Below are 57,671 nucleotides of genomic sequence, written 5' to 3' on the forward strand. Positions count from 1 at the left end.
AATGGTTTCCACGCCCAGGCGCTGCAGCGCGATCAGCACCTCCTTGCCCAGCTCGCCCGAGCCCAGCAGCATGACTTTGGTGGCATGGGGGGACAGGGGGGTTCCGAGGGTGGTCATGGGAGGTTTTCCAGAAAAAGTGAGGGCAAGGGCAGCGGAAGGCGGTGAACCGGCCACCGCCATCTGGCGACTTTAATGCATGGGTTCCGGGCGAAACCACAGGGAGCGCCAGCGCGGAACAAGTCCGCCCAAATTGACCAGGAATTACGCAAATTGAGATGCAACAACCGCCTCACCTTGGGGTGAACCGCCTGCCTGCACCCTGTTTTGCGTAAGTCATTTTTATTTTGCACGGGGCACATCCAGGCCGCGCTTGCGCACGTACTCCCTGTTGCAGCCGGTCTTTCCGTGGCCGCTGTGCTCTCAACCCCATTGAAGAAAAAGGGAACCACCATGCACACCCAGCCCATGCACTCTCGCCTCGCTCCCCTGACCTGCGCACTTGCCGCCGCGACCTTGCTGGCGGCCTGCGGCGCCATGAAGCCCTCCGCCAGCCCCATGTACTCACAAGACAGCCTGCCCGACACCATCAAGGTGCCGGCAGGCAACAAGGTCGCCATGGAAACCGTGGGCGTGGGCGAAATCACCTACGAATGCCGCGACAAGGCCAACGCGCCCGGCCAGACAGAATGGGTGTTCGTCGGCCCCAAGGCGGTACTGAACGACCGCAGCGGCAAACAAGTGGGCACCTACTACGGCCCACCCGCCACCTGGGAGTCGGGCGATGGCTCCAAGCTGACCGCCACCCAGCTGGCCGTGGCGCCATCGGGTGCAGGCAACCTGCCGTATCAGCTGGTCAAGGCCAACCCTGCCATGGGCACCGGCGCCATGACAGGTGTGACCTTCATCCAGCGCGTGGCCCTGAAGGGCGGCGTGGCGCCCGCCTCGACCTGTGCGCCCGCCAACAAGGGCGAGCGCCAGATCGTCAAGTACCAGGCCGACTACATCTTCTGGAAGGCCGCCTGAGGGCGCACGAGGAGCGGGTAGCGCCCGCTCCTCCCGATCAATACTGCTTGTAGGGCAGGAACTTGCCCGACAAAACGACGTTCACGCGGTCACCTTTCGGGTCTGCCTCGCGCGTGATGTCCATGCTGAAGTCGATGGCGCTCATGATGCCGTCGCCGAACTCCTCGTGGATCAGCTCCTTGATGGTGGTGCCGTACACGCTCACGACCTCGTACCAGCGGTAGATGAGCGGGTCGGTAGGCACGGGCGTGGGCAGTGAGCCCTTGTAGGGCACCACCTGCAGCCACTTCTGCTCCTCGGCCGTGAGGCCGAAGATCTTGCCCAGCACCTTGGCCTGCTCGGGGGTGGCGGTCATCTGGCCCAGGCACAGGGCGGTCGTCCACTCCTTGGACTGGCCGACCTTCTTGGCGATGGCGCTCCACTGCAGGCCTTTGGCGACCTTGGTGCTGATGATTTTCTCGGTGACGTCGGTGCGGTTCATGCAGTCTCCTGGGGGTGTTGTAAGGACAAAGATCGGTACCCCCGTGGCACAAGCAATGCCCATGCCTGCCCTGGTGCACGACAAGTGCTGGCTGTCGCGAACCCGACGCCGCACAATAAGCGCATGCAGACCGCCCCCCCCTCCCCGCCAGTCTCCTCCGTCTCCCCACCTCCTCCATCCGTGTGGCGCGCGCCCAGCCTGTCAGCGCGCTGTTGGCCAGTGTTCATGCGCAACCTGCTGGTGTGGCGCAAGTTGGCCATCCCCAGCCTGGTGGGCAACATTGCCGAGCCACTGATGTGGCTGGTGGCCTTTGGCTACGGCATGGGGGCACTGGTGGGGCAGGTGAACGTCGCGGGGGCGGGTGGCGACACCAAAGTGCCCTACATCCTGTTCCTGGCCAGTGGCTCGATCTGCATGAGCGCGATGAACGCAGCGAGCTTCGAGGCGCTGTATTCGGCCTTTTCACGCATGCATGTGCAAAAGACCTGGGACGGCATCATGAATGCGCCCATCAGCCTGGACGACGTGGTGCTGGCCGAAATGCTGTGGGCCGCCTTCAAGGCCCTGTTCACTGTCACCGCCATCCTGGGCGTGATGCTGGCGCTGGGCATCAGCCACAGCCCCAAGCTGCTGGTGGCCTGGCCGGTGCTGCTGTTCGTGGGAGTGATGTTCTCCAGCATCGCGCTCATCTTCAATGCGCTGGCCAAAGGGTATGACTTCTTCACCTACTACTTCACGCTGGTGCTCACGCCGATGATGTTCCTCTCGGGCGTGTTCTTCCCGCGCGAGCAGCTGCCACCCATCGTGCGCGCGATTTCCGACTGGCTACCGCTGACCAACGCGGTCGAGCTGGTGCGCCCGCTGTTCATGGACCAGTGGCCCGCCCACCCGTGGCGCCACGGGCTGGTGCTGGTGGTGACCACCGTGGCTGCGTTCTGGGTGGCGCTGGCGCTGACCCGCAAGCGCTTCAAGGCATGACCGCGCTTTTACCGGCCCGCCGATGACCTTGCTGCTCGACCCTGGCCGCACCGCGATGGTGTCCAAGGGTGTCTCCGCCATCGTGGCGTCGTGCAGCGCGGCGCTGCAGCCCAGCATCATGCGGGCGGTGGGCAGCCACCTCAGCGCCGATGGGCATTGCGTCACGGTGTACCTGCGGCGCAGCCAGTCGCGCCAGTTGCTGCAGGACATTGCGGATACCGGGCGGATCGCCGTGGTGTTCAGCGAACCCGCCACCCACCGCACGCTCCAGCTCAAGGCCCTCCAGGCGCATCAACGCGCGGCCACGGAGGAAGACCTGCCTGTGCTGCAGGCCTACCTGCGCTCCATGGAGCACGAGGTGGGCCTGGTCGGCTATGGCCCGCGCTACGTGGGTGCCATGCTGGCCGCGCCGCTGGCCGATGTGGTGGCGGTCAGCTTCACACCCACCGCGGCTTTCGACCAGACGCCAGGCCCCCGCGCCGGCGCCGCCCTGACAGGACCGCAGGCCGCATGAGCACCGTGGGCCTGTCGCTGCACGCCATCCGCCCCTGCCTGGAAGGTGCCATCCCTGCCATCATGGCCACCTGCGACGCGGACGGTACGCCCAACGTGGCTTACATCTCGCAGGCCGTTTATGTGGACGAGGGGCATGTCGCGCTCTCGTTCCAGTTCTTCAACAAGACCCGCCAGAACATCCTGCGCAATCCGCGCGCCGCCGTGCTGGTGCTGGACCCGCGCACGGCCAGCTTCTACCGGCTGCACCTGTACTACGAGCGCACCGAGGACCATGGCCCGGTGTTCGAGAGCATGCGCGCGCAACTGGCGGGCATCGCCTCGCATGCCGGCATGGCGGGCGTCTTTGATCTCAAGGGCGCAGACATCTATCTGGTGGAGCGGATCGAGGCCGTCTCGGGCGACAGTCTGCCACCCCCACCGCAGCGCCCTGGGCTGCTGCATGCCCTGCGCACGGGCAGTGAACGCATGGCCCGCTGCGTGGGGCTGGACGAATTGCTGGCCTGCACGCTCAGCACCTTGCAAGAGCAGCTCGATATCGGCCACGCGATGGTGCTCATGCTGGATGCCACGGCCGAGCAGCTTTACACGGTGGCAAGCCATGGCTACGCCACCTCCGGCGTGGGGTCTGAGATCCGCCTCGGGCAGGGCGTGATCGGTGTGGCCGCGCAAGAGCGCACACCGGTACGCATCAGCCACGTGACCAACGCCGCGCGCTACAGCCATGCCATCCGCGACAGCCTGGACGCCCATGCCGATGCCGGCGCGCCGCTGCAGCGCGGCATGGACATTCCCTACCCGGGCCTCGCGGAGCCGCACAGCCAGGTCGCCGTGCCGCTGGTGTCGGCCGGGCGCCTGCTGGGCGTGTTGTTTGCCGAAAGCCCCGAGGACATGCGCTTTGGCTTCGAGGACGAAGACCTGCTCGTGGCCATCGCCGGGCAGCTGGCCGCCGCCATCGACCTGCTGCAGGCGGCGCCCGAAGTCACGGCAGAGCCACAACCAGCGACAGCCCACCCACCCGCCCTCAGCGGCGCAGCCCTGCGCGTGCGACATTTCGCCGCCAACGACAGCGTTTTCATCAATGACGACTACCTGATCAAAGGCGTGGCGGGCGCCATCTTCTGCAAGTTGCTGCGCGACCACATGGCGAGTGGCCGCGTGGACTTCACCAACCGCGAACTGCGCCTGGACCCCGCGCTGCGCCTGCCCGACGTGGCCGACAACCTCGAAGCCCGGCTGCTGCTGTTGCAGCGCCGCCTGCAGGAAAACAGCCCGCACATCCACATCGAAAAGACCGGGCGTGGGCGCTTTCGGCTGTGTGTGCTGCGCCCCCTGGTGCTGGAAGACGCTTGAGCTTCAGTGCACGAGCCCGGGCACCGGAGGCAGCCCCAGGCTGCGAACCAGCTTCGTCCATTCCTGCTGCGTGAGGTGTGGCTGCACGTGGGCCAGCACCGCCGCCAGCACCGGCTTGGGGGCATGTTGCTGCATGTCCGACAGCATTGCCGTGCGTTCGGCAGGTGACATGAAAGGCACGAGCCACCGGGCCGTCGTCAGCATTTCCTGGGGCGGAATGGACGCAACCAGTTCGTCGTGGATGCGCACCAGCTCTTCGTCGCTGTAGCGGTCCCACAGCACCTGGTTATGCGCTGTCTCCTCTTCGTGCATGTGCTCAAAGTTGTGGGCGATGAACAGCGCGAGCTGGCGGTACAAGGCCTGTGTGGCAGCGGGACGCGACGGCCGCGCGAAAGACAGCAAATGCGACACACCGGCCGCCAGCGCAGCAATGGCCTGCTCATGCTCGACATGTTCGCTGTCCACCCGCTGGCTGGAGCCAGGCTGCCGCGCCTCCATGGCCGCGTGCACGAACTGGTTCTCGTGGCGCAAGTGCGATCGGCAGAAGTCGAGCATCTGCATCACCCGGTCGCAGGTCTGCGCAAACTCCAGGTCGTCGTCCACATCCATGCGACCCAGGCCCAGCAGCGTGTCGGCCATGAAGGCGCGCAGGGCCTTGTGAATGCCTGCGTACATGTCCATGCGGGGGGCGGAGGGCTGGGCTTGGGCCAGTGCGGCGATTTCGCGGGAATCAATTTTCATCACGTTCTTTCATGGCCCCGTTGGGCTCTGTCAGCGCCATGTTTCTGGCGCCGGGCCGGGTGCACCATGCGCCCGTTTCCATGAAAAGAAGTCTAGGAATGCGCCGCGTTCCTGCCTGTTAAAAACTCCTTAAACAGACCTTCCACAAACCTTAAAACCGGCGTTCCGCGCAGTAAACGTGAATTCCTTCACGCGGCAGCGCGCAGCAGGTCCACCGCTTTTTCCGCAATCATCACGGTGGGCGCATTGGTGTTGCCGCTCACGATGCGCGGCATGATCGACGCGTCCACCACACGCAGGCCCGACAGGCCGTGCACGCGCAGTTCGGCATCCACCACGTCCATAGGCCCCGGCCCCATGCGGCAGGTACCCACGGGGTGGTAGATGGTGTCTGCGTATTGGCGGATGAACTGCTCGATCTGCGCATCGGTGCGCGCATTGGCCGAGGCCGCCAGCTCCTTGGCGCCGAACTTCGCCAGCGCTGGCTGCGCCAGGATCTCGCGTGTGCGCTGGAAGCCGCGCACCATGCGCAGCATGTCGTCCGGGTCCGCGAGGAAATTCGGGTCTACCAATGGCAACGCCATGGGGTCGCGGCTTGCCAGCGTGACCGAGCCCCGGCTCTTGGGCTGCAGCAGGCACACGTGGGCCGAGTAGCCATGGCCGAACACGGTCTTTCGCCCGTGGTCCACGAGCTTGCCGATCACGAAGTGCAGTTGCAGATCCGGCACGGCCTCCGACGGATCGCTCTTGATGAAGCCTCCCGCCTCGGCGAAATTGGTGGTCAACATGCCGGTGCGGTGCTTGCGCCATTCGGCAATGCCGCGCAGCGTCTGCGCCATGCCCGAGAGCGAGAGGCCGAACAGGTCCTTGAGTTCGGGGGCATCCAGCACCTGCACCACGTCGGGGTGGTCATGCAGATGCGCGCCCACGCCCGGAAGGGCGTGCAGCACCGGGATGCCGTGCTGCCGCAGCTGCGCGCCCGGCCCCACGCCCGACAGCATCAGCAGCTGCGGCGAGAGCAACGCGCCCGCGCTCAGCAGCACCTCGCGGCTCGCCTTCACCTGGTGCAGCGCGCCGCCCTGGCGGTATTCCACACCCACGGCGCGCGTGCCCTCGAACAGGATGCGCGTGGCATGCGCCCCGGTGATGACCTGCAGGTTGGGGCGCGCAAGATGCGGCGTGAGGTAGCCCTTGGCGGCGCTGTGCCGCTCGCCATTCTTGTGCGTGACCTGGTAAGGGCCCACACCCTCTTGCGAGGCGCCGTTGAAGTCGGCGTTGTACGGATGCCCGGCCTGCACGCCCGCTTCGGCAAAGTGGCGGCTGAAGCGATTGGGCGTGCGCAGGTCCGCCACGTTGAAAGGCCCGCCCTGGCCGTGCCAGGCATCGGTGCCGCGCTCGTTGTGCTCGGCGCGCAGAAAATAGGGTTTCACATCTTCCCAGCCCCAGCCAGGATTGCCCTGGGCGGCCCAGTGGTCGTAGTCGGCATGCTGGCCACGGATGTACACCATGGCGTTGATGGAGCTGGACCCCCCCAGCACCTTGCCGCGTGGCTGGTAGCCCTGGCGGTTGTTGAGCGCGGACTGCGGCGTGGTGTTGAAGCCCCAGCCGTTAAGCTCGAACTTGGCCATCACGGCCAGCCCGGCGGGGCAGTGGATCAGCACGCTCTTGTCGGCGGGCCCCGCCTCCAGAAGGCAGACCCGCACGGCAGGGTCTTCGGTGAGCCGCCCCGCCAGTACCGAGCCTGCAGAGCCGCCGCCAATGACGATGTAGTCGAACATGTTGTGTTGTCTCCTCCGCCATGCTGTGCAGCGGGTTGGTTGTCCAGGGTGAAGGCACGATAACCGAACGGTCGTGCGATTCGCTTTACCATTCCATCCATCCGTTTCACTTTGAAGAGAGCTCTCTATATGACGATTCAAACCGTTGGCATCATCGGCGCCGGCACCATGGGCAACGGCATTGCGCAGGCCTGCGCGGTGTCCGGCATCCATGTGGTGATGGTGGACATCTCCGATGCGGCAGTGCAAAAGGGCCTGGCCACCGTGGCCGGCAGCCTGGACCGCCTGATCAAGAAGGAAAAGATCAGCGCGGCCGACAAGGATGCGGCGCTGGCGCGCATCAAGACCTCCACCAGCTACGACGACCTGAAAGCCGCGCAGCTCGTGATCGAGGCCGCCACCGAAAACTACGAGCTCAAGCTCAAGATCCTCAAGCAGGTGGACGCCATCGTGGCGCCCGAGGTGCTGATCGCATCGAACACGTCTTCGATCTCCATCACCAAGCTGGCCGCCGCCACCAGCCGCGCCGACCGGTTCATCGGCATGCACTTCTTCAACCCCGTGCCCATGATGGCGCTGGTGGAGATCATTCGCGGCCTGCAGACCAGCGATGCCACGCACGACGCCGTGAAGGCCCTGGCCGAGGCCCTGGGCAAGAGCCCCATCACCGTGAAGAACGCGCCCGGCTTCGTGGTCAACCGCATCCTGGTGCCCATGATCAACGAGGCCTTCTTCGTGCTGGCCGAGGGCCTGGCCACGCCCGAGGACATCGACGCGGGCATGAAGCTCGGCTGCAACCAGCCCATCGGCCCGCTGGCGCTGGCCGACATGATCGGCCTGGACGTGTGCCTGGCCGTGATGGACGTGTACCTGACCGAGTTCGGCGACAGCAAGTACCGCCCCTGCCCGCTGCTCAAGGAAATGGTGGCGGCCGGCCGCCTGGGCCGCAAGACCGGCCAGGGCGTTTACACCTACTGACCAGCCTGTGCGCTGTCCCCCTCGGGACGGCGCACTGTTTCCATTGGGTTTTCAATCGTGGGCAAGGAGACCTCCGCGCCCATGACCACCGACATCACCCCCACCACGCCCCCGGCCGAAGGCTGCATCGACACCCAGGTGCTCGACCATGTGCTGCTCATCGGCATCAACCGCCCGGCCAAGCGCAATGGCTGGACGCCGCCCATGTTCCGCCAACTGGCCGAGGCCTACACGCGCCTGGACGACGACCCCGCGCTGCGCGTGGGCGTGTTGCACGCCTTTGGCGACCACTTCACCGCAGGGCTGGACCTGCCCGCCGTCAGCGCCTACATGCAGCGCGGCGAGAAGGCCATTCCCGAGGGCCTGGTGGAGCCCCACGACTACGGCCTGCCAGGCTACCGGCGCCGCACCAAGCCCATGGTGGTGGCCGTCAAGGGCATCTGCTTCACGGTGGGCATCGAGCTCATGCTGGGCGCCGACATCGTGGTCGCGGCCGATGACTGCCGCTTTGCGCAGATGGAGGTGCAGCGCGGCATCATGGCCACGGGCGGCGCCACGCTGCGCATGGCCGAGCGCGCCGGCACCGGCAATGCCCTGCTGCACCTGCTGACGGCCGACGAGTTCGGCAGCGCCGAGGCCCTGCGCCTGAACTTCGTGCAGAAAGTGGTGCCCGCAGCACAGGTGCTCGACGAGGCCCTGTCCATCGCCCGGCGCATCGAGGCCCAGGCGCCGCGCGCGGTGGTGGCCACGCGCCTGAATGTGCTCAAGGCCATCGAGCAAGGCCAGGCGGCTGCGGTGGCGGACTTCATCCCGGTGCAGAAGGAACTGGCCAACAGCGAGGATGCGGCCGAAGGCGTGCGCGCTTTTGTCGAGCGCCGGCCCGCGCAGTTCAGCGGGCGATGAGGTCCTGGTGGTGCGTCGCCGCCAGAGCCACCACGCGCCAGATTTCAAGCCCAATTGACCGCCAGCGCAGATAAATCACGCGCTAGCAGCTTCACTATTGATAGCACCTCCTAAGGGCGACGTAGATGCGGCACCCCCGCATGCGCCAGCGGAGCGCGCGAATAGCACCGATGGCGCGGCGCCTCTCCCCCATCGGCACAATCCCATTCATTAACAAAGTTTTTCACAATTCAATTGCACACAATTGAATTCACGCTCACAATTCACCCCATGCCCAGCCACAGCACGCCCCACACCCCCAGCCCCGCCATCCTGCGGCTGGACAACCAGGTCTGCTTTGCGCTGTATTCCGCCTCGCTGGCGATGACCAAGCTGTACAAACCGCTGCTCGACCAGATCGGCCTGACCTACCCCCAGTACCTCGTGATGCTGGTGCTGTGGGAGCAGGACGGCGTCACAGTGTCCGAGCTGGGCGAGCGCCTGTTTCTCGACTCCGGCACGCTCACGCCGCTGCTCAAGCGCCTGGAGGCGCAGGGCCACATTGCCCGGCTGCGCGATGTGCAGGACGAGCGCCGCGTGCGCATCACCCTCACGTCGCAAGGCCGCGCACAGCGCGACCAGGCCGAGGCCATCCCGCCGTGTGTGCTGCAAAGCAGCCAGTGCTCGATTGCCGAGCTGACGGCCCTGACCACCGAACTCAAGCAGCTGCGAGACCGGCTCAGCGAGCAACGCTGACGGCCTGCAGACAACGCAAACACCGATTCCCTCCACCGCCCGCCAGTGGGCAACAACCGCAAGGAAGACACCATGACCAAGCTCGAAAAAGTCCTGTACACCGCCAAGTCCCACGTGACCGGTGGCCGCGATGGCGCCGCCAAGACCGATGACGGCCGCCTGGAAGTCAAGCTGTCCTCGCCCGGCACGGCCGGCACCGGCACCAACCCCGAGCAGCTGTTTGCCTCCGGCTACGCAGCCTGCTTCATCGGCGCGATGAAGGCCGTCGGCGGCAAGATCGGCATTCCTGTGCCCCAGGACGTGTCCATCGACGCCGAAGTGGACCTGGGCCCCATCCCGAACGCCTACGGCATCGCCGCCCGCCTGGCCATCAGCCTGCCCGGCCTGGACAAGGAAACCGCCCAGAAGCTGGTGGACGCAGCCCACCAAGTCTGCCCCTACTCCAATGCCACGCGCGGCAACATCGACGTGACCATCACGATCGTCTAAGACCATGGGCCGCCTGCTGATTCCCCGCATCGCGGTGGCCCTGGTGGCCATCGAGCATGTGTACATCCTCGTGCTGGAGATGTTCTTCTGGAACAAGCCGCTGGGGATGAAGACGTTCAACCTGACGCAAGAGCTGGCCGACGCCACCACCACGCTGGCGGCCAACCAGGGTCTGTACAACGGATTCCTGGCGGCCGGCCTGTTCTGGGGCCTGTTCACCAGCAACCGGCTGTTCAAGATCTTCTTCCTGGGTTGCGTGATCGTAGCCGGGGTGTTTGGCGCCGCCACGGCAGCGCCCAAGATCTTCTTCAGCCAGGCATTGCCCGCGATCATTGCGCTGGGCCTGGTGTTGGCCTTTGACAAGCCCGCCACACAGCGCAACCAATAAACATCAAAAATCATAGCTGCCAGCACTTACTCAGTAAGCGATGGCAGCTATTTTTGTTGAAATCCGCACAGGCCCATCGGCCTTTGCAAGCTGGCATTCAGCGACACGCGCGATGATGGGGCTGGAGACAACCCATGAAGATCGCCCTGCTGTCCGACATCCACGCCAACCGCCAGGCCCTGGACGCCTGCCTGCAGCACGCCCGCGCCCAGGGTGCAGAGCAGTTCGCGCTGCTGGGCGACCTGGTCGGCTATGGTGGCGAACCCGTGGCGGTGGTCGAACAGGCGCGAGCGCTCGCGCAGCAAGGCGCGCTCTGCGTGCTGGGCAACCACGACGCCATGGCGCTGGCACCACCCGCCGCACCACGCAATCGCAGCGAAATGGGCGCGCAGTGGACCCACGACCAGCTCGGCAACAGCCACATCGCCTTCCTGCAATCGCTGCCCCTCACCGCGCGCCTGGGGACCAGTGCGCTGCTGGTGCACGCCAGCGTGGATGCGCCCGAGCAATGGCGCTATGTGGAGGACTCCAACGCCGCCGAGCGCAGCATGACGGCCGCCCAGGCCATCGACCCGGCCATCCGCTACGTGTTCTGCGGCCATGTGCACGCACAGGCGCTGTACTTCCTCACGCCCACCGCCAAGCTCATGCGTTTTGCGCCCGAGCCCGGCGTGCCCGTGCCCGTGCCACCGCACCGCCAGTGGCTCGCCATCGTGGGTTCGGTGGGCCAACCGCGCGATGGTGACGCGCGCGCCATGTACGCGCTGTTTGACGACACGGCACGGCAGATCACCTTCTACCGCGTGCCGTATGACCACCTGGCCGCCGCCGCCGCCATCCGCGCGGCAGGCCTGCCGGGCTTCTACGCGGACCGCCTGGAGCACGGCCAATGAAGCTGCTGGCCGCCGGCACCGAGATCGACGGCTTTCGCGTGGTGGACTGCATCCACGCAGGCGGCATGGCGCACATCTACGCCGTGGAGTACGCGCAGGCCGACCGCAGCCCCGGCTTTCCGATGGCGATGAAGATCCCGCGCATGACGGCGGGCGATGGGGCAGAGAACATCGTGAGCTTCGAGGTGGAGCTGCAGATCCTGCCCGTGCTCAGCGGCCCGCATGTGCCGCGTTTTGTGGCGGCGGGCGACCTCGTGCGCCTGCCATTCCTCGTCATGGAGTACATCCCCGGCCAGACGCTGCAGCACTGGGTGGATGCGCCTGAACGCTGCGACACGGCCACCATCGCGCGCCTGGGCGCGGCCACGGCCCATGCGGCGCACAGCCTGCACCAGCAGAACGTCTGCCACCTGGACCTCAAGCCCGCCAACGTGCTCATCAAGGCCGACGGCAACGCCGTGCTGCTGGATTTTGGCCTCTCTTGCCACGCCCATTACCCCGACCTGCTGGCCGAGGAAATGCGCCAGGCCGTGGGCTCGCCCGCCTGGATTGCGCCCGAGCAGGTGGTGGGTGTGCGCGGCGACCCGCGCAGCGACATCTTCGCCATCGGCGTGATGCTGTACGAGCTGGCCACGGGCGAGCTGCCGTTTGGTGCCCCCACCACCCGCGGTGGCATGCGCCAGCGCCTGTGGATGACACCCGCGCCCCCGCGCAAGCACCGCGCCGACATCCCGCCCTGGCTGCAGGAGATCATCCTGCGCTGCCTGGAGCCCGAGGCCTCCCACCGCTACCCCTCGGCCGCCCACCTCGCCTTTGACCTCGCGCACCCCGACCAGGTGCTCATCACAGAGCGCGGCGAGCGCACACAGGGGACATCCCTGCGCACCCACCTGCGGCGCTGGCTGCGGGCGGCCGGCATGCACTACACGCCCAGCCCCCTGCCCGCGCAGCAGATCGAGGAGACCCCCATCCTCATGGTGGCCGTGCCCCATGCCGGCGTGACGGACGCCACGCTGTATTCGCTGCGCCAGGCCGTGGCGCGTTCGCTGGGCATCCGCCCGGGCGCGCGCCTGGCCTGCGTGACGGTGTTGTCGCCCTCGGCCAGCAGCACCAGCAGCCACGACCGCAGCGAAACCACCCTGCACCGGCACCACATCGCACGCCTGCGCCAGTGGGCTCAGGGCCTGGACCTGTCAAGCCACCATGTGAGCTACCACGTGCTCGAATCGGGTGACGTGGCCCACGCGCTGGTGCGCTACGCAGCCAGCAACCATGTGAGCATGATGATCCTGGGCGCCGCCACGCACGGCCTGCAAATGCAGCGCTTCATTGCCACCGTGCCGATGCGCGTGGCGCGCGATGCACCGTGCACTGTCATCTTGGTCAAGCAGGCGCTGCCCTTTGAGCAGCTGGGCGAGTCGTTCCCGGGCTAAGAACCTGTTCAAGATCTTTTCGGGGTCGCGCAAGCGCCTTGCCGGGATGAGATGCAAGGCGCGGTGCGCAGCCAATAGCTCGGCTATTGGCAAGCGCCGCAACGCCGCAGACCGCCCGGCAAGGCACTTGCCCGAAGGGTTGGGGTGAAATCGGGCGATTGGACGCCCCGGCCGCTTGCATGGGCATGAGCCCATGCGGCGCATCCGAAGCATCCACTCATCCCGATTGCACTCCAACGCGATCCCCGAGAAGATTTTGAACAGGTTCTAAGAACCTGTTCAAAGGATGGGCCACGCTGTCGCCGAGGTGGCGTGGGCCCCTTGAGCCGCGCCGGGCTTTCGTTTAGCGTGGTGGCATGAGCACCACCACCCTCCTCGTGCGCCAGGACAACCTGGCCACCACCCGCCTGTCGGCCGCCGAAGACTCCGCCCTCACCGAAGGCCAGGTCCGCGTGCGGGTCGATTCGTTCGCCCTCACGTCCAACAACATCACCTATGCCGCCCTGGGCGACATGCTGAACTACTGGCAGTTTTTCCCCACCAGTGAGCCCGGCTGGGGCATCGTGCCCGTGTGGGGCTTTGGCACGGTGACCGAGTCAATGCACCCCGACGTGGCCGTGGGCGAGCGGCTCTATGGCTACTGGCCCATGGGCACCCAGGCGGTGCTCTCGCCCCACCGCGCCAACGCGGCCGGTTTCAGCGACGGCGCGCCCCATCGCGCGGGCCTGCACGCCGTCTACAACCACTACCTGCGCACCAGCACCGACCCGCTGTACCGCACCGACAACGAGGACGTGCAGGCGCTGCTGCGGCCGCTGTTCATCACCTCGTGGCTCATCGACGACTTTCTGGAGGACCAGCAGTTCTTCGGCGCCCAGCGCATGCTGCTGTCCAGCGCATCGAGCAAGACGGCCTACGGCACCGCGTTCCAGCTCGCGCAGCGAGACGGCATCGAGGTCGTGGGGCTCACCTCGCCCGGCAATGTGGCCTTCTGCGAAAGCCTGGGCTGCTACGACCGCGTGGTCACCTACGACGCGCTGGAATCGCAGATCGACGGAGCCACGCCCAGCGTGTACATCGACTTTGCGGGCAGCGTGGGCCTGCGCCAGCGCATCCACGCCCACTTCACGGGCCTGTCCTACAGCTGCTCGGTGGGTGCCAGCCATGTGCAGGACCTGGGCGGCGCGGGCCAGCTGCCCGGCCCGCGCCCGGTGATGTTTTTTGCCCCTGCCCAGGTCAAGAAGCGCCACACCGACTGGGGTGCACAGGGCTTGAACGACCGCCTGGTGGCGGCCTGGAACCAGTTCAGCGCCGCCGTACAGACCGCCTCCACCCCCTGGCTGGTGGTGCAGCACCACACGGGGCCCGAGGCCACGCAGGCGCTGTTTGCCGCCGTGCTGGCCGGCAGCGGCGACCCACGTGCAGGCCATATCGCCACCATGCTGCCGGGCTGACAGTTCACGTGCAGCTGAGGGCGGGGCAGGCAGCGACAATGGGGCATGACCCCATTGCCCCCTGAACCCGTGCCCGACACCCACGCCGCCGCCGACCAACACCCCTACGCCCGCCTCACCCCCGACCAGGTGCTGGACGCACTGGCCGGTGTGGGCCTGTATGGCGATGGGCGCCTGATGGCCTTGTCGTCGTACGAAAACCGGGTGTACCAGGTCACGCTGGAAGATGGCGAGCGCGTGGTGGCCAAGTTCTACCGCCCGGGCCGCTGGAGCGAAGCGCAGATCCTCGAAGAACACGCCTTTGCCGCCGAGCTGATGGCCGCCGAGGTACCCGCCGTGGGACCGCTGGTGCTGAACGGCAGCACCTTGCACCAGCATGACGGGTTTGCTTTTTCTGTCAGCCCCTGGCGCGGTGGCCGCCAGCCCGAGCTGGATGATTTCGAGGTGCTGGAATGGATCGGCCGCTTTCTGGCCCGCATCCACACCGTGGGCGCAGCACAGTCCTTTGTGCACCGCCCGCTGCTGGACGCGCAGAGTTTTGGCACGGCTTCGTACGACTGGCTGCTCACGAACGAGATCATCCCGCTCGACATGCAGGCGACTTGGAAGGCTCAGTGCGAAAAAGCGCTTGAATTGATAGCTACTAGCGCTTATTCATCAAGCGCTGGAGCCCGATTTGGCTTGAAAGACGTTACCCCCATCCGCTTGCATGGCGACTGCCACCCCGGCAACATCCTCTGGACCCCCCTCGACGAATGGGGCCGGGGTGGCCCGCACTTCGTGGACCTGGACGACGCGCGCATGGGGCCGGCCGTGCAGGACTTGTGGATGCTGCTGTCGGGCGACCGGCGCCAGCGCACCCACCAGCTCAGCGCACTGATCGACGGGTACGAACAGTTCCGCAGCTTCGACCGCCGCGAGCTGGCGCTCATCGAGCCACTGCGCACGCTGCGCCTGATCCACTACAGCGCCTGGCTGGCGCGCCGCTGGCAGGACCCGATCTTCCCGGTGAACTTCCCGTGGTTTGGCACCAGCGACTACTGGCGCGGGCAGGTGGACATGCTGATCGAGCAGATCGAGGCCATGCAGGAAGAGCCCCTGGCGGTGTGAGACGAACTCTCCCTGCGCCGCCTTAGGCGCTGGGGACCGGGCGGGAGGGCGCGATGGCGCACCGCCCATTGCAAACGATTGTCAACCCGTGTGCACAGGGGCGCGATGTCGCGCAACATCAGAAAAACGACCTATCAGATAGGGCGCTTCTCTGACTTGCCAGGGGCAGCTTTGCCCGAAGACTCACATCATGCGCATTGCCGTCCTGCACGACGACCCCCTTTTGCCCGACATGATCCGGGGCGCCCTTGAGCGCCACCACCATGTGTGCCATTTCTATACCAGCGGTGCGAGCCTGCTCAAGGACGCACGGCACGAAACCTTTGACCTGCTGATCTCTGGCTGGCACCTGCCGGACATGGACGGCATCGAGGTCATCCAGCGCCTGCGCGAGATGGCCGGCCAGCAACTGCCCATCCTGCTGGTCACACGTCGCAACGAAGAACGCGACGTGATCGAGGCCCTCAACCGTGGCGCGGACGACTACATGGTCAAACCCCTGCGGGTGGGTGAGCTGGTCGCCCGCGTGGCGGCCCTGCTGCGGCGGGCGTACCCGCAGGCCATGGGCGAGCAGCTGGCTTTCGGCCCCTACCGGTTCGACCCAGAGAAACGGTTGCTGTTTCTGCAAGGGGAGCCGCTGACACTGAAGAACCGGGAATACGAGCTGGCCCTTTTCATGTTCCGCAACGCGGGGCGACTGTTGTCACGCGCGCACCTGCGCGAAGCGGTGTGGGGCGAACGTAGCGAAGCGCCTTCACGCTCGCTCGACACCCACGTTTCGCGCCTGCGCGCCAAGCTGCAGTTGGCGCAGCAGGCCCACGGCTACACGATCACCGCCATCTACGGCATGGGCTACCGGCTGGACACGGTGGACCTGGCGAACCTACGCCCCTGAACGGCCACGCGGAAGGCGCTGCATCAGCCGCCATCCGCCCCACCCTGACCACAAAAAAGGCCAGCACGCTTTGCAGCGTGCTGGCCTTTTGGCGTTCCACCGGCCGCCGCGAAGTGATCGCGACGGCGGCTGCGCCCAGGGCTACCGGCGGCGGCCGACGGCTGGGTGCTGCCAGGCCATCAGGCCCAGCAGGGCCGCCAGCAGGATCAGGCCCCATTCCGACAACGTGGGAATGTTGCTGGTATTGCCCGTCACCGTGGTCGAGGCGCTGGACGTATTGTTGCTGGGGTTGGTGTCGCCCGGTGCATCCACCGTGGCAGAGTTCACCAGAGGACGCGCACCACTGTAGGGGGTGGCCAGGGTGGTGTTGATCGTGAAGGTGCGCGATGCCCCCACCGCCAGCGCTCCGACGCCGCAGCTGACGGTCCCGGCCGCGTTGACGCAACCCGGCGCTGATACAAAGTTCACACCAGGAGGCAGCACGTCCACGACCTGCGCCCCATCACTGGCCAGCGGGCCATTGTTGGTGACCACCAAGGTATAGGCGAGCGCAGCACCGGGCGCGAGAGGACCTGCAGGCGCTGTTTTGTTCAGTGCCAGATCCGTGGCCACGGTAAAGCGACGCGCGGTGGTGTCATGGGTCACCACGTTGTTGGCCAGCGTGGTCTCCGTTTCGTCCACCACCACACTCGCCTGGTTGAAGGCCGTGCCACTGGTGGCGCCATTGACGGTAAGGGTCTCGGCGCGCATGGCGTAGGTGATCGTGGCGCTCTGGCCGCTGCTCAGCCCCGGGAAGCTACAGATCAGCGTGCCACTGGTCGCGCCCACGGAGGGTTCGGTACAGGCGCCGCCGGCATTCACCGTGAGCGCGCCCTGGTAGCTGAAGGTGGCCGTGGGCGAGGAGCCCGGCGCGGGGAAGACGTCGGTCATCACCACGTTGGTACCAAAGGACGGTCCGCTGTTGTTCACCGTGATGGTGTACGTCGTCGATTGCCCCAGGTCCACCGGGTCAGAGCTGTCCACCTTGTTCACCAGGATGTCCAGCTGCGCCGCCGTCACGGGCGTGGAAGTCGTGGCGCTGTTGTTGGCGGTGTTCGACTCGGTGGTGGCCGTGGTGGCGGCCACGCTGTTGACCACCGTGCTGCCCGTTGCACTGCCCAGGGGGCGCATGCGGTAGTTCACCGTCTGCTGCGTGCCGGAATTGATGCTGGCCCAATTACAGGTGAGCGTTCCGCCCACCGTGCCTGCGGCGATGGGCGCGCAGCTGCCCCCCCCGCTCACGCTCACCACGTCGATAAAGGCAGCATTGGACGGCAGGGTGTCCACCATCTGCACGGTCTGCGCGGTGGAAGGTCCCGTGTTGCCGATCGTCGCCACAAACGTGATGGGCGCCCCGGCCGCAACGGTGGACGGGGTGGCCGTCTTGGCAGCTGTCACATCCACGATGGCCGTGACCTGGCTGGTCACGCTGCCGCTGTTGTTGGCCTGGTTGGGGTCGCCCACGTCGATGGAGCGCACGGTGGCGGTGTTGGTGCGCGGTCCGGAGATGGCGATGCTGGGACGCACCACCACGGTCACCGTGGCCTGTGCACCCGAGTTCAGCGTGCCTAGGTTACAGCTCAGGTTCTGCGACGTGCCGTTGGTAATGCTGTTGGGAGTGCAACTACCCTGCGAAGCGACGGCCGATTGAAAGCCGCCGGTATTGACCAGGCTGGCCAGTACATCTGACACCACCACATTGGAGGCCGCATCTGGCCCTTGGTTGTCCACCGTGATGACATACGTGAGGTTCTGGCCCGCAACTACCGGATCCGGCGCAGCGGTCTTGGACACGACGCGCAGGTCAGCCTGGATGGCCGTGGCTGTGACGCCCACGCCCACGCAGTTGTTCGCACCATTGCTGTCCACTCGCGCACCTACCCCCAGCGCCACGCAGGCATTGTTGGTGACGGTACCCGCGCTGGCCAGCACGGCGGACACAGTGACGGCAGGCGCATTGGAGTTCGCGTTCAGGCCCGTGGAGCGGGTGCAGTTCCAGGCTGCCACGCCGTTGCCGATAAAGGGCAGTGCATCGCAGGTCCAGCCCGTGGCGCTGACAAGGCTGTTGAGCGTCACACCGACAGGCACCACGTCGGAGATGGTGATGGCCTGGCCGTTGGGTACCGCCAAGGGGCCGGTGTTGCGCGCCGTCAGCGTGTAGTTGAACGCCTGGCCCGGCACCACAGGGTTGATGCTGGCTGTCTTGGTCAGCTGCATGTCCGCATCGTTGCTGGCCGTCACGTTGACCGAGGCCGAGTTGTTCCCGGGCACCGGGTCAGTCAGCAGCGTGCTGACGCCCGCCGTATTGCCCAGCGTACCTGCGCTGTTGGCCGTGGCGGTCACGGTGATGACGGGCATGTTGGTGAAGTTGGCGCCGGTGTATTCCGTGCGCGAGCAGGTGATCGTGGCGTCACAGGTCCAGCCCGTGCCCACAGCGGACACGAAGGTGAGCCCCGCGCCGAGCGTATCGGTCACCGTGACGGGCTGGCCCACCAGCGACACCCCGCCATTGAGCCGCGGTGTGAGTGTGTACACCACGTTGGCGCCCTGGGCCACGTTGGAGCTGGAGGCTGTCTTGGTGATGGACACGTCGGCACCCGAAGCGGACGTCACGTCCGCCGAGGTGGTGTTGTTGGACGTATTGCCATCGGGCATGGCGGAGTTGTCGGGCTTGATGCCATCGATGGCAAAGGCCGCCGTGACCGTGCCATTGACATTGGACACGGCGGGAACCGTCAGCACCGAGGCGGACGCTCCGTTGGCCAGTGTGCCCGTGCGCGTGCAGGTGACCGTGCCGCTGCTCAGCGGGTACCCGCTGGACGGTGTGCACGACCAGCCCGATCCCGAAGGCGCTGCCGTGATCGACGCGCCGCTGGGCACGGTGAAGGTGATGCGCTGGCTGCCATCGGCCGCGTTCGGGCCGTTGTTGGCAGCCTGCAGCGCATAGCTGTAGGCCTGGCCGGCCACCACGTTGGCGGCCGAAGGCGTGGCCACCAGAGCCAGGTCAGCCGCCTGCGTGGCGGTGGTGTCCTGCACGCTGTTGACGTTGTTGCTGGTGTTGGGATCGGACGTGGCGCTGGAGGCCGTGGCCGTGTTGGTCCACACCCCGGCAGAGGGCAGCCGCACGCGGATGGTCACGGTCTGGTTGGTGTTGAACGCAATGTTGCCCAGCGCGCAATTGACGGTCCCGGCCGCTTGGTTGCAGGTGCCCGCCGTGGTGTTCACGTCGATGAACGTGGAGCCCACCGGGAGGGTGTCTGCCAGCGTGACGCCGGTAGCGCCGTTGGGGCCGTTGTTGTCGATGCGCAGCGTGTAGGTGAAGATGCCGCCCGCGGGCCCTGGGTCGGGGGAGTCTGCATGGTTGACCACCAGGTCCGCGGACTGCGCCATGGCAGCCCCCGCAAACAGGCCACCGGCCAGCAAGAGCCAGCGAAAGCGGCGTACCGCGCTTTGCACAGGGCGCGGGGCAACCCGCGCCTGCGGGGTGGCAGGGCTTGTGGCCGGCTGCACGGACCCGCTGGATGTCTGCGCGCGCCAGAAGGCGCATGCGCTCATCCAGGGTCGCGTCAATCGATAGAGCATCAAAATTCTCCTGAGGTGAATGGCTTCAACTTCCGGCCACGCCGCAACCTCACCAGGCCCCAAGGGGCTGGCAAAAAATGCATGGGAGTGCGTGGATGTGCCGTGGCCGCCACGGACCAAGGCTGGGTTGGAATTTATCGACGGACGGGTGCGCAATCCGCCCAGCAACAATCGTTAACAGTTGTGAACGGTATTGCGTATTGTTTGCACCACGGGTGCACACCATCCCTGCGGGCGACACAGGTGGTGGACCGGCTGGGGACCCCTGGGCTATGCTGCGCCATCTTTGATCCACCGCGAGTTGGCCCACCCATGAAGGACATGTTTCGCACGCTCCTCTCCATTCGCCAGAAGCGCAGGCCCGCCCCCGTGGGGCCTTTGCCTGCCGTGGGCACCGTCATCCTGCGGGGGCAGGTCAAGATGGCCATCACCCACCCGGTGCCCCGGGAGCTGTGGGACTGGCTGGTGCTCTCGGGCTGGCGCAACCTGCCCGTCAAGAACGACCGGCGCAAGGGACAGCGCGTACCAGAGGGCGCGTTCAAGGAGCTGATCGACACCGACCCGCAGGAACGCAACCAAGCGCACAGCCGCATCCTGGAGCAGGCACAGCCCGAAGACTGAACAGCCTCGGCAAGCCCCATAAAAAAACCCCGATGGCGCCAGGCACCATCGGGGTTTGCTATCATTTCAGTAGCTTACAGCGCTTGATATACAAGCGCCAGCGGCCCATTTGACCTCAACTTTTACACCAGCAAGGCGTTCACGCGTTTCACGTACGCAGCGGGGTCTTCGGGCAGGCCGCCTTCGGCCAGCAGAGCCTGGTCAAACAGGATGTGTGCCAGGTCGTGGAAGTGCACGCTGCCGTCGAGCTTCTTGACCAGCGCGTGTTCGGCGTTCACCTCCAGCACGGGTTTGGTCTCGGGCGCCTGCTGGCCAGCCTGCTTGAGCATGCGGGCCAGCTGGGTGCTCATGCCGTCGTCCTGCACCACCAGGCAGGCGGGTGAATCGACGAGGCGCGTGGTCACGCGCACGTCTTCGGCCTTGTCCTTGAGCGCTTCTTTCAGCTTGGCCAGCACGGGCTTGAAGGCTTCGGCGGCTTCCTCGGCGGCCTTCTTCTCGGCTTCGTCCTGCAGCGTACCCAGATCGACCGCGCCCTTGGCCACGCTTTGCAGCGGGGTGCCATCAAACTCGTGCAGGTAGTTCAGCGCCCACTCGTCCACGCGGTCCGTCATCAAGAGCACTTCGATGCCCTTCTTCTTGAAGACTTCGAGCTGCGGGCTGTTCTTGGCGGCGGCCAGGGTGTCGGCAGTGATGTAGTAAATCGCCTCCTGGCCTTCCTTCATGCGCGCCTTGTAGTCGGCAAAGCCCACGGTGGCGGTATCGCTTGTGGTGGACGCAAAACGCAGCAGCTTGGCCAGGCGCTCGCGGTTGCCAAAGTCTTCGCCCAGGCCTTCTTTCAGCACAGCGCCGAATTCGGCGTAGAACTGGCTGTACTTGCCTTCCTTGGCCTTGTCGTCGGCATCCACCACGTCGGTGACGCCATCCGCGTTGGCCGACGCGTCGTGCTTGTCATGTTTGGCCAGGTCTTCCAGCATGCTCAGCACGCGCTTGGTCGAGCCTTCGCGGATGGCGCGCACGTCGCGGCTTTCCTGCAGCAACTCGCGGCTCACGTTCAGGGGCAGGTCGGCCGAGTCGATCACGCCCTTCACAAAGCGCAGGTAGGTCGGCAGCAGCGCCTCGGCGTCGTCCATGATGAACACACGCTTCACATACAGCTTCACGCCCGCCTTCTTGTCGCGGTTCCACAAATCGAATGGCGCCTTGGCGGGGATGTACAAGAGCTGCGTGTACTCGGTATTGCCCTCGACGCGGTTGTGCGCCCAGGTCAGCGGGGCTTCGCGGTCGTGGCTGATGGTTTTGTAGAACTCGGCGTACTGCTCGTCGGTCACGTCCTTCTTGGGGCGGGTCCACAGGGCGCTGGCCTTGTTGATGGTTTCCCACTCGCCGGTCTTGACCATGCCGCCGGGCTGGCGGCCGCCGGCTTCGTCGCCGGGGGTGATGAGCTCGCCGTCTTTCCACTCTTCCTTTTCCATCAGGATGGGCAGGCTGATGTGGTCGGAATACTTGGCGATGACCTGCTTGAGCTTCCACGCGTTGAGGTATTCCTCGGCGTCATCGCGCAGGTGCAGGATGATGCTGGTGCCGCGCTGCGCGCGGGTGATGGCTTCGACCTCGAAGTCGCCCGTGCCGCCGCTAACCCAGCGCACGCCCTGGTCGGCGGGCAGGCCGGCGCGGCGCGATTCCACCGTAATCTTGTCGGCGACGATGAAGCCCGAATAGAAACCCACGCCGAACTGGCCGATGAGCTGGGCATCCTGTTTCTGGTCGCCGCTGAGCTTGCCCATGAAGTCCTTGGTGCCGCTCTTGGCAATGGTGCCCAGGTGGTCAATGGCCTCCTGTTCGCTCATGCCGATGCCGTTGTCGGTGATGGTGAGCGTCTTGGCATCCTTGTCAAAGGTCACGCGCACTTCGAGGTTGGGGGCGTCCTCGAACAGTGCAGAGTTGTTCAGTCCTTCAAAACGCAGTTTGTCGCAGGCGTCCGAGGCATTGGAGATCAGCTCGCGCAGGAAGATTTCCTGGTTGGAATACAGCGAATGCGTGACAAGGTGCAGCAGCTGGGCCACTTCGGCCTGGAACGACAGGGTCTGTTTGGTGCTCATGGTGTCTTGGGGGTTGCTGTGTAGGGGGCAAAAAGAACGCCTTTTGCGCACCGAAGGTCGGCGAGGAAAGGCGTTCGCGCGTGTTCACCTCGGGGCAGACTGGTTGATTTCAAGGGCAGGCCTGCGCAGCACCCGCTCCGCACCACCCGCCCCCGTTACCTGGGCCCGCCCCCCAAAGCCGGCCAACGCTGAAGATTGTTGACAATTTGCAGGAAGTTGGCAGTATTTTTTGTCATTTAGACCCCATAAGATGCACGCGGCTGAAGCTGCTCTGCGAGGGGCGGCCTTCAAATCCTTTGCCCCTTCCCTTCGGAGCCTTCCTGCCATGCCCACATCCCTTCAAAAATGGTCCGCCGAGTTCCTCGGCACGTTCTGGCTGACCCTGGGCGGCTGCGGCAGTGCCGTGCTGGCCGCCGCCTTCCCGCAGCTGGGCATTGGTTTTGTCGGCGTGTCCCTGGCCTTTGGCCTCACGGTGCTGACAGGGGCCTACGCCCTGGGACCGATCTCGGGCGGGCATTTCAACCCCGCCGTGTCGGTGGGGCTGGCGCTGGGGGGCCGGTTCAAGGCGTCCGAGCTGCCCGGCTACGTGGTGGCCCAGGTGCTGGGCGCCATTGCCGCGGCGGGTGTGCTGTATCTCATTGCCACGGGCAAGCCAGGCGCAGACATCGGCGGCTTTGCCACGAACGGCTATGGCGAACACTCCCCCGGCGGCTATGGGCTGGTGGCTGCTGTGGTGACGGAGGTCGTGCTGACGGCCATCTTCCTCATCGTGATCCTGGGCGCCACGGCCAAACGCGCGGCCAGCGGCTTTGGCGGGCTAACGATTGGCCTGTGCCTCACGCTCATCCACCTGATCTCCATCCCGGTGACCAACACCTCGGTCAACCCAGCCCGCAGCACCGGCCCGGCGCTGTTTGGCCCGGCCTATGCGCTGTCGGAACTGTGGGTCTTCTGGGCCGCCCCCATTGCCGGTGCGCTGCTGGGCGCCGCCATCTACCGCGCGCTGCTCAGCGACGACTGAAACGACTCCCGCACGGGCTGCGGGCCGTGCTCCGGGTGGTCAGCCCTCGATCGTGATGCGCTGCACCAGCGACTGCAGGATCTGGTCGGCCTTGTCGTTGGCCACCTGGCAGGTGCCCGCCGCCGCATGTCCGCCGCCCCCAAACTCCAGCATGAGGTTGCCAATGTGCACCTGGCTGCTGCGGTCCAGGATGGACTTGCCGGTGGCAAACACCGTGTTCTGTTTTTGCAGCCCCCACATCACATGGATGGAGATGTTGCAGTCGGGGAACAGCGCGTAGATCATGAAACGGTTGGTCGCCCAGATGGTCTCCTCCTCGCGCAGGTCGAGCACGACCAGCTTGCCGATGCGGATGGCGCAGCGCTGCAGCTGGTCCTTGGCCTTGGCCGCCTGCTCGCGGTACAGCGTCACACGCTCTTGCACATCGGGCAGGGCCAGGATGTCTTCGATGGTGTGGTCGCGGCAGTACTGGATGAGGTCCATCATCAGCGCGTAGTTGCTGATGCGGAACTCGCGGAAGCGCCCCAGGCCCGTGCGCGAATCCATCATGTAGTTCAGCAGCACCCAGCCTTGGGGGTCGAGGATGTCCTGGCGCGAATACTGGGCCGAGTCGGCCTGGTCCACGGCCGCCATCATCTCATCGGTAATGCGGGGAAAGGCCGCCTTGCCGCCGTAGTGGTTGTAGACCACGCGTGCCGCCGACGGGGCATGGGCTTCGATGATGTGGTTTTCATCGCGTCGGCCCGAATTGCGGATGGTCTCGGACTCGTGGTGGTCAAACACCAAGTGGGCCCCGGGCACATAGGGCAGGTTGGTGGTGATGTCGCGGCTGGTGATGGCAACCTTGCCATCCTGCATGTCCTTGGGGTGGACGAAGGTGATCTCGTCGATGAGGTTGAGCTCATTGAGCAGCACGGCGCACACCAGGCCGTCAAAGTCGCTGCGGGTTACCAGGCGGTATTTCACGTCGCTCACTAGCTTCTCCTTGTTACATATCTTGTGGTCACATGGTAGCGGCGGCCCCACACCCGGCAAGACCGCTGGCAGGGAAAAACGGACCATCCGGGCCGCTTTCCCTCTTCTATCTTGTTCCCTGGGTTTTTCTTCTCTTCACGCGGGCTCCAGCCATAGCTCCAGCTGCCGTGCCACGCCCGCATCACCCAGCAGCGCCAAATGGCCCATCCGGTGGAACACGGCCTGCCGGCTCTTGGCAAAACCCAGGCCTCGCCTCGCATCATCGTGGATGCCCAGGGCACTGTGCAATGGCACCAACCCGTCCCCCACCAGCCGCTCAGCCACCGGACTGCGCCGCGCTGCCAGAGTGGCGGCCACGGCATGGCAGGCCACCCCTTCGGGCAGGGGCACTGGGGTGCGCCGGTCAGGGTGCCGCACGAAGCGGTCACGTCCCTGCCAGTCAGCCTCCAGCACATGGCCATGGCGCAGGTCGGTAATGCCCGCGCTGCGCAGCTGCGCCAGCTTTGCAAAAGGCCGGGAATACGGCGTGCTGCCTAGCAGGGTGTCCACCCAGTGGCCCGCTTTCTCCAGCGGAGCCCCATGGTGGGGCGTGCCCAAAAATACGAGGTGCCGCAGCAGCCCCAGCCAGCCCTGCCCCGCAGCCGCTGCCTGGTGGCAGGCACTGCGGGCCACCAGACCGCCCATGCTGTGCGCCAGCACCGCCACCTCCTCCACGGGCATGGGCCAGGCCGCCACCAGGGACTCCAGCTGGTTTGCCAGCTCGGCACCATTGGCGGACGTGTGCAGGCCCGTGTTGTAGCGCAGGTAGACCGGCGTGTAGCCCATCGCCTGCGCGAGGGTGGCGCCATGGTCATGGCCCTGGTGCAGCCACTGCAGATCGTTCATGCACAGGCCGTGGACCAGCACCAGCACCTTGCCGGTGACCGCACCGCTGGCGGCCAGGGCGGGCAGGTCCAACGGCAGCCCATCCCGGTAGAACCCCATGCGGGTGCACAGCGGGTTGTCGTCGTGTTGCAGGCGGTCGCCCATCACGCCGTTGAGGGCAGCCAGCACGGCCTCGCGCTCCCACTGCACTGCGGCAGACGGCACATCGGATTCAAAAAAAGGCTCCAGCCGCGCCAGACCTGCCTGCAGGCCCGCATCCACCAGGCGTGTCACGCCCCGAATGCTCTGGTAGACCAGCCCGGTCAGGCCCCGCGCCTGGCCCGGCTGCTGCCCACCGGGCAACCCCAGAGTGCCCAGCACCGACTGGTGCACGCCCTCAGCCACGCGGCTGATGCCCGTGGTGGCCTGTGTGGCCAGCCGAGCCACTCCCCGCAAGTCGGACGCACGCAACTGGCGCAGCGGATGGGGTTTGGCGGCGTTGGCAGCATCGGCACGCGGGCGCGGTGGAGTGGGCATGGAGAAGGCTCCGTTCAGAAGATGCGATGCGGTGACGCGGGAGCCTGGTGGTACTCAGAACCGCTCGTTGGGAGACAGGTAGCGCCACTGCCCCACCGGCAGATTCCCCAAGGTGATGCGCCCGATGCGAATGCGCTTGAGCCCCACCACCTTGAGGCCCACCAGCTCGCACATTCGGCGGATCTGGCGCTTCTTGCCTTCGGTGAGCACAAACCGCAGTTGCTCGGGGTTCTGCCAATCGACCTTGGCGGGCTTGAGCGGCTCGCCGTCCAGGCTCAGGCCGTGGCGCAGGCGATCCAGCAATTCGGGCGGAAACACCGCCTGCACATTGGTGCTGACAGGATCGCGCTCGTCAATCTCCTGCAGCGGCGCGGAGCGTTCACTGGGATGGCGTGGCACTGCCTGACCCGGTGCCTGGTAAACCACGCGCACCAGGTATTCCTTGTCGACCGTGGAGTCCTCGCCAATCAGCTGGCGCGCTACCCGGCCGTCCTGCGTCAGCACCAGCAGGCCTACCGAGTCGATGTCCAGCCGCCCCGCAGGCGCCAGGCCGCGCAGCTGCGGCGGCGAAAAGCGGTTGCGGCTGGGGTCGTCGCGCCAGTGCGTGCGGGGGTTGATCAACGCCACAGCGGGCGTGTGGCCATCTTCGGCCTGTCCACTCACATAGCCCATGGGCTTGTGCAGCAGGATGGTGACGCGCTGCTCCTGAAACCCCTGGGCCACCTTGTCCACGTCGATGCGGTCGGTGGGCAACACCTGCACGCCCATCTCGGCCACCTGGCCATTGACCTTGACCCAGCCCTGGGCGATCCAGTCGTCCGCCTCGCGCCGCGAGCACAGGCCCAGCTCGGCCATGCGCTTGTTCAGGCGGGAACTGACCATGCCGTTCACCGTGACGGTCGCGGACGCTCGTTCTGGGGCTTGCTTGATGGGCGCCACAAACGGGCCCGATGCTGTGCGGTAGTTGGGGGGTGCCGGCGCTCTGGCGGGCCGGGGCGGTGGTGCGGGCCGAACGGGCGCAGCCTTGGCCGCCACGGTGGGGCGACGCAGCACGGGGCGCGTGGGGGATGCTGCGGGGGCAGAGGCGGCTGGGCCGCCTGCACCGGAAGCAGGGGCAGGAACGGGGCCAGCAGGTGGGCGGGGACTGGAAGAGGACATTGCGCGTATTTTCGCCTGCGGGCCAAAGGTGCCAAAAATGAAAACGGATCGGCAATGCACAAAGGGTCGTCGCGACCGGTGAAAAGCACCAGAAGCTTACCCCTGGCGGGCCTGCCAGGCCAGAAAATCATCGACCGGCAAAGGCCGGGCAATGTGGTACCCCTGCGCCTCGTCGCACGCCAGGGTGCGCAGGCGCTCCAGAATGGCCGCAGTTTCCACCCCCTCGGCCACCACGGTGAGCCCCAGGTTGTGCGCCAGGTCGATGGTCGAGCGCACGATCATCGCGTCGTCCTCGCCCGTCTCCATGCCCATCACAAACGATTTGTCGATCTTGAGTTCGTCCACCGGCAGGCGCTTGAGGTAGGCCAGCGACGAATAGCCGGTGCCGAAGTCGTCAATCGACAATTTGAAGCCCTGCTCCGACAGGCGGTTGAGCATGGCCTCGGCGCGCTGGGGGTCGTCCATGATGGCGCTTTCGGTGATCTCCAGGCAGAAGGCGCTGGCCAGCACACCATGGCGCACCAGAATATCGGCGAGGCGGGTGCTGAGTTCCGGGTCCAGCAGGTCGCGCGTGGACAGGTTGACCGACACCCGCAATGCCAGGCCCTGGGTGCGCGGGTCCGCCAGCAGGCGCGCCACCTCTTCAAACATCCACAGCGTGAGCTGCCGCACAAACCCCGTCTGTTCGGCAAACGGGATGAACTGCATGGGTGGCACCAGGCCACGCTGCGGGTGCTGCCAGCGCACCAGGGCCTCGGCGGCCCGGCCGGGCTGCCCGTGCAGCGGCACCTTGGGCTGCAGGTACAGGCGCAGCTCGTGGTGCTCCACCGCGTGGCGCAGCTCGGTCAGCAGCGACAGGGTCTGCGTGCTGGCCGAATCGAACGATGCGTCGTACTGCAGCGCCCCGCTGAGCCTGCGCTTGGCGGCATACATGGCGATCTCGGAACGGCTCAGCAGCGTGTCTGCATCGTCGGCATCCCCGGGCCAGCAGGCAATGCCAATGCCAGCGCTCAGGTCTACCGTCTGGTCCTCGAACGCCAGCGGCTCTTCGAACGAGTGCGTGATGCGCAGCGCCGTGGCGTGGGCGGTGGCGGCATCGGCGCCCTGCAGCAGCACGGCGAATTCGTTGCCGCCCAGGCGGGCCACCATGTTGTCGGGCGATGGCACCTGCTGGCGCAGCCGCTCGGCCACGGCCTGCAGCAGGCGGTCGCCAAACGCATAGCCGAGCACGTCGTTCACGTGTTTGAAGCGGTCCAGGTCGAGCGTGAGCACGGCCAGCGGATGCTGGGGCGGCTCGCCGCCGGTGCTGTGCGCAATGGCCAACACCACCGCCTCGCGAAAGCGCTCCCGGTTGGGCAGGCCGGTGAGCCGGTCCCAGTAGGCCAGGCGGCGGATCTCGGTTTGCTGCACACCGATGTCCACCCGCATGTGGTCGAACGAGCGCGCGAGGTTGCCGATCTCGTCGCTGCGATCGGTGTGTTCCAGCGGCACGTCGTATTCACCGCGCGAGAGCCGCTGCGTGGCGGCCAGCAGAGAGCGCAGCGGCGTGGTCAGACGCTGGGCCACCAGCCCCGTGCCCACGGCGAACAGCAGCACACCTGCCACGGTGATGATGGCCAGGAGCACCTGCAGCTGCCGGTAGGGGGCGAGCACTTCGTCCACCGAACGCAGCAGCAGCGCCTGCACCTCGCCCCCCACGACGCTATCGAGGCGGATGGCGCGGGCCAGCAAGGTGCCCTCGGGCGTCTGCAGCTCCCCAGAGGGCACCCCCTGGCGCTGCAGCAGCGCCAGGGGGCCCGGCGGCAGCGTGCTCACAGGCACCTTGGCGGTGCCGTCCGCGCCCTGGACGACCAGCGCCACGTGCACCGACAGCAGTTGCCGCATCTCGTCGGCCAGCGGCTGGTTGACCGGAAAACCCATCAGCACCCAGCCAATCACCACCGGCGCGCGCAGCGGCACCATCACGAACTGGTAGGGCACACCGCCCATCACCGCGATCTGGCTGCCCTGCGGCTGGGCGGCCAGTGGCGGCACCAGCGCGCGCAAGGTGGCCGGAAACGCCTCCATGTTGCCCGCCAGGCTGACCGCGCGCAGTTCCAGGTCGGTGCCCAGCAGCGCGGTGACCGCCGCTCCGATGCGGCTGCCGTGGTTCTCGAGCACCGACTGGATGGTCTCCTCGTCGCCCGAATTCACGGCCGAGCGAAAACCGTAGTCGGCCGCCAGCAAGGCCGAGCCCTGACGCAGCTTGTCGGCGTTCTGCTCCAGCAGGCGGCGCCACACGTTTTCATCCAGGTCGAGGGCCTGGGCGATCTGCGCGCGTGCATTGCGGTCGATGGTGGCGCGCACCACTGCAAAGCCCGCAGCCTGCACGATCAACAGCAGCAACAGCGAGAGCCCGACCAGCCGCAGGATCAGGCTGCGCCGCAGCAGGCGCAACTGCATCAAGGCTGCAGCCCCGCCAAACGCACCGATGCGGCAGCGGCCCCCGTGGCGGGCACGGTGAGTGCCTGCTCCTGCGCGGGCGCGCCCACGGGCAACCGTGTGTGCCAGGTGCGCAAGGTGTACGCGCCGGGCGGCACGTTGTCGATCTGCGCCCGGCCCGGTGCGGCAGGTGTACGGGCGTAGTACGGGGTGTCCACCACCAGAATCCAGCCGACCATCTGGTCATGGATGTTGCAGCCCAGCACGGCCACGCCCGGGCTGTCGAACAGCACGGGATTGGAGGGTGTGCCGGTGTAGAGCTTGAGCTCGAACTTCTTGGTTTGCGAGAACGAATAGACGTGGTGGCGCACTGAATCGTGGTTGGGAAAACGCACCTCGGTGCCCACGGGCACCACCAGCACGCCGGGCACGAACTGCCGTTTCTCCTGCGCCATCTCCGCGCCGGCCAGCGGCCTGACCGCCTTGCGCGCATCGGCGGATTCGAGAAACACCACGGCATCGGCCAGTGGCTTGCCTGCTGCATCCAGCACCTCCACCTGCACCGTGGTGGCCTGCGCAGCGGTGGACAGGCCTGCCAAACACACCATAGACACCACAGACAACACAACCACGCCGGTCAGGGCCGGCGAAGCCCCGGCGTGCTGGGTATGGCCGCAGGTTGTCATGGTTCGATGGCCATGCCCAGCAGGGGGGCACCTTCACCCACTTTGCCCAGCGGCTTGGCAGCCCCCGTGCGCAGGTCCACGAGGTGCAGCCGGGTCTGGCTGTCCGCGGACGTGCGCACGGCGATCAGGGCAACGTTGCCCACGTCCGAAATATCGAACGCCACATCGATGAGTGGCGGCAGGCCCAGCGGCCCCACGGTGCGCAGCTGGCCCGTGTTGGGCGATACCACGGGGGTGGTGCCTTCCCGCGAACCCTGCATCACCAGCACACCGAGCGCGCGGTCGATGGCGTAGTTGGTGGTGATCTTGCTGTCCTGTGTGTTGTAGGTGTAGGCGGCGCCTGCGATGTCGGGTGCGCGGCCGGCGTTGGTGTCGCTCCATGCATAGCGCAGGGTCGGATCGGGCTGCACGCCCTCGACGGCCGGGTCGCCGTCCACGGCGGCACCGGTGTCGGGGTGCAGGCGCAGGTTCTGGCCCGTGTTCGACACCACCCGAATCCGGTCGGCCACGGGATTGAAGTCAAAGCCGAAGGCCGTGCCCCGCAAGCCCACGACGGCCGGTGCGGGGCCCACGGGGCGCAATGCGCCGGTGGGGATGTCGAGCGTGTACAGGCGGCCCGCCTGCGAGAGCGCATAGAGCACACCGCGCGCCACGCGAAAGTCGATGCCCACCAGCCGCTCACCCGCCGGCAGGCCCGTGACGGGACGCCGCTCCAGGATGCGCTCCGGCTGGCCGGCATGGAAGGTGATGAGTTCGTGCGAGGCCGTCACCGCGACGACCTGTTCGCGCAAACCCGACTCGGGGGACGGCGCCGTGGCACAGCCTGCCAGCAAGGCGCCCATCAGCGCAACGGCAGCCGTGGGGCGCACCAGGGAGAAGGAAAACGATTTCATCGGAATGCCTCACATCTGTAACGGGTTTATACCTGATGGGTCGCACCCCTTGGGGGCGACGGGCCACTGCCAAATCATCGATTTGCTATTATTTATATAGCACAATAGCCTTTAAATAAAAGCGCGAAATCCATTTTTTACCCACAATTCAGCGATACAACTGTCGCCAGCCAGGCAGCAGTTGCGCCATGCAGCCATCCGGGTATTTGTAACAAATGGGCCATGCACATCGGGCATACCACTATCCGCAAGCGTCATGACACATTTTGTAATTTTTGCCTACACTGCCTTGGGACTGCGCACAAAGCAATGCCGGAAGACAGGCAGCTGACACGGGCACCGTTATTGCTTCGCACTTCCCACCCGATTCACTGTCCCCAGAGACACCAAGGAACACCATGCAGGCCGCAACGTCACTGAAATCCCTGTCGATCTCCAGCCGGCTGGGCCTGGGCTTTGGCTGCATGCTGGTGCTGCTGGTGGCGGTGGCCGCCGTGGGCCAGCTCTCGGTGGGCAAGGTGCATGACCAGATGCTCCAGATCACCGGCATCGGCGCCAACAAGTCCAAGCTGGTCAACGGCATGCTGGAGAGCGTGAGTGCCATTGGCATCCAGAGCCGCTCCGCCGCCATGCTCAACGACATCGACCCCAAACAGGCGCGCGGGCAGATCGATGCGGTGGCCAAGACGCTCAAGGACTACACCCGCCAGGAAACCGCCCTGGCCGAACTGCTGACCCCCGCCAGCGCCACCCCCGCCGAGCTCAAGCTGCTGGGCGAGGTGCAGGCGATGGGCAAAAAAACCCGCCCCGAACTCGACGCCGCCATCAAGGCCACCGACGATGGCGACACCGTGAGCGCCACCCTGACGCTGATGACCCGCGTGGCCCCCGCCGAAACCGCGTGGCGCAGCAAGCTCGGCGAGCTCGTCGAACTGCAAAACACGCTAAACGCCGAAGCCACGGCGTCGGCCGAAAACACGCAGAGCCAGGCCCGCGTGGTGGGCGGTCTGCTCGTGCTGCTGGCCATCGGGCTCGGCGCGCTGATTGCGTGGCGCATCACCACCAGCATCACGGCGCCCATTGGCCGTGCCGTGGTGGTGGCCGAGCGCATTGCCCGCGGCGACCTCACCTCGCAAGTCGAAGTGCGCATCCAGGATGAAACCGGCCGCCTGCTCGAAGCCATCGCCGCCATGCAGGAGCGGCTGCGCACGCTGGTCGGCGAGATCGGCCAGACGGCAGACTCCATCCTGGTCGCCAGCTCTGAAGTGGCATCGGGCAACCTGGACCTGAGCCAGCGCACCGAACAAACATCGCACAACCTGCAAAGCGCGGCAAACTCGCTGGTGGACCTGACCGGCACGGTGTCGCAAAGTGCCGACTCGGCCCGCCAGGCCAACCAGCTGGCCTCCACCGCATCGGACGCCGCAACGCGCGGCGGCGAGGTCGTGTCGCAGGTGGTCCGCACCATGGACACCATCAGCGCCAGCTCGCGCAAGATCGCCGACATCATCAGCGTGATCGACGGCATCGCCTTCCAAACCAACATCCTGGCGCTGAATGCGGCGGTGGAAGCCGCCCGCGCCGGCGAGCAGGGCCGGGGCTTTGCGGTGGTGGCGGGCGAGGTGCGCAACCTCGCGGGCCGGTCGGCCAACGCCGCGCGCGAGATCAAGGCCCTGATCGGCGCCAGTGTGGATCAGGTGCAGGAGGGCAGCACCCTGGTGAACCACGCGGGCAAGACCATTGGCGAGCTGGTGCTGTCCGTGCGCCGTGTGTCCGACATCATGGGCGAAATCACGGCTGCCACACAGGAACAGAGCCAGCGCATCGGCCACGTGAGCCACGCCGTGGGCGAGCTGGAGGAAATGACCCAGCAGAACGCAGCCCTGGTGGAAGAAGGCGCTGCCGCCGCCGACAGCCTCAAGGACCAGGCAGGGCGCCTGACGCAGATGGTGGGCACCTTCCGCCTCACCCGCGAAGGCAGTGCAGAAAACAGCTGGAGCGCGTCGGCTCCGGCAGCATCCCCCGTCCCCGCGCCTGCACAGCGCGCCAGCCTGCAGGCCTCGCACCAACTCCGCAGCAAGCTGCCGTCCCTGCCCCGCTGAGCTTTAGCGGCACCCCGGCAGCGCCCCGGTCAGCCGCCGCCTTGGAGTTGAAAGATGCTGGAGCGCAGCGCGGCCAGGTCCAGCACGCGCAGGCCACCGTATTCCACACGGATGGCGCCCTGCGCCTCCAGCGCAGCCAGCGCCTCGTTCACGCGCTGGCGCGACAAACCCACCAGGTAAGCAAGCTCCTGCTGCGTGATACGCAGCACCTCGCCCACCCCCGGGTACAGCACGGGGTTGAACAGCGACGCCAGGCTGCGGGCCACCCGCACATCGGGGTTGTTCAGGCGGTCGATCTCGCGGGCCGCGATGAACTGGCCCAGCCGCTCGTTGAGCTGGTTCATCACAAAGCGGTTGAAGCCGATGGAGTGGTCCAGCAGCCAATGGAAGCTGTCGATGGGTAAGCCCGCCACCACGCTTTTGCGCAGTGCCTGGATGTTGTAGCGATAAGGCTCGCGCTTGATGGTGGTGCCCTCGCCAAACCAGCCACCCGGGGGCAGGCCGGCGTAGGTCATGGTCTGGCCCTGCGCGTTGTCGGTGCTCATCTTGAGCAGGCCCTCGACCACACCAAACCAGTAGGTCACCGGGCGCCCCACGCGGCACACATAATCGCCCGCCTTGGCATCCCCCACCAGCAGCGAGGCGACGGCCCGCTCGCGCTCGACAGGCAGCAGCAGGCGCAGCCAGGGGATGCCGTCCAGCTCGTCCGCCGTGGGGGGGCGCCGCCGCTGGTGCAGTGACAAATCCTGGTTCATGCGTGAGTCCATGGCAGTGCAATATCAACAAGGGTTGGGGGTTCGGGCCCTGAGAATCTGCTCAAAAGGGCGAAGGGGATGCGGGAATACCACGACCCAGATTGTCGTCAGAATGACAAAAAAATGCCAATCGTGACGGGATGATGTCGCCTCCCCAGGCAGCCCATGTGCTGGCCCGGGCCCTTTGAGGAGACCCACATGCCCGCCGACCTTGCCCACACTGCCCCCCGCCCCCCATCCCGCATTGCCCGGCGCCAGCTGCTGGCGGCCGCTGCCATCGGCCTGCCCTGGCTGGGCCTGGGCAGCGCCCGCGCGCAGGAAGGGGCCATCCGGATTGCGCAGTCCACTGCCCTCACCGGCCCGCTGGGTGATCTGGGCTCGGCCATGCACCAGGGCGCCAAGGCAGCGTTTTCGGGCATCAATGCACGGGGAGGCATCCACGGCAAGGCCATCGAACTGGTCACGCAGGACGACACCTACGACGTGCCCAAGGCCCTGGCCAACGTGACGCAGTTCCTGGCCGACCCGGGCACCTTTGCTCTGTTCAACTGCATGGGCACGCCCATGATCGATGCCATGCTGCCCAAGGTGATCGACAGCGGAATCCCGTTCTTCGCGCCTTTCACCGGAGCGCAGCTAAGCCGCACCAAAAGCGCCCGCAACGTGTTCAACATCCGCGCCAGCTATGCGGACGAGGCCGAAAAGCTCGTGCAGCACCTGTCCACCATCGGCATCCAGCGCATCGGCATCGTCTACCAGAACAACTCATTCGGCAAAGAGGTGTTCAGCTCGGCCAAGCAGTCGATGGACCGCCTCAAGCTACCCGAGGCGCTGACGGTGACGGTCGAGAACAACGCATCGGATGCGGGCGCCGCTGCCACCAAATTGGCGGGCGGCGACCTCGAAGCCATCGTGATCGGCCTGGCGGGCAAGCCCACGCTGGAATTCGTGAAGGCGTTTCGCGCCATCAAGCGCGGCGTGACGCTGTATGCGCTGTCGGTGATGGGCACCCCCGCCACCGTGAAAGCCCTGGGCGCAGATGCCACGGGCATGGCCATCTCACAGGTCGTGCCCCTGCCTTCCAACGTGGTCATGCCGGTGGTGCGGGACTTCCAGGCCGCCTGGAAGGCGTCGGGCGCCACGGCCGACCCATCGCACCTGGCGCTGGAGGGCTACATCAACGCCCGCGTCTTTGCAGAGGCCCTGCAGCGCGCAGGACGCAACCCCACACGCGCCGCTTTCATCGACGCCACCTGGAACCTCAAGAAATGGGACCTGGGCGGCTTCGAGGTCAACGCCAGCACCCCGGACCGCAATGCGTCACGTTTTGTGGAGCTGACGCTGGTGGGGCGCGACGGAAGATTCCTGCGCTGACATGCTTCCCCGTGCCGCCCTTCCCAGGGGCGGCGCCCGCTGCGTCACTGCGGGGCGTGCCTGGCTTGTGCGGGGCCGGCACCACGTTGCGGGACGCTAGCACTGCCATGAAAACCCGAGATGACAGCGCGGAGTGGACCCTGCCGCGCGCAGGCCCGGAGGCTCAGCTCAAACGCTATAGTTTCAATAGCACACAAATAAAAACAGAAAAGCGCTGGAGCCTTTTTTGGCTTCAAATCCTGGCACCCAGGCGCCTACTGCGCCGCCACCCCATACCGGTAGCCTCGGAACGACCAGACCGTGCGGCCCGGTTCGATCCGCTCCAGCACCAGGCCGGGAGCCGCCTGATCGCCTTCGTGCAGCACCTGCCCGTTGACGATGGCCATGCGGTACGCCGGGTTGTTCGAATGGGTGGCGCCCGTCACTTTGAGCGCGGGCAACTGCGTGCGCAAGGCTTCGGGCAGGTCTGCCTGTGCAAACACGGGGCTGGCGGGTGGCGGTGCCACGCCGGCCTCCGGCGCCGGGCGTGGCGCGGGCGCCAGGGGCGCTGGCGCAGCCACCGGGCTGCGCGGGCGTACGGGCGGCTCGGCCGCAGGCGCACGAGCGGCCGGGGGTGGGGCCACCACCACGGCAGCGACCGACCGCTCGCGTTCACGCTGGGGTGCGGCACCGGACTTGTCTGCCGGGCGCTTGCTTGCGCTGCGGGGCTCGGAGGGAGCCAGCGGCGCAAGGGCCGGGCTTGGTGCGGGTTCTGGCACGGGTGACGGGGGCGGCAGCGGTGCCGGTGGGGGCAACGTGGCGGGGGCTGGTGCCACGGCGGCGGGCGCAGGCGCAGCAGGGGCCGCCGCCACCACCGCATCCGCCACCGGGGCCTGGGGCCGCAGGGCCCACCAGGTACCACCAGCCGCCAACACGGCCGCACCCACCACGCCCGCAGCGACCAGCCACAGGTTGGTCGGCCCGGCCCGACCGGGCAAAGGGGAAGCTCCGGTGGCAGGCGCCGCCTGCGTGTGCAACCCCGGCACGGCGCCTCGGCCGCGTTCGGCATCAGCACGCCGCAATGCATCAAGGATGTAGGACATGGTTAAGGCGTGTTCCGCAGACGCGGCTCGTTCACGCCAGTGGCGCGGTTGAGCAGCATGAGAGTGAGGGGGCCCGCGCGGCCGTCGGGCGTCACGCCCTGAGCCAGCTGGAACCGGTGGATGCGCGACTGGCGCTGGGCGGGTGTCACCGGCTTGCTGCCAAGGCCCGAGCCACCCGCGGCTTTGCTGGCCAGCCGCTGGTCCAGCCAGGCGGCGCCTGCCGGTGAGTCAGTGATCTCGCCACGGTCGGGCATGCCCACCGGTGCGCGCCACAGCGTCGCAATCTCGCCGCGCCAGACCTGGGCCAGCTCGGCCACCGGCACCCGCAAGGTGCGGCCGCCGCCTTCGAGCGCGGCGTTGTCGCCGTCCAGGCCGCGCAGCACCACCAAGACGGGGGCCTCTGCGTCTTCCGACGGATAAAGCGCCAGCAGCACAGGCCGGTCAATCTGGCGCACCAGGTTCAGGCCCGCACGGCGGTTGCGGTAGCACCGCAGGCCTTCACGCGGCAGGGTGGTGCAGGCGTCAGCGCCCGCAGGCAACGCCGCCCCCCAGGCCGAGGCCAGCGCCTGCCAGGCCGGTGCATCGGTCGCGGGCTGGGCCAGCACAAACTGGTCCAGCGCGGAAGGCGGAGCTACTTGCGCAGAGGGCACAGCGGGCGTGCCCGATGGGGCTGGGGTCACCGACGCAGCAGCCAAAGGGGCCATGGCCACAGCAGAGGATGACGCGGCGGACGCTGGCAGCACCGCAGCAGGCGCCACGGCTGCCGGGGGTTTGGTGGCCGGGCTGGATGCCGTACGCTGCGCCACGGTGGCGCCAGGACCTGTGGTGGCCACCTGCGCGCCACGGTGCGCGGGCCAGACCCCCATGCCCCATCCCGCAGCCGCCACCGCCGCAGCGCCCGCGACGGCCCCCAGGCCCGCCAAGGCCCAGCGCGGCAGCGCCCGAGGCCCCGTACTGCGCGCTGCAGCGGCGGATGCCGGTGCGTCAAACACCTCGCGCGCGGCGCGGTTGACGATGGCCCGGGTCACCTGCCGTGCCCCGGCCGCATAGGCCCCCAGCAACGCCCGGTCGCACAGCAGATTGATGCGCCGTGGCACGCCATGCGAGAGCGCATGCACACGCTGCATGGCCCGCCGGTCAAATGGCAGCGGTCCGGTGAGCCCGGCCACGGCCAGGCGGTGGGCGATGTACTGCTGTGTCTCTTGCGAGCTCAGTGCTCCCAAGTGAAAACGCGCAATCACGCGCTGCGCCAACTGTTCCATTGAAGGCGTCGCCACCATGGCGCGCAGTTCGGGCTGGCCGATCAGGATGATCTGCAGCAGCTTGCGCTCGCTGGTCTCCAGGTTGGTGAGCAGGCGCAGCTGCTCCAGCACGTTGGCCGAGAGGTTCTGTGCCTCGTCGATGATGAGGACCGTGTTGCGCCCGGCCCCGTGCGCTGCCAGCAGCGATGCATTGAGCGGGTCGATGTAGTCCTTGACCGTCTCCACCCCACCCGGCACGGTGGGCTTGTGCGGCACCCCGAACTCGTCGCAGATGGAGCGCAGCAACTCCCGCACCGTGAGCTTGGGGTTGAAGATGTAGGCCACGTTGCAATGCGACGGGATCTGCTCCAGAAAGCAGCGGCACACCGTGGTCTTGCCCGCCCCCACCTCGCCCGTGAGCAGTACGAAGCCACCCCCCGCATCCAGGCCATAGAGCAGATGCGCCAGAGCCTCCCGATGCCGCTCGCTCATGAAAAGATAGCGCGGGTCGGGTGCTATGGAGAACGGCGGGTGCTGGAGACCGAAGAACGGGGCGTACATGCCGTGAGGATACCGCCCCCGCGTGAAGGGCCCGCCGATACCCTGCCCGCCACTGCTGCCAAGCCGGCCCCGGCCAGGGATCAGGGTTAGACCCGAGGAGTAGTTTCCCGTAAATTGTCGTCGGCAAGACAAGATGGCGTCAAAGTCAGTCCTAGCATCCGATCCATACACCCATACGCAGCCACAAGGCCGCGATCCCGGCAGTCACCGGACGGACACCTCTTATCTTTAGGAACCTGCAATGTTGACCACGTTCCCGCAATTGCTGCTCAAGCATGCCGCCGAGCGCCCCACGGCCCCGGCCCTGCGCGAAAAAGAATACGGCATCTGGCAGGCCCACAGCTGGGCCGACCTGGCACGCCTGGTGGAACAGGTGGCCGCCGGCCTGCACCTGGCCGGCCTTGCACGCCACGAACACATGGTGGTGATCGGCGCCAACCGCCCGCGCCTGTACGCCACCATGCTGGCCGCCCAGTCGCTGGGCGCCATTCCGGTGCCGCTGTACCAGGATGCCGTCGGGGCCGAATGCGTGTTCCCGCTCAACAACGCCGAGGTGCGCTTTTGCCTGGTGGAAGACCAGGAGCAGGTCGACAAGCTGCTGGAGATCCGCGAGCAGTGCCCCCAGATTTCAAACATCTACTTTGACGACCCACGCGGCCTGCGCAACTATGAAGAAGAAGGCCTCGCGTCGCTGGACTCCCTGATCGAAGCGGGCAAGGCGCATATTGCCAAGAACCCCCAGTGGTTCCACAACGAAGTCGCCAAGGCCCAGCCCGGCGACGTGGCTGCCATGTTCTTCACCTCCGGCACCACGGGCAACCCCAAGGGTGTGGTGCACACCCACAGCACGCTGCTCGACCGCGCCTCCGCCGGGGCTGAGTTCGACAAGCTCACGGGCAGCGAAGAGGTGCTGGCCTACCTGCCTCCCGCATGGATCGGCCAGAACATCTTCAGCTACGCGCAATGGCTGGCCTGCGGCTACGTGGTGAATTGCCCCGAGTCGGCCAGCACCGTGACCATCGACCTGAAGGAAGTCGGCCCCACTTACTACTTTGCCCCCCCGCGCATCTTTGAAGGCCTGCTCACCAGCGTGATGATCCGCATGGAAGACGCGGGCACCCTCAAGCGCAAGATGTTCCAGGCCTGCATGGCCGTGGCGCAGCGCGTGGGCCCGGCCCTCATGGACGGCGAAGCCGTCAGCACCCTCGACCGCATCAAGTACGCGCTGGGCAATGTGCTGGTGTACGGCCCACTGCGCAACAACCTCGGGTTCAGCCGCGTGCGCGTGGCCTACACGGCGGGCGAGGCCATCGGCCCCGATCTGTTCACCTTCTACCGGTCAATCGGCATCAATTTGAAGCAGCTGTACGGCTCCACCGAGACCGCCGTGTTTGTCTGCCTGCAGCCTGACAACCAGGCGCGCGCCGACACCGTGGGCGTACCCATCCGGGGCGTCGAGATCAAGGTGGCCGACAACGGCGAGATCCTCGTCAAGTCTGCCGGCCTGCTCAAGGAGTACTACAAGAACGCCAAGGCCACGGCCGAGGTGCTCACCGCCGACGGCTGGTACCACACCAGCGACGCCGGCTTTCTCGACGCACACGGCCACTTGAAGATCATCGACCGCGTGAAAGACGTGGGCCGCATCAAGGGCGGCGCCAACGACGGCGCCATGTTCGCGCCCAAGTATGTGGAGAACAAGCTCAAGTTCTTCCCGCACATCAAGGAAGTCGTCGCCCTGGGCGACGGCCGCGAGAAGGTGTGCGTGATGGTCAACATCGACTTCGACGCCGTGGGCAACTGGGCCGAGCGCCGCAACCTGCCCTACGCCGGCTACACCGACCTGGCGCAAAAGCCCGAGGTGTACGAGCTGATCCGCGAGTGCGTGGAAAAGGTCAATGCAGACCTGGCCACCGACGCCATGCTGGCGGGCAGCCAGGTCAGCCGCTTCCTGGTGCTGCACAAGGAACTGGATGCCGATGACGGCGAACTCACGCGCACCAACAAGGTCCGCCGCGGTTTTATCGCCGACAAGTACGGCGTGCTGGTCGAGGCCCTGTACGCAGGCCGCACCGAGCAGTTCATCGAGACCCAGGTCAAGTTCGAGGACGGCCGCACCGGCAGCGTGAGCGCGACGCTCAAGCTGTCGGACACCAAGACCTTCTCGCCCGTCAAGGCCGCCGCATGAAACCCGCTCTCTACCCGCCCGAGCAGCAACACCCCACCATGACCAAAAAGAAGATCGGTGACGTCATCCTGGACGTCAAGAACATCAGCCTGCGGTTTGGCGGCGTGAAAGCGCTGACCGACATCTCGTTCAACGTCAAGGAGCACGAGATCCGCGCCATCATTGGCCCCAACGGCGCGGGCAAGAGCTCCATGCTCAACTGCATCAACGGCGTGTACACGCCGCAGGACGGCTCCATCACCTTCCGCGGCAAGACGTTCTCGCACATGAACTCGCGCCAGGTGGCCGAAATGGGCGTGGCGCGCACCTTCCAGAACCTGGCGCTGTTCAAGGGCATGAGCGTGATCGACAACATCATGACCGGCCGCAACCTCAAGATCAAAAGCAACCTGTTCCTGCAGGCGCTGCGCTGGGGCCCTGCCGAGCGCGAGGAGATCGCGCACCGCGAGAAGGTCGAGCACATCATCGACTTCCTGGAAATCCAGGCCCACCGCAAGACCCCCGTGGGCCAGCTGCCCTACGGCCTGCAAAAGCGCGTGGACCTGGGCCGTGCCCTGGCCATGGAGCCGCAGGTGCTGCTGCTCGACGAGCCCATGGCCGGCATGAACGTGGAAGAAAAGCAGGACATGTGCCGCTTCATCCTGGACGTGAACGATGAGTTCGGCACCACCATCGTGCTCATCGAGCACGACATGGGCGTGGTGATGGACATCAGCGACCGCGTGGTGGTGCTCGACTATGGCAAGAAGATCGGTGACGGCACGCCAGACGAAGTGCGCAACAACGAAGACGTGATCAGTGCCTACCTCGGCACCTCGCACTGAAGCCACAGACGGCGCAGGAGACTAAGACATGGGATTTTTTCTGGAAACACTGCTGGGCGGCCTCATGGCCGGCATGCTGTATTCGCTGGTGGCGCTGGGCTTTGTACTGATCTACAAGGCCTCGGGCGTGTTCAACTTTGCGCAGGGCGCGATGGTGCTGTTTGCGGCCCTCGCCATGGCACGTTTTGCCGAGTGGATCCCCCAGTGGACCGGACTGGACAACAAGATTGCAGCCAACCTGATCGCCTTTGTGCTGGCAGGCGCGGTGATGTTTGTGGTGGCCTGGGTGATCGAGCGCATGGTGCTGCGCCACCTCGTCAATCAGGAAGGCGCCACGCTGCTCATGGCCACACTGGGCATTGCCTACTTCATGGAAGGCCTGGGCCAGACCCTCTTTGGCGGCAACATTTACAAAATCGACATCGGCATGCCCAAGGAGCCGCTGTTCGCTCTGGACAACCTGTTCCCCGGCGGCATCCTGATCAACAAGGAAGACGTGATCGCCGCCGCCATCGCCGCTGCGCTGGTGGTGGCCCTCTCCCTGTTCTTCCAAAAGACCTCCACCGGCCGCGCCCTGCGCGCCGTGGCCGACGACCACCAGGCCGCCCAGTCCATCGGCATTCCGCTCAACCGCATCTGGGTGATCGTGTGGTGTGTGGCCGGTGTGGTGGCCCTGGTGGCCGGGATGATCTGGGGCAGCAAGATGGGGGTGCAGTTCTCGCTGGCCACCGTGGCGCTGCGTGCACTGCCCGTGGTGATCCTGGGCGGCTTGACCTCCGTACCCGGCGCCATCATCGGCGGGCTGATCATCGGCGTGGGCGAGAAGCTGTCCGAGGTGTACCTGGGGCCGTTTGTCGGCGGGGGCATCGAGATCTGGTTTGCGTATGCGCTTGCATTGGTGTTCCTGCTGTTCAGGCCTCAGGGGCTATTCGGCGAGAAGATCATTGATCGTGTGTAACCCATAGCAAGAACAACAAGGAGAACCACATGCTCTACCGTGAAAATGGTCAGTTCAAAACCAGCTACCGGGCCGATCAGCAGATCTTCCCGATCGCGCAGGACCGCATCATGATCGCGCTGCTGCTGGCCGTGGCCTTTGTGGCTGTGCCCATGCTCTCCAGCGACTACTTCTTTCGCGCCATCCTGATCCCGTTCGTGATCATGTCGCTGGCGGCCCTGGGCGTAAACATCCTGGTAGGCTACTGCGGCCAGATCTCGCTGGGCTCGGGTGCCTTCATGGCGGTGGGGGCCTATGGCGCCTACAACTTTTTCATGCGGCTGCCGGGCTTGCCGCTGATCCCCGCGCTCATCCTGGGCGGCCTGTGTGCCACGTTCTTCGGCATTCTGTTCGGACTGCCCAGCCTGCGTGTGAAGGGGCTGTACCTTGCGGTGGCCACCCTGGCGGCGCAGTTCTTCAGCGACTGGATGTTCCTGCGCATCAAGTGGTTCACGCTCGACACGCCCTCGGGCGCGATCTCGGTGTCCAACCTGCAGATGTTTGGTTTGCCCATTGAGAGCGCCACCAGCAAGTACCTGTTCTGCCTGGCGATCCTGGTCATCGTGGCCTTGCTTGCCAAAAACCTGGTGCGCGGCGCCATTGGCCGCGAGTGGATGGCCATCCGCGACATGGACGTGGCAGCGGCGGTGATTGGCATCCGCCCCATGTACGCCAAGCTCAGCGCGTTTGCCGTCAGCTCCTTCATCGTCGGCGTGGCCGGTGGCCTGTGGGCCTTCGTCTACCTGGGCGCCTGGGAGCCCGGCGCGTTCTCGGTAGACATGTCGTTCCGGCTGCTGTTCATGGTGATCATCGGCGGCATGGGCTCCATCATGGGCAGCTTCTTTGGCGCGGCCTTCATCGTGGTGCTGCCCATTGCGCTGAACCAGTTTCTGCCCCTGTTCCTGGGCCTTTTTGGCATCAGCATCTCCACCGCCGGCATATCGCACGCCGAGCTGATGATTTTTGGCGGCCTGATCGTGTGGTTCCTCATCGTGGAGCCCCATGGCCTGGCCAAGCTGTGGTCCATGGGTAAGCAGAAGCTGCGTCTTTGGCCTTTCCCCCACTGATTTCCCTCGTGCTTCAACACATTCATCCAAAGGAGACATCCATGAAGCTTTCGAAACTCGTGATTGCTGCCGCAGTGGTCGCTGCAGGCGCCTCGGCGGTGAGCACCAGCGCTTTCGCGCAGCCCAAAGAACAGTTCATTCCCGTGCTGTCGTACCGAACCGGCCCCTACGGCCCTAACGGTGCGCCCTGGGCCAATGGCTACGTGGACTACCTCAAGCTGGTGAACGCCCGTGGCGGTATCAACAGTGTGAAGCTGACGTTTGAAGAGTGCGAAACCGGCTACGACACAGCACGCAGCGTGGAATGCTATGAGCGCTTGAAGGGTAAAAACGGCGGTGCCGCTCTGGTGCAGCCCCTGTCCACTGGCGCAACCTACGCGATTACCGAGAAGGCCCCTACCGACAAGGTCCCTCTGGTGACGATCGGCTACGGCCGCAGCGAAGCGGCCGATGGCACCATCTTCAAATGGAATTTTCCGCTGGCCGGAAACTACTGGGTAGCTGCCGACGCCATCGTGCAGGACATTGGCAAAAAGGAAGGCGGCCTCGACAAGCTCAAGGGCAAGAAGATTGCCCTAGTCTACCACGACAGCCCCTACGGCAAGGAGCCTATCCCCATGTTGCAGGAACGGGCGAAGATGCACGGCTTTGAGCTGCAATTGCTGCCCGTGACCGCTCCTGGCGTGGAACAAAAATCCACCTGGCTGCAGATCCGCCAGTCGCGCCCTGACTATGTCGCCCTGTGGGGCTGGGGCGTGATGAACTCCACCGCCATCAAGGAAGCACAGGCCACTGGCTACCCGCGCGAGAAGATGTATGGAGCGTGGTGGTCCGGCGCCGAACCCGATGTGAAGGACCTGGGCGACGGTGCCAAGGGCTACAACGCTGTGGCCATGCAGCACGGTGCGGAGCCCCAGTCCAAGCTGGTCAAGGAGGTGCTGGCCCAGTTGCACGACAAGGGCCAGGGCACGGGACCCAAGGATGAAGTCGGGCAAGTGCTGTACATGCGTGGCGCCATGAGCGCGATGCTGGGGGTGGAAGGCATCCGCGCTGCGCAGGACCGTTTTGGCAAGGGCAAGGTCATGAACGGCGAACAAGTGCGCTGGGGCCTGGAAAACCTGAACCTCACGCAACCCAAGCTGGATGCCCTGGGCTTCGCAGGCGTGATGCGCCCCATCAGCACCTCGTGCACCGACCACATGGGCGCCGCCTGGGCCCGCATTCACACCTGGGACGGCAAGGCCTGGAAGTTCACGTCCGATTGGCTGCAGGCCGATGAACAGATCCTCAAGCCGCTGGTGAAGTCCATCGCGGCCAAGTACGCGGCCGAGAAGAAGCTGACGCCGCGCACTCCGGCGGACTGCCAGTCTTGATTCGGTACATCCCCCTGAGGCGCTGACGCGCCTTCCCCCTTCTCTCAAATCGCTGCGCGATTCGGGAAGGGGGACGCCACCGGTGCGGCGGGGCGGCCCTTGCACGGTGGCCCTGGCATTGGGCGGCGACCGTATCAACGGCCGGTGACGAAGCGGTTGCTCCCACGCAGGACAGCCGCCAATCCAAAGGGTTGTGCAACAGCAGCTCTTTGGATTGGCACAGCGAAGGCAACATCATGGAACCGAAAAACATCGTTCTCAACGTCAACGGCATCGAGGTCATCTACAACCACGTGATCCTGGTGCTCAAGGGTGTCTCCTTGCAGGTGCCGCAGGGCTCCATCGTGGCCATCCTGGGGGGCAACGGGGCGGGCAAGACGACCACATTGCGCGCCATCTCCAACCTGCTGCAGGGGGAGCGCGGCGCGGTCACCAAGGGCTCGATCGAGCTGCGCGGCGAGCGCATCGAAAACCTCTCGCCTGCCGACCTCGTCAATCGCGGCGTGGTGCAGGTGATGGAGGGGCGGCATTGTTTTGCCCACCTGACCATCGAAGAGAACCTGATGACGGGCTCGTACACCCGCACCAGCAAGGCCGAGATCGCGGCCAACCTGGAGAAGGTCTACAACTACTTTCCGCGCCTCAAGACGCGCCGCACCTCGCAGGCGGCATACACGTCGGGCGGCGAGCAGCAGATGTGCGCCATCGGCCGCGCGTTGATGGCCAACCCCAGCATGGTGCTGCTCGATGAGCCCTCCATGGGCCTGGCGCCGCAGATCGTCGAAGAGGTGTTCAACATCGTGAAGGACCTGAACACCAAGGAGAAGGTCACCTTTCTGCTGGCCGAGCAGAACACCAACATGGCCCTCAAATATTCCGACTACGGCTACATCATGGAAAGCGGCCGTGTGGTGATGGACGGCGCCGCGAGCGACCTGGCCAACAACGAGGACGTCAAGGAGTTCTACCTGGGCGTGGGCGGCGGCGAGCGCAAGAGCTTCAAGGACGTGAAGAGTTACAAGCGGCGCAAGCGCTGGCTGGCTTGAGGTGCCCCCTGAGGCGCTGGCGCGCCTCCCCCGGGGGGGACGCACCCGGTGGACTGGCAGAGCCAGATCCACGGGTGCGCTGGGAGGGGGCCACGACGATGGCAACGATTGCGCCACAGATGGCAAAGATAGATCAGAACTCCTTTTTTCATAGCTGCTTGCGCTTTATGGACAAGCGCTAGAGGCCCATTTCATTCACAACCACCGCATAGGAACCCATGGCATGAGCACGTTCTACGACGCCCTGGAAACCCGCGACCCTTCAGCGCGCGAGGCCGCACTGCTCGCCGCTCTGCCCACCCAGGTGGCCCACGCCCAGGCGGCGTCGCCCGCATTTGCGGGCATCCTGGCCGGCGTCGATGCGTCGGCAGTCACGACCCGCGCGGCGCTGGCGCAGTTGCCCGTCACGCGCAAGTACGAGCTGCTGGAGCGCCAGCAAGCGCAGCGCGCGAGCAATGTATTCGGCGGGTTTTCGGCGCTGGGCTTTGGTGCGGGCATGCCGCGCGTGTTCGCCAGCCCCGGCACCATCTACGAACCGGAGGGCACGCGGCGCGATTACTGGCGAATGGCCCGTGCCATCTACGCGGCGGGTTTTCGGCCCGGCGAGTTGATCCACAACAGCTTCAGCTACCACTTCGTGCCCGCCGGCTCGATGATGGAAACCGGCGCCCACGCGCTGGGCTGCACCGTGTTTGCGGGCGGCACGGGCCAGACCGAGCAGCAGGTGCAGGCCATGGCCGAGCTGCGGCCTGCGGGCTACATCGGCACGCCGAGCTTCCTGAAAATCATCGTGGAGAAAGCGGCCGAGCTGGGCACGCACCTGCCCACGGTGACCAAGGCCCTGGTGTCGGGGGAGGCCTTCCCGCCGTCGCTGCGCGACTGGTTTGCCGAGCGCGGCATCGCGGGCTACCAGTGCTACGCCACGGCCGACCTCGGCCTGATCGCGTACGAGACCAGCGCGCGGGAAGGCCTGGTGCTCGACGAAGGCGTGATCGTCGAGATCGTGCGCCCCGGGACGGGCGACCCGGTGCCCGAGGGCGAGGTGGGCGAGCTGGTGGTGACCACGCTCAATCCCGACTACCCACTGATCCGCTTTGGCACCGGCGACCTCTCGGCCGTGCTGCCCGGCACCTGCCCCACGGGCCGCACCAACACGCGCATCAAAGGCTGGATGGGCCGCGCCGACCAGACGACCAAGGTGCGCGGCATGTTCGTGCACCCCGGCCAGATCGCGACCATCGCACGGCGCTTTCCGCAGGTGCTGCGCGCACGCCTGGTGGTCAGCGGCGAGATGGCCAACGACCAGATGGTGCTGCAGGTGGAAACCGTGGAGACCGCCGAAGGCCTGGCGCGCCAGCTGGGCGACGCCATCCGCGAAGTGACCAAGCTGCGTGGCGACGTGCAGATGGTGGCCCCGGGCACTCTGCCCAACGATGGCAAGGTCATTGAGGACGCACGCAGTTATAAGTAGGCAGCCACCCTGTGCCGCCTTCGGCGCCTCGGTGCAGCCACCAGATGCGGCAGCCCTTCGGAGCAGTCCAAGCCCGCGCAGGCAGGCTCGGAACCGCAGCTCCTCAGCCCCGGAGGGGGACGCCACCCGTGGCTTGGCAAAGCCAGTTCCACGGTGGCGCTGGCGTTGGGCCACGCCTGTTTCGACGATGAGGGGTATGGGCGCGCTGCAAATGCGCGCAAACGTGGGTCCTTTCCGCTCCATCCGGTGGTTTGCGGCAGCGCAAGAAGTGCCCACTTCGCGCGGCGCCAGGCCGCAGTGTTTACCCTAGCATTGCTCACATATTAATAGCAAACAACGCTTTACAGATAAGCGATGCGAGCCTGTTTTTCTTAAAAACCATGCCACCGGTGTGCTACGTAATATCCGCAATGTTCCCGCAAACCCCCCTCGCTATCATGGCCCGTCATTCACAGGAGCAACCCATGAAAAAAACTCTGAAACTTGCACTGATCGCCGCGGCCGCAGCCACCGCTTTTGGCGCCAGCGCCCAAGACTATCCCGCCAAGGACAAGACCGTCACTATCGTGGTTCCTTTTGCTGCCGGCGGCCCGACCGACCGCGTGGCACGTGATCTGGCCGAAGCCCTGCGCAAGCCCCTGGGCGCCACTGTGGTGGTGGACAACACGGCCGGTGCCGGCAGCTCGATCGGCGCTGCACGCGTCGCCCGCGCCGCACCGGACGGCTACACCCTGCTGCTCAATCACATCGGCATGTCCACCATGCCCGCGCTGTACCGCAAGCTCGCCTTCAGCGTACCCAACGACTTTGAATACCTGGGCATGGTCAACGATGTGCCCATGACGCTGATCGCACGGCCCACCATGCCCGCGAACAACTTCAAGGAACTGACGGCCTGGATTCAGCAGAACAAGGGCAAGATCAACCTGGGCAACGCGGGCCTGGGCGCAGCGTCGCACCTGTGCGGCCTGATGTTCCAGAGCGCCATGCAGGTGGACATGACCCCCGTGCCCTACAAGGGCACTGCCCCCGCCATCACCGACCTGATCGGCGGCCAGATCGACCTGCTGTGTGACCAGACCACCAACACCACGCCGCAGATCGAGAGCAAGAAGGTCAAGGCCTATGCCGTGACCACCACCAAGCGCTTGTCCACCCCGGTCCTGAAGGATCTGCCCACCCTGGCGGAGTCGGGCCTGAAGGACTTCAACGTCAGCATCTGGCACGGCCTGTACGCCCCCAAGGGCACGCCCGCACCGGTCGTTACCAAGATCAATGAAGCCCTCAAGATCGCCCTGAAAGACCCCGACTTCATCAAGAAGCAGGAAGGCCTGGGCGCTGTGGTCGTCACCGACAAGCGCATGGAACCTGCCGAGCACAAGAAGTTCGTGCAGGCCGAGATCGACAAATGGGGCGCGGTGATCAAGGCTGCAGGCACCTACGCAGATTGATCCCTCTTCTCGCTGCAGATCACCAGGTAATTGATTCACAAGCCGCCTCGGCCCCCAGGGTTGAGGCGGCTTTTTTACGGATGAAATCCGCCACACGCCATGGTCGGCCTTGGGGTTATCCACCTGCAACAATTCACAGGCACCGCGTAGAACAGACAGCACCCCCACACGACCGACGAAAGGACCCCGCATGACATGGCTCGCCCGTGAACGCCGCCGCACCCTTGCCTCCCTGGGCATGCTCGCACTGGGCTGCGCAGCACCCGGGCTGCACGGCGCCCATGCCCAAGCGGCCTGGCCCACCAAGCCCGTGCGCATCGTCGTGCCCTTTGCCCCTGGCGGCACCACCGACATCCTGGCACGCGCCATGGCACCGGAACTCACGCGCGCCTTCGGCCAGCAGTTCTTCGTGGACAACCGTGCCGGAGCCGGTGGCAATGTGGGTGCCGAGATCGTGGCCAAATCACCCGGCGACGGATACACCCTGCTCATGGGCACTGTAGGCACCCACGGCATCAACCGCGCGCTGTATGCCAAGCTGCCCTACGACCCCATCAAGGACTTTATGCCCATCACGCTGGTGGCCGCCGTGCCCAACGTGATGGTGATGAACGCCGACAAGGCCAAGGCCCAGGGCATCACCAGCGTGCAGGACTTCATCCGCGTGGCCAAAGCCAACCCGGGCAAGATGAACATGGCATCGAGCGGCAACGGCACCTCGATCCACCTTGCAGGCGAGTTGTTCAAGAGCATGACGGGCACCTTCATGCTGCACCTGCCCTACCGGGGCTCGGGCCCGGCGCTGCTGGACATGGTGGCAGGCAACGCGGACGTGATGTTCGACAACCTGCCTTCGTCCATGGCACAGATCAAGGCGGGCAAGCTAACGGCCCTGGCAGTGACCAGTTCGCAGCGCTCCAGCGCGTTGCCGGATGTGCCCACCGTGGAGCAGGCCGGTGGCCCGACGCTCAAAGGCTACGAGGCGAGTTCATGGTTTGGCCTTCTGGCCCCCGCTGGCACGCCGCAGGATATCGTGAACCGTATCCAGCAGGAGGTGGCCAAGTCGCTGGCCACACCCACGATGAAGGAACGGCTCTTGGCCCAGGGGGCGATCCCGGGCGGCAATACGCCGGCCGAGTTCGCCAAGCACATCGACAACGAGCACAAGAAGTGGGCGCAGGTGGTGAAAACGTCGGGCGCGAAAGTGGACTAGCGGACGCCACAACCCGTCTGCACCCCACGCATCGGGCCCGCAGATACCTGGCCACAGGGCATCACAAGGAGACGCCCCAGGCCTTGTGATCCGCGTGCGCCCATGAATTCCATGCCCACAAGATTGCGTCTGTCACGCCATGGGATGGCGGATGATGGTCTTCCATTTCTCGGGGGCAGCCCTGCGAATGTCACTGAGATAGATCTCGTGGTGCTTGCCCGCCCTCACCGCTTTCGCGTCGATGAACCCGTGAAGGCGCTCGATGACCGGCCCCTCCTCCGAAAAGGGACCAATGTGCAACACCTGCGCACAACGCCCTTCAGCAAAGGCCTCCGGCCGCATGCGATCCACGCCCGGCAACTTCTTCTTTCGCTTCACCTCGGCCATGGCCTCGGAGATCACGTCCTGCGGTACGAACGCAGGCTGCATGATCATCATCGTCCATTGCCACTGGGCCCTGTCATTGGCAACAAAGGCTGACATGTCATCCGCCCACCACAGGCCTTCCAGCGGCATCACCGCATAGTCAACGGCGTCCACACCCTTCTTGACCATGAATTTGGCGGTGTACGACACCGCGAACAAGGCTTCCACGGCCTGCGCATAGGGCTCCGACGTGGTGGGGTCCCCTGTGCCGTCGATCATCAGGAAGTTGAACGTGGGCACCTCCACTTCCACCACGCTCTTGTGCGAGGGTTGGTACAGAGACTTCAGTTCTTTTTTCAAGTCAATTTTTGACACTTGCTCGGCCCATGGGTGCGGGTGCGCCAGAAACGCCGCCTGAGTTTTTCAGCGATGCGTCCGCTTCTTTTTGGAGGCCGCCCCCTTTTCAAGAAAACCGAAGTGAACATCGCGCTGAGTCCCGACGGTTGATGGCCCCCGGTCGCCATTCGCAGGCTCACACCCCCCAGACCACATCCGCCTCTTCGGCGGCGCTCTTGCGCAGCATCTCGATGAACGGCGCAGCCCGCTGGCGCAGCCGCACCGCCTCCACACCGCCGCCTTGTTCGTCCTCGTCTTCCTGGCCCTCGGCCACCGGTGGCTGGGCCTCGCTGGCCAGCACGGCGGCCTCCAGTGCGGCAATGGCGCCAGGAATCTGCGCAGCGGTCACGATGCCATTGGCGCCGGGCGCCTTGCCGATGATCTGCAGGATCTGGCGGCCCTGTGGCTCCAGCATGATCAGATCGGCGGCGGCGCGGGACTTGAATTTGTAGAGCATGGCGAAGCGTTTTCCTTGGTGCGGTTTTCAGCCCGCGTAAATGTAGTCGCGGGTGAATGGATAGTCGGATTGTGCGCCGGGCATGGCCCCCGTGGCCACCTGGCCGTCGGGCTTGGCGGCAAGCATCTGGTGCAGGGCCATCCAGCCACGCTCGAACCCCAGGGCACTGCCCGCCAGGTACAAGCGGTACGCACGCAATACCTTATCACCCTGCTCTGCGCCGGACTGTGCGGCGAGCACTTCGCGCGCCGCAGGCAATTGGGCTTCCAGCGCGTCAGACCACGCCCACAGCGTGCGGGCGTAGTGTGGTCGCAGGTTCTCGGTGTCCACCATCTCCAGGCCAGCGCGGGCCGTGTCGTGCAGCACCGCGCCCACGTGGACCAACTCCCCCCCAGGAAAGATGTATTGCTCGATGAAATCACCCATGCCCGCACCCAGCTGCGCGTTGTCTGCGCCGCCCGCCGTGATGCCGTGGTTCAGCACCAGTCCACCGGGCCGCAGCAGGCGCGCCACCGTCTCGAAGTAACGCGGCATCTGCGCGCGGCCCACGTGCTCGAACATGCCGATCGAGGCGATCTTGTCGAAGGGCTGTTCCGCCTGCAGCTCGCGGTAGTCCACCAGCTGCATGCGCACGCGCCCCTGCAGCCCGCACTCGCCAATGAGTCGCTGCACATGCGCATGCTGGTTGCGCGAGAGCGTGATGCCCGTGGCATCCACGCCGTAGTGCTCAGCCGCCCACAGCAGCAGGCCACCCCAGCCCGCGCCAATGTCCAGAAAGCGGTCCCCGGGTTGCAGCTGCAGCTTGCGGCAGATGTGGTCGAGCTTTGCCTCCTGGGCCTGGGCGAGCGTCAGGTCCGGCGAACGGTAATAGGCACACGAGTAGACGCGGCGCGGGTCCAGCCACAGCGCATAGAAGTCGTCCGACAGGTCGTAGTGAAACTGCACATGGCGCGCATCGTGCGCCAGCGTGTGCACCGCCATGGAACGCGCACGGGCCAGCACACGCTGCCACCAGCCGTGGTGCTGGTCGCGGGCAGGGTCGCGCGTGAGCAGCCCTGCAGCGGCAGCCATCAGGTCGCGCATGCCCCCTTCGAGCGCTACCCGCCCTTCCACGATGGCCGCGCCCACATTGCCGATCTCGCCCGTAGCCAGCGCCACCAGCGCCATGCGGTCGCGAAACCGCAAGGTGACGGCAGGCTCGGGCGCGCCCAGTTGCTGGCCCGCGGGCAACTGAACGGCCATGGGCACCGGCAAGGTCGCCAGCCGCCCCTCCAAGGTGTGCAGCAAGTGCTTCATGCAACACATCTTGAAAAGATTGCTGCACTGCGTCAACACCCCGCGCCGGCAGCAGGGTTTCGCCGGGAACGCCCCCATTGACAGTATTTTGTTTAAGCCTAAACTATTTTCCCATGAACATCCTCTGCATTGGCGGCGGGCCCGCAGGCCTGTACTTCGCACTGCTCATGAAGCAGCAAAACCCTGCCCACCGGGTCACGGTGGTGGAGCGCAACCGGCCCTTTGACACCTTCGGCTGGGGGGTGGTGCTGTCGGACCAGACGCTCGACAACCTGCGCGCGGCCGATGCGCCCTCGGCCGCGCTCATCGGCGACGCGTTCAACCACTGGGACGACATCGAGGTGTTCTTCAAGGGCCGCAGCGTGCGCTCCAGCGGCCACGGCTTTTGCGGCATCGGGCGCAAGCGGCTGCTCAACATCCTGCAGGACCGGTGCCTGGCCGTGGGCGTGGAGCTGGTGTTCGAAACCGATGTGGCCGACGACCAGGCTTTGGCCGCGCAGTACGACGCCGATCTGGTGATTGCCAGCGACGGTCTCAACAGCCGCATCCGCACCCGCTACGCCGCCACCTACCAGCCCGACATCGACCTGCGTGAGTGCCGATTTGTCTGGCTTGGCACTCACAAAAAACTCGATGCTTTTACGTTTGCTTTCGAGCAGACGGAGCACGGCTGGTTTCAGGCACACGCCTACCAGTTCGATGCCGACACCTCCACCTTCATCATCGAGACGCCCGAAGCGGTGTGGAAGGCGCATGGTCTGGACGCCATGGAACAACCCGAGGCCATTGCGTTCTGCGAGAAGCTGTTTGCCAAGTATCTCGACGGCAACGCTCTCATCAGCAACGCCACACACCTGCGCGGCTCGGCCAACTGGATTCGTTTTCCGCGCGTGATCTGCAACACCTGGGTGCACCGCGAGGCCATCCAAGGCAAGCGGGTGCCCATCGTGCTGATGGGCGATGCAGCGCACACTGCGCACTTCTCGATCGGCAGCGGCACCAAGCTCGCGCTCGAAGACGCGATCGACCTGGCCAACGAGTTCGCCACCGGGCTGCCCATCGACGAGGTGCTCACCCACTACGAGGCGCGCCGCAGCGTCGAGGTGCTCAAGATCCAGAACGCCGCGCGCAACAGCACCGAGTGGTTCGAGAACGTGGGCCGCTACACCGGCATGCCCATCGAGCAATTCGCGTACTCGCTGCTCACGCGCAGCCAACGCATCAGCCACGAGAACCTGCGGCTGCGCGACGCGGCGTGGCTGGAGGGCTATGAAGCGTGGCTGGCGGGCGGCAAGGCTGCGGTGCCGCCGATGCTCACACCGTTCACACTCAAGGGCGTCACCCTCAAGAACCGCATCGTCGTCTCGCCCATGGCCACCTACAGCGCGGTCGATGGCGTACCGCAGGACTTCCACCTGGTGCACCTGGGCGCCCGGGCCCTCGGCGGCGCGGCACTGGTGATGGTGGAGATGACCAGCCCCACGCCCGAGGGCCGCATCACCCCCGCCTGCACGGGGCTGTGGAACGATGCGCAGCAGGCCGCATTCACGCGCATCGTGAATTTCGTGCACGGCAGCAGCACCGCCAAGATCGGCCTGCAGCTGGGCCACAGCGGCCCCAAAGGCTCCACGTGCGTGGGCTGGGAGGGCACGGACGAGCCGCTGCCCGACGGCAACTGGCCGCTGCTGGCTGCCAGCGCGCTGGCCTACGGCGAGCAGAACCAGGCGCCCATCGCCATGACCCGCGCCGACATGGACGGGATGACCGCCGCGTTCGTTGCCAGCGCCGAGCGCGCCGTCGCCTGCGGCTTCGACTGGCTGGAGTTGCACTGCGCGCACGGCTACCTGCTGGCCAGCTTCATTAGCCCCATCACCAACCAGCGCACCGACGAATACGGCGGGAGCATCGACAACCGCTGCCGCTACCCGCTCGAAGTATTCGCCGCCGTGCGCGCCGTGTGGCCGGCCGACAAGCCGCTCTCCGTGCGCATCTCGGCCCACGACTGGGCGCCGGGCGGCACCACGCCCGACGATGCGGTGCAGATCGCCCGCCTGTTCCAGGCCGCCGGCGCCGACCTGATCGACGTGTCGTCCGGCCAGACCACGCGCGCCGCCAAGCCGGTGTACGGCCGCATGTACCAGACGCCGTTTGCCGACCGCATCCGCAACGAAGTGGGCATTGCCACCATGGCCGTGGGTGCGATCAGCGAGGCCGACCACGCCAACAGCATCATTGCCGCCGGCCGCGCCGACCTGTGCGCCATTGCCCGCCCCCACCTGGCCGACCCGGCATGGACGCTGCACGCAGCAGCCCAGCTCAGCCCCGTGGCCGCCGCGCACACCGACTGGCCGGTGCAGTACGCCAGCGGCCGCGACCAGATGCTGCGCGAGATCGCCAAACAAAAACAGGTCGCAGCGCTGGCTGCAAAAGTGCCATCAGCTACAAAAAATAGAGCATCCGAGGAAGAAGGCTAGCCATGGACCTCGAAGCCCGCCTGCACGGCGCCGCCCCCAGCGAGCACCCCGAAGCGCTGCGCCTGTGGCTGCGTTTGCTCACCTGCACGCAGCTCATCGAAAAACAGGTGCGCAGCAACTTGCGCGCGCAGTTCGACACCACGCTGCCGCGTTTTGACCTGATGGCGCAGCTCGAACGCGCGCCGGACGGCATGAAGATGAAAGAGCTCTCGCGCCGCATGATGGTGACGAGCGGCAACATCACCGGCATCACCGACCAGCTCGTGGCGGAAGGCTTGGTGGAGCGCCTGGACGTGGAAGGCGACCGCCGCGCGTACCTCGTGCGCCTCACGCCACAAGGCCGCCAGCAGTTCAACGACATGGCGCGCCAGCACGAGCAGTGGATCGTAGCAGCGTTTGCCACGCTGGGCGAACGCGACATCGCCACCTTGTACCGCCTGTTGGGCAGGGTCAAGGAACACACACAAGACAACTCTCTGGAGACCACGGAATGAAGCATTTCATCGGCGCGAGCAACCCCATGCGCGAGCAGTTCAACCCCCAGGCCAGCTATGTGGCCGAGCATTTCGCGTGGAGCTTCGATGCTGGCGTGGGCACTGTCACGCTCAACCGACCGGACCGCAAGAACCCGCTCACCTTCCAGAGCTATTCGGAGCTGCGTGATTTTTTCTACGCGCTGCGGTTTGCCACCGACGTGAAGGCCATCGTCGTCACCGGTGCGGGCGGCAACTTCTGCTCGGGCGGCGACGTGCACGAGATCATCGGCCCGCTCACCACCATGACCATGCCCGAGCTGCTGGAGTTCACGCGCATGACGGGCGACCTGATCAAGGCCATGCGCGCCTGCCCGCAACCCATCCTGGGCGCCATCGACGGCATCTGCGCCGGTGCGGGCGCCATGATGGCGCTGGCCTGCGACATGCGCTACGGCACCGAGGCCACCAAGACCGCCTTTCTCTTCACCCGCGTGGGCCTGGCCGGGGCCGACATGGGCGCCTGCGCATTGCTGCCCCGCATGATCGGCCAGGGCCGCGCCAGCGAGCTGCTGTTCACCGGCCGCGCGATGACGGCGCACGAGGGTCTCGCCTGGGGCTTCTTCAACGATTTGTATGAGAGCGCCGACCTGCTGGCCAACGTGCAGGCCACGGCGCGCACGCTGGCCGACGGCCCCACCTTTGCCCACGGCATGACCAAGACCATGCTGAGCCAGGAGTGGAGCATGACCATCGAGCAGGCCATCGAGGCCGAGGCGCAGGCCCAGGCGATCTGCATGCAGACCGAAGACTTCCGTCGCGCCTACGAAGCGTTTGCGGCCAAGCAGAAGCCCGTGTTCCAAGGAGATTGAGCGCATGCATGTCGCCACGCCCCCCGCGCCTTGCCCGCCCTCTACGGCGCACCTGGCCTTGCCCTTTTTTGACGACGCCCACCGCGCGCTGGCCGAGGGCCTGGTGCCCTGGGCTGCCGCGCAGCAGGTCGATGAAACCGACGACCGCGCCGCCTGCCGCGACTGGGTGCAGCGCCTGGGCGCGGGCGGCTGGCTGCGCTACTGCGTGCCCGCCGCACACGGCGGCGCCCTGCCCGCGCTCGACTCGCGCGCACTGGTGCTGCTGCGCGAGACACTGGCCTACCACTCGCCGCTGGCGGATTTTGCGTTTGCCATGCAGGGCCTGGGCAGCGGCTCCATCACGCTGGCCGGCAGCCCGGCGCAGCAGGCGCACTACCTGCAGGGCGTGGCGCGCGGCGAGCTGATCGCGGCTTTCGCGCTCAGCGAGCCCGAAGCGGGCTCTGACGTAGGCGCTATGCAAACAATAGCCACCGGTGCTTATCCATCCAGCGCTAGTGGCCAAATTGGCTCATATTCCCTCACCGGCACCAAGACCTGGATCAGCAACGGCGGCATCGCCGACTTCTACTGCGTGTTCGCCAAGACCGACCCGGCGGGCGGCACGCGCGGCATCAGCGCCTTCATCATCGATGCCGACACGCCGGGCCTCGACACCTCGCGCCACATCCACGTGATGGCGCCGCACCCACTCGCCACGCTGCAGTTCACCGGCTGCACCGTGCCCGCCACCGCACTGCTCGGTGAAGAGAGCGGCGGGTTCAAACTGGCCATGCGCACACTCGACATCTTCCGCGCGTCGGTCGCCGCTGCGGCCTTGGGCATGGCGCGCCGCGCGCTGGCCGAGGCCGTGCACCACGCGCGCCAGCGCCGCATGTTCGGCCAGACGCTGGCGGACTTTCAGCTCACGCAGGCCAAGATCGGCGAGATGGCCGCGCTGGTGGACAGCGCCGCGCTGCTGACCTACCGCGCGGCCTGGCTGCGCGACGAGGGGGAAAAGCGTGGCGGCACCCGCGTCACGGCCGAGGCGGCGATGGCAAAAATGACCGCCACCGAAAACGCTCAACGCGTCATCGACATGGCGCTGCAACTGCACGGCGGGTGCGGCGTGGAAGTGGGCAGCAAGGTCGAGTCGCTGTACCGCGACATCCGCTCGCTGCGCATCTACGAAGGCGCCACCGAAGTGCAGCAACTCATCATCGGCAAGGCCACCCTGCAGGAGTAACACGACATGAGCAGCACCAGCAGCAGCACCGCACACTCCGCCCAGCCCGACCATTTCGTGCACGACCGCCTGCCCGCGCCCGAGGCCTGGCCGACGCTGCATTACGACCTGCCCGAGCAGCAGATCGCCGCGCAGGCCAACCTGGTGCAAGCCCTGTTCGAGCAGGCCGAGCGCGCCGGCCACATCGACCGCCCCCTGCTGCGCGGCCCGCACCGCACGTACACCTACCGCGACGCCTGGACCGAGGCCGCGCGCATTGCCGAAGTGCTCACGCAGGACCACGGCCTCGTGCCCGGCAACCGCGTGCTGCTGCGCGGCGGCAACACGGT

50 protein-coding genes (2 of these 50 only partly in view) are annotated in these 57,671 nt (G+C 66.1%); 32 read left to right on the top strand and 18 right to left on the bottom strand.

The features are described from left to right. Positions 1-117, bottom strand: partial view of a formate-dependent phosphoribosylglycinamide formyltransferase gene (purT, locus tag IB243_RS20005; protein WP_192428898.1) — the start only. It extends 1,110 nt beyond the left edge of the window; only the first 117 of its 1,227 coding nucleotides appear in the window; the start codon lies at positions 115-117; its stop codon lies beyond the left edge, outside the window. Between the two features lie 348 nt (positions 118-465). Between purT and IB243_RS20010 the strand changes: the two genes are divergently transcribed. Continuing rightward, complete coding sequence (locus IB243_RS20010) at positions 466-1,023, top strand: DUF3455 domain-containing protein (RefSeq protein WP_181147536.1); 558 nt, start codon at positions 466-468, stop codon at positions 1,021-1,023. A 37-nt stretch (positions 1,024-1,060) separates the two neighbouring features. Here IB243_RS20010 and cynS read toward each other — a convergent pair whose 3' ends face one another. Beyond that, positions 1,061-1,504, bottom strand: coding sequence for a cyanase (gene cynS / locus IB243_RS20015; RefSeq protein ID WP_010462809.1), 444 nt, complete (start codon positions 1,502-1,504; stop codon positions 1,061-1,063). A gap of 123 nt (positions 1,505-1,627) precedes the next feature. Between cynS and IB243_RS20020 the strand changes: the two genes are divergently transcribed. From IB243_RS20020 to IB243_RS20030, 3 genes are read left to right on the top strand one after another with little or no spacing between them, the layout of a single operon-like run. Then, positions 1,628-2,482, top strand: a complete 855-nt coding sequence (locus IB243_RS20020) for an ABC transporter permease (protein WP_192428899.1) — start codon at positions 1,628-1,630, stop codon at positions 2,480-2,482. A 22-nt stretch (positions 2,483-2,504) separates the two neighbouring features. Continuing rightward, positions 2,505-2,996: a hypothetical protein gene (locus tag IB243_RS20025; protein WP_192428900.1), complete on the top strand. Its 492-nt coding sequence runs from the start codon at positions 2,505-2,507 to the stop codon at positions 2,994-2,996. Beyond that, positions 2,993-4,348, top strand: a complete 1,356-nt coding sequence (locus tag IB243_RS20030) for a GAF domain-containing protein (RefSeq protein WP_192428901.1) — start codon at positions 2,993-2,995, stop codon at positions 4,346-4,348. The genes IB243_RS20025 and IB243_RS20030 overlap by 4 nt, the downstream gene beginning before the upstream one ends. A 3-nt stretch (positions 4,349-4,351) precedes the next feature. On the opposite strand, the gene IB243_RS20035 is transcribed toward IB243_RS20030, so the two are convergent. Continuing rightward, complete coding sequence (locus IB243_RS20035; RefSeq protein WP_192428902.1) at positions 4,352-5,089, bottom strand: hypothetical protein; 738 nt, start codon at positions 5,087-5,089, stop codon at positions 4,352-4,354. 188 nt (positions 5,090-5,277) lie between these two features. Then, positions 5,278-6,867, bottom strand: a complete 1,590-nt coding sequence (locus IB243_RS20040) for a GMC family oxidoreductase (RefSeq protein ID WP_192428903.1) — start codon at positions 6,865-6,867, stop codon at positions 5,278-5,280. A gap of 129 nt (positions 6,868-6,996) precedes the next feature. Between IB243_RS20040 and IB243_RS20045 the strand changes: the two genes are divergently transcribed. The 10 genes from IB243_RS20045 (at position 6,997) to IB243_RS20090 (ending at position 16,145) form a co-directional block, all read left to right on the top strand. Further along, complete coding sequence (locus IB243_RS20045) at positions 6,997-7,845, top strand: 3-hydroxybutyryl-CoA dehydrogenase (protein WP_192428904.1); 849 nt, start codon at positions 6,997-6,999, stop codon at positions 7,843-7,845. An 81-nt stretch (positions 7,846-7,926) separates the two neighbouring features. Then, the gene (locus tag IB243_RS20050; protein WP_192428905.1) at positions 7,927-8,748 is read left to right on the top strand and encodes a crotonase/enoyl-CoA hydratase family protein; all 822 of its coding nucleotides are present in this window, start codon (positions 7,927-7,929) and stop codon (positions 8,746-8,748) included. A 270-nt stretch (positions 8,749-9,018) separates the two neighbouring features. After that, positions 9,019-9,483, top strand: a complete 465-nt coding sequence (locus IB243_RS20055; RefSeq protein ID WP_010462825.1) for a MarR family winged helix-turn-helix transcriptional regulator — start codon at positions 9,019-9,021, stop codon at positions 9,481-9,483. 72 nt (positions 9,484-9,555) lie between these two features. Continuing rightward, on the top strand, positions 9,556-9,972 hold the full coding sequence (locus IB243_RS20060; RefSeq protein WP_010462826.1) for an organic hydroperoxide resistance protein: 417 nt from the start codon (positions 9,556-9,558) through the stop codon (positions 9,970-9,972). A gap of 4 nt (positions 9,973-9,976) precedes the next feature. Further along, entirely contained in the window at positions 9,977-10,360 is a 384-nt protein-coding gene (locus IB243_RS20065; RefSeq protein ID WP_192428906.1) for a DUF1304 domain-containing protein, read from the top strand. Positions 10,361-10,494: 134 nt separating this feature from the next. Next, complete coding sequence (locus IB243_RS20070) at positions 10,495-11,253, top strand: metallophosphoesterase (protein ID WP_192428907.1); 759 nt, start codon at positions 10,495-10,497, stop codon at positions 11,251-11,253. Further along, positions 11,250-12,686, top strand: a complete 1,437-nt coding sequence (locus IB243_RS20075) for a bifunctional serine/threonine-protein kinase/universal stress protein (RefSeq protein WP_192428908.1) — start codon at positions 11,250-11,252, stop codon at positions 12,684-12,686. Before IB243_RS20070 ends, IB243_RS20075 begins: the two co-directional genes overlap by 4 nt. A gap of 356 nt (positions 12,687-13,042) precedes the next feature. Next, a complete protein-coding gene (locus tag IB243_RS20080; RefSeq protein WP_192428909.1) occupies positions 13,043-14,140 on the top strand; it encodes a DUF2855 family protein in 1,098 nt (365 codons plus the stop codon). 45 nt (positions 14,141-14,185) lie between these two features. Continuing rightward, the gene (locus tag IB243_RS20085) at positions 14,186-15,250 is read left to right on the top strand and encodes a serine/threonine protein kinase (protein WP_192428910.1); all 1,065 of its coding nucleotides are present in this window, start codon (positions 14,186-14,188) and stop codon (positions 15,248-15,250) included. Positions 15,251-15,440: 190 nt separating this feature from the next. After that, positions 15,441-16,145 carry a response regulator transcription factor gene (locus IB243_RS20090; protein WP_010462833.1) on the top strand — a complete coding sequence of 235 codons (705 nt, stop codon included), beginning with the start codon at positions 15,441-15,443 and terminating at the stop codon, positions 16,143-16,145. A gap of 141 nt (positions 16,146-16,286) precedes the next feature. Here the strand turns inward: IB243_RS20090 and IB243_RS20095 are convergent, their stop codons facing one another. Then, on the bottom strand, positions 16,287-19,766 hold the full coding sequence (locus tag IB243_RS20095) for an IPTL-CTERM sorting domain-containing protein (protein ID WP_225585104.1): 3,480 nt from the start codon (positions 19,764-19,766) through the stop codon (positions 16,287-16,289). Between the two features lie 312 nt (positions 19,767-20,078). Between IB243_RS20095 and IB243_RS20100 the strand changes: the two genes are divergently transcribed. Further along, positions 20,079-20,387, top strand: coding sequence for a hypothetical protein (locus IB243_RS20100; RefSeq protein WP_225585106.1), 309 nt, complete (start codon positions 20,079-20,081; stop codon positions 20,385-20,387). Between the two features lie 122 nt (positions 20,388-20,509). Here IB243_RS20100 and htpG read toward each other — a convergent pair whose 3' ends face one another. Then, a complete protein-coding gene (htpG, locus tag IB243_RS20105; RefSeq protein WP_192428911.1) occupies positions 20,510-22,486 on the bottom strand; it encodes a molecular chaperone HtpG in 1,977 nt (658 codons plus the stop codon). Between the two features lie 325 nt (positions 22,487-22,811). Between htpG and aqpZ the strand changes: the two genes are divergently transcribed. Beyond that, positions 22,812-23,507, top strand: a complete 696-nt coding sequence (gene aqpZ / locus IB243_RS20110) for an aquaporin Z (protein ID WP_192428912.1) — start codon at positions 22,812-22,814, stop codon at positions 23,505-23,507. Positions 23,508-23,546: 39 nt separating this feature from the next. On the opposite strand, the gene IB243_RS20115 is transcribed toward aqpZ, so the two are convergent. From IB243_RS20115 to IB243_RS20140, 6 genes are all read right to left on the bottom strand, one after another. Continuing rightward, on the bottom strand, positions 23,547-24,482 hold the full coding sequence (locus IB243_RS20115; RefSeq protein WP_192428913.1) for an exopolyphosphatase: 936 nt from the start codon (positions 24,480-24,482) through the stop codon (positions 23,547-23,549). 135 nt (positions 24,483-24,617) lie between these two features. Then, positions 24,618-25,883, bottom strand: coding sequence for a triacylglycerol lipase (locus IB243_RS20120; RefSeq protein ID WP_192428914.1), 1,266 nt, complete (start codon positions 25,881-25,883; stop codon positions 24,618-24,620). A 54-nt stretch (positions 25,884-25,937) separates the two neighbouring features. Next, positions 25,938-26,765 (bottom strand): pseudouridine synthase, encoded by an 828-nt coding sequence (locus tag IB243_RS20125; RefSeq protein ID WP_057272130.1) that lies wholly within the window; start codon positions 26,763-26,765, stop codon positions 25,938-25,940. Positions 26,766-27,137: 372 nt separating this feature from the next. Continuing rightward, positions 27,138-29,483, bottom strand: a complete 2,346-nt coding sequence (locus IB243_RS20130; protein ID WP_192428916.1) for a bifunctional diguanylate cyclase/phosphodiesterase — start codon at positions 29,481-29,483, stop codon at positions 27,138-27,140. Beyond that, on the bottom strand, positions 29,483-30,148 hold the full coding sequence (locus tag IB243_RS20135; protein ID WP_192428917.1) for a methylamine utilization protein: 666 nt from the start codon (positions 30,146-30,148) through the stop codon (positions 29,483-29,485). The genes IB243_RS20130 and IB243_RS20135 overlap by 1 nt, the downstream gene beginning before the upstream one ends. Continuing rightward, a complete protein-coding gene (locus IB243_RS20140) occupies positions 30,145-31,041 on the bottom strand; it encodes a DUF4394 domain-containing protein (RefSeq protein ID WP_192428919.1) in 897 nt (298 codons plus the stop codon). Before IB243_RS20140 ends, IB243_RS20135 begins: the two co-directional genes overlap by 4 nt. Before the next feature lie 398 nt (positions 31,042-31,439). Here IB243_RS20140 and IB243_RS20145 point away from each other — a divergent pair, with 398 nt between their 5' ends. Next, positions 31,440-33,143, top strand: a complete 1,704-nt coding sequence (locus IB243_RS20145) for a methyl-accepting chemotaxis protein (protein WP_192428921.1) — start codon at positions 31,440-31,442, stop codon at positions 33,141-33,143. A 29-nt stretch (positions 33,144-33,172) separates the two neighbouring features. Here the strand turns inward: IB243_RS20145 and IB243_RS20150 are convergent, their stop codons facing one another. Further along, entirely contained in the window at positions 33,173-33,898 is a 726-nt protein-coding gene (locus tag IB243_RS20150) for a Crp/Fnr family transcriptional regulator (RefSeq protein WP_010462856.1), read from the bottom strand. Positions 33,899-34,096: 198 nt separating this feature from the next. Between IB243_RS20150 and IB243_RS20155 the strand changes: the two genes are divergently transcribed. Further along, positions 34,097-35,272, top strand: a complete 1,176-nt coding sequence (locus tag IB243_RS20155) for an ABC transporter substrate-binding protein (protein ID WP_192428923.1) — start codon at positions 34,097-34,099, stop codon at positions 35,270-35,272. Between the two features lie 254 nt (positions 35,273-35,526). Here the strand turns inward: IB243_RS20155 and IB243_RS20160 are convergent, their stop codons facing one another. Together IB243_RS20160 and IB243_RS20165 are read right to left on the bottom strand one after the other, a co-directional pair. Then, the gene (locus tag IB243_RS20160) at positions 35,527-36,354 is read right to left on the bottom strand and encodes a general secretion pathway protein GspB (protein ID WP_192428925.1); all 828 of its coding nucleotides are present in this window, start codon (positions 36,352-36,354) and stop codon (positions 35,527-35,529) included. A 2-nt stretch (positions 36,355-36,356) separates the two neighbouring features. Then, entirely contained in the window at positions 36,357-38,156 is a 1,800-nt protein-coding gene (locus IB243_RS20165; protein ID WP_192428927.1) for an AAA family ATPase, read from the bottom strand. A 241-nt stretch (positions 38,157-38,397) separates the two neighbouring features. On the opposite strand from IB243_RS20165, the gene IB243_RS20170 reads away from it, so the two are divergent. The 9 genes from IB243_RS20170 (at position 38,398) to IB243_RS20210 (ending at position 49,786) form a co-directional block, all read left to right on the top strand. Continuing rightward, positions 38,398-40,344, top strand: a complete 1,947-nt coding sequence (locus IB243_RS20170; RefSeq protein ID WP_192428929.1) for a long-chain fatty acid--CoA ligase — start codon at positions 38,398-38,400, stop codon at positions 40,342-40,344. A gap of 38 nt (positions 40,345-40,382) precedes the next feature. Beyond that, positions 40,383-41,168: an ABC transporter ATP-binding protein gene (locus tag IB243_RS20175; protein WP_010462867.1), complete on the top strand. Its 786-nt coding sequence runs from the start codon at positions 40,383-40,385 to the stop codon at positions 41,166-41,168. A 28-nt stretch (positions 41,169-41,196) separates the two neighbouring features. Further along, complete coding sequence (locus tag IB243_RS20180) at positions 41,197-42,126, top strand: branched-chain amino acid ABC transporter permease (RefSeq protein ID WP_057229446.1); 930 nt, start codon at positions 41,197-41,199, stop codon at positions 42,124-42,126. Between the two features lie 29 nt (positions 42,127-42,155). Then, complete coding sequence (locus IB243_RS20185; RefSeq protein WP_192428931.1) at positions 42,156-43,232, top strand: branched-chain amino acid ABC transporter permease; 1,077 nt, start codon at positions 42,156-42,158, stop codon at positions 43,230-43,232. A gap of 41 nt (positions 43,233-43,273) precedes the next feature. Further along, the gene (locus tag IB243_RS20190) at positions 43,274-44,605 is read left to right on the top strand and encodes an ABC transporter substrate-binding protein (protein WP_010462872.1); all 1,332 of its coding nucleotides are present in this window, start codon (positions 43,274-43,276) and stop codon (positions 44,603-44,605) included. A 236-nt stretch (positions 44,606-44,841) separates the two neighbouring features. Further along, positions 44,842-45,651, top strand: coding sequence for an ABC transporter ATP-binding protein (locus IB243_RS20195; RefSeq protein WP_010462875.1), 810 nt, complete (start codon positions 44,842-44,844; stop codon positions 45,649-45,651). A gap of 223 nt (positions 45,652-45,874) precedes the next feature. After that, on the top strand, positions 45,875-47,122 hold the full coding sequence (locus IB243_RS20200) for a phenylacetate--CoA ligase family protein (protein ID WP_192428933.1): 1,248 nt from the start codon (positions 45,875-45,877) through the stop codon (positions 47,120-47,122). Between the two features lie 464 nt (positions 47,123-47,586). Beyond that, positions 47,587-48,573 carry a tripartite tricarboxylate transporter substrate-binding protein gene (locus IB243_RS20205; protein ID WP_192428935.1) on the top strand — a complete coding sequence of 329 codons (987 nt, stop codon included), beginning with the start codon at positions 47,587-47,589 and terminating at the stop codon, positions 48,571-48,573. A 190-nt stretch (positions 48,574-48,763) separates the two neighbouring features. Next, a complete protein-coding gene (locus IB243_RS20210; protein ID WP_192428937.1) occupies positions 48,764-49,786 on the top strand; it encodes a tripartite tricarboxylate transporter substrate binding protein in 1,023 nt (340 codons plus the stop codon). 132 nt (positions 49,787-49,918) lie between these two features. Here the strand turns inward: IB243_RS20210 and IB243_RS20215 are convergent, their stop codons facing one another. From IB243_RS20215 to IB243_RS20225, 3 genes are all read right to left on the bottom strand, one after another. Beyond that, positions 49,919-50,512 (bottom strand): GyrI-like domain-containing protein, encoded by a 594-nt coding sequence (locus IB243_RS20215; protein ID WP_225585108.1) that lies wholly within the window; start codon positions 50,510-50,512, stop codon positions 49,919-49,921. Positions 50,513-50,684: 172 nt separating this feature from the next. Beyond that, entirely contained in the window at positions 50,685-51,005 is a 321-nt protein-coding gene (locus tag IB243_RS20220) for a DUF1840 domain-containing protein (RefSeq protein ID WP_192428941.1), read from the bottom strand. 27 nt (positions 51,006-51,032) lie between these two features. Next, entirely contained in the window at positions 51,033-52,301 is a 1,269-nt protein-coding gene (locus IB243_RS20225; RefSeq protein ID WP_192428943.1) for a class I SAM-dependent methyltransferase, read from the bottom strand. A gap of 113 nt (positions 52,302-52,414) precedes the next feature. Between IB243_RS20225 and IB243_RS20230 the strand changes: the two genes are divergently transcribed. The 5 genes in view from IB243_RS20230 to IB243_RS20250 are tightly spaced (at most 6 nt apart) and all read left to right on the top strand, a layout consistent with a single transcriptional unit that may run on beyond the window. Beyond that, entirely contained in the window at positions 52,415-54,775 is a 2,361-nt protein-coding gene (locus IB243_RS20230; protein WP_192428945.1) for a bifunctional salicylyl-CoA 5-hydroxylase/oxidoreductase, read from the top strand. Positions 54,776-54,777: 2 nt separating this feature from the next. Beyond that, a complete protein-coding gene (locus tag IB243_RS20235) occupies positions 54,778-55,269 on the top strand; it encodes a MarR family winged helix-turn-helix transcriptional regulator (RefSeq protein ID WP_192428947.1) in 492 nt (163 codons plus the stop codon). Further along, positions 55,266-56,120 (top strand): enoyl-CoA hydratase family protein, encoded by an 855-nt coding sequence (locus IB243_RS20240; RefSeq protein WP_057272036.1) that lies wholly within the window; start codon positions 55,266-55,268, stop codon positions 56,118-56,120. The genes IB243_RS20235 and IB243_RS20240 overlap by 4 nt, the downstream gene beginning before the upstream one ends. 4 nt (positions 56,121-56,124) lie before the next feature. Continuing rightward, positions 56,125-57,342, top strand: coding sequence for an acyl-CoA dehydrogenase family protein (locus IB243_RS20245; protein WP_192428950.1), 1,218 nt, complete (start codon positions 56,125-56,127; stop codon positions 57,340-57,342). Between the two features lie 6 nt (positions 57,343-57,348). Next, positions 57,349-57,671: the 5' end (the start) of an AMP-binding protein gene (locus IB243_RS20250; protein ID WP_192428952.1), read on the top strand. It continues 1,345 nt past the right edge of the window; 323 of the gene's 1,668 nt are visible here — the first part of the coding sequence; its start codon is at positions 57,349-57,351; its stop codon lies beyond the right edge, outside the window.

Origin of the sequence: Acidovorax sp. ACV01 (assembly GCF_014851495.1) — a bacterium.
GTDB lineage: Bacteria > Pseudomonadota > Gammaproteobacteria > Burkholderiales > Burkholderiaceae_C > Acidovorax > Acidovorax radicis.

Bases quoted from the DNA above. Each gene is read 5' to 3' on its own strand.
- IB243_RS20010 (WP_181147536.1), top strand. From the start codon at position 466: ATGCACTCTCGCCTCGCTCCCCTGACCTGCGCACTTGCCGCCGCGACC.
- cynS (WP_010462809.1), bottom strand. From the start codon at position 1,504: ATGAACCGCACCGACGTCACCGAGAAAATCATCAGCACCAAGGTCGCC.
- IB243_RS20020 (WP_192428899.1), top strand. From the start codon at position 1,628: ATGCAGACCGCCCCCCCCTCCCCGCCAGTCTCCTCCGTCTCCCCACCT.
- IB243_RS20025 (WP_192428900.1), top strand. From the start codon at position 2,505: ATGACCTTGCTGCTCGACCCTGGCCGCACCGCGATGGTGTCCAAGGGT.
- IB243_RS20030 (WP_192428901.1), top strand. From the start codon at position 2,993: ATGAGCACCGTGGGCCTGTCGCTGCACGCCATCCGCCCCTGCCTGGAA.
- IB243_RS20035 (WP_192428902.1), bottom strand. From the start codon at position 5,089: ATGAAAATTGATTCCCGCGAAATCGCCGCACTGGCCCAAGCCCAGCCC.
- IB243_RS20040 (WP_192428903.1), bottom strand. From the start codon at position 6,867: ATGTTCGACTACATCGTCATTGGCGGCGGCTCTGCAGGCTCGGTACTG.
- IB243_RS20045 (WP_192428904.1), top strand. From the start codon at position 6,997: ATGACGATTCAAACCGTTGGCATCATCGGCGCCGGCACCATGGGCAAC.
- IB243_RS20050 (WP_192428905.1), top strand. From the start codon at position 7,927: ATGACCACCGACATCACCCCCACCACGCCCCCGGCCGAAGGCTGCATC.
- IB243_RS20055 (WP_010462825.1), top strand. From the start codon at position 9,019: ATGCCCAGCCACAGCACGCCCCACACCCCCAGCCCCGCCATCCTGCGG.
- IB243_RS20060 (WP_010462826.1), top strand. From the start codon at position 9,556: ATGACCAAGCTCGAAAAAGTCCTGTACACCGCCAAGTCCCACGTGACC.
- IB243_RS20065 (WP_192428906.1), top strand. From the start codon at position 9,977: ATGGGCCGCCTGCTGATTCCCCGCATCGCGGTGGCCCTGGTGGCCATC.
- IB243_RS20070 (WP_192428907.1), top strand. From the start codon at position 10,495: ATGAAGATCGCCCTGCTGTCCGACATCCACGCCAACCGCCAGGCCCTG.
- IB243_RS20075 (WP_192428908.1), top strand. From the start codon at position 11,250: ATGAAGCTGCTGGCCGCCGGCACCGAGATCGACGGCTTTCGCGTGGTG.
- IB243_RS20080 (WP_192428909.1), top strand. From the start codon at position 13,043: ATGAGCACCACCACCCTCCTCGTGCGCCAGGACAACCTGGCCACCACC.
- IB243_RS20085 (WP_192428910.1), top strand. From the start codon at position 14,186: ATGACCCCATTGCCCCCTGAACCCGTGCCCGACACCCACGCCGCCGCC.
- IB243_RS20090 (WP_010462833.1), top strand. From the start codon at position 15,441: ATGCGCATTGCCGTCCTGCACGACGACCCCCTTTTGCCCGACATGATC.
- IB243_RS20095 (WP_225585104.1), bottom strand. From the start codon at position 19,766: ATGCTCTATCGATTGACGCGACCCTGGATGAGCGCATGCGCCTTCTGG.
- IB243_RS20100 (WP_225585106.1), top strand. From the start codon at position 20,079: ATGAAGGACATGTTTCGCACGCTCCTCTCCATTCGCCAGAAGCGCAGG.
- htpG (WP_192428911.1), bottom strand. From the start codon at position 22,486: ATGAGCACCAAACAGACCCTGTCGTTCCAGGCCGAAGTGGCCCAGCTG.
- aqpZ (WP_192428912.1), top strand. From the start codon at position 22,812: ATGCCCACATCCCTTCAAAAATGGTCCGCCGAGTTCCTCGGCACGTTC.
- IB243_RS20120 (WP_192428914.1), bottom strand. From the start codon at position 25,883: ATGCCCACTCCACCGCGCCCGCGTGCCGATGCTGCCAACGCCGCCAAA.
- IB243_RS20125 (WP_057272130.1), bottom strand. From the start codon at position 26,765: ATGGTCAGTTCCCGCCTGAACAAGCGCATGGCCGAGCTGGGCCTGTGC.
- IB243_RS20130 (WP_192428916.1), bottom strand. From the start codon at position 29,483: ATGCAGTTGCGCCTGCTGCGGCGCAGCCTGATCCTGCGGCTGGTCGGG.
- IB243_RS20135 (WP_192428917.1), bottom strand. From the start codon at position 30,148: ATGACAACCTGCGGCCATACCCAGCACGCCGGGGCTTCGCCGGCCCTG.
- IB243_RS20140 (WP_192428919.1), bottom strand. From the start codon at position 31,041: ATGAAATCGTTTTCCTTCTCCCTGGTGCGCCCCACGGCTGCCGTTGCG.
- IB243_RS20145 (WP_192428921.1), top strand. From the start codon at position 31,440: ATGCAGGCCGCAACGTCACTGAAATCCCTGTCGATCTCCAGCCGGCTG.
- IB243_RS20150 (WP_010462856.1), bottom strand. From the start codon at position 33,898: ATGAACCAGGATTTGTCACTGCACCAGCGGCGGCGCCCCCCCACGGCG.
- IB243_RS20155 (WP_192428923.1), top strand. From the start codon at position 34,097: ATGCCCGCCGACCTTGCCCACACTGCCCCCCGCCCCCCATCCCGCATT.
- IB243_RS20160 (WP_192428925.1), bottom strand. From the start codon at position 36,354: ATGTCCTACATCCTTGATGCATTGCGGCGTGCTGATGCCGAACGCGGC.
- IB243_RS20165 (WP_192428927.1), bottom strand. From the start codon at position 38,156: ATGTACGCCCCGTTCTTCGGTCTCCAGCACCCGCCGTTCTCCATAGCA.
- IB243_RS20170 (WP_192428929.1), top strand. From the start codon at position 38,398: ATGTTGACCACGTTCCCGCAATTGCTGCTCAAGCATGCCGCCGAGCGC.
- IB243_RS20175 (WP_010462867.1), top strand. From the start codon at position 40,383: ATGACCAAAAAGAAGATCGGTGACGTCATCCTGGACGTCAAGAACATC.
- IB243_RS20180 (WP_057229446.1), top strand. From the start codon at position 41,197: ATGGGATTTTTTCTGGAAACACTGCTGGGCGGCCTCATGGCCGGCATG.
- IB243_RS20185 (WP_192428931.1), top strand. From the start codon at position 42,156: ATGCTCTACCGTGAAAATGGTCAGTTCAAAACCAGCTACCGGGCCGAT.
- IB243_RS20190 (WP_010462872.1), top strand. From the start codon at position 43,274: ATGAAGCTTTCGAAACTCGTGATTGCTGCCGCAGTGGTCGCTGCAGGC.
- IB243_RS20195 (WP_010462875.1), top strand. From the start codon at position 44,842: ATGGAACCGAAAAACATCGTTCTCAACGTCAACGGCATCGAGGTCATC.
- IB243_RS20200 (WP_192428933.1), top strand. From the start codon at position 45,875: ATGAGCACGTTCTACGACGCCCTGGAAACCCGCGACCCTTCAGCGCGC.
- IB243_RS20205 (WP_192428935.1), top strand. From the start codon at position 47,587: ATGAAAAAAACTCTGAAACTTGCACTGATCGCCGCGGCCGCAGCCACC.
- IB243_RS20210 (WP_192428937.1), top strand. From the start codon at position 48,764: ATGACATGGCTCGCCCGTGAACGCCGCCGCACCCTTGCCTCCCTGGGC.
- IB243_RS20220 (WP_192428941.1), bottom strand. From the start codon at position 51,005: ATGCTCTACAAATTCAAGTCCCGCGCCGCCGCCGATCTGATCATGCTG.
- IB243_RS20225 (WP_192428943.1), bottom strand. From the start codon at position 52,301: ATGAAGCACTTGCTGCACACCTTGGAGGGGCGGCTGGCGACCTTGCCG.
- IB243_RS20230 (WP_192428945.1), top strand. From the start codon at position 52,415: ATGAACATCCTCTGCATTGGCGGCGGGCCCGCAGGCCTGTACTTCGCA.
- IB243_RS20235 (WP_192428947.1), top strand. From the start codon at position 54,778: ATGGACCTCGAAGCCCGCCTGCACGGCGCCGCCCCCAGCGAGCACCCC.
- IB243_RS20240 (WP_057272036.1), top strand. From the start codon at position 55,266: ATGAAGCATTTCATCGGCGCGAGCAACCCCATGCGCGAGCAGTTCAAC.
- IB243_RS20245 (WP_192428950.1), top strand. From the start codon at position 56,125: ATGCATGTCGCCACGCCCCCCGCGCCTTGCCCGCCCTCTACGGCGCAC.